The 57,671-nt window shown below is 63.3% G+C and carries 42 protein-coding genes and 2 pseudogenes; 27 read left to right on the top strand and 17 right to left on the bottom strand.

The window, feature by feature from the left end:
• Positions 1-648 precede the first annotated feature (648 nt).
• Positions 649-1,197 carry a hypothetical protein gene (locus tag SB772_RS26850; RefSeq protein ID WP_410836209.1) on the bottom strand — a complete coding sequence of 183 codons (549 nt, stop codon included), beginning with the start codon at positions 1,195-1,197 and terminating at the stop codon, positions 649-651.
• Positions 1,198-1,307: 110 nt separating this feature from the next.
• Here SB772_RS26850 and SB772_RS26845 point away from each other — a divergent pair, with 110 nt between their 5' ends.
• Together SB772_RS26845 and SB772_RS26840 are read left to right on the top strand one after the other, a co-directional pair.
• A complete protein-coding gene (locus tag SB772_RS26845; RefSeq protein WP_410836208.1) occupies positions 1,308-2,207 on the top strand; it encodes a helix-turn-helix domain-containing protein in 900 nt (299 codons plus the stop codon).
• Positions 2,204-4,090 carry a DUF3857 domain-containing transglutaminase family protein gene (locus tag SB772_RS26840; RefSeq protein ID WP_410836207.1) on the top strand — a complete coding sequence of 629 codons (1,887 nt, stop codon included), beginning with the start codon at positions 2,204-2,206 and terminating at the stop codon, positions 4,088-4,090. Before SB772_RS26845 ends, SB772_RS26840 begins: the two co-directional genes overlap by 4 nt.
• 132 nt (positions 4,091-4,222) lie before the next feature.
• On the opposite strand, the gene SB772_RS26835 is transcribed toward SB772_RS26840, so the two are convergent.
• Positions 4,223-5,374 (bottom strand): branched-chain amino acid ABC transporter substrate-binding protein, encoded by a 1,152-nt coding sequence (locus tag SB772_RS26835; protein WP_410836329.1) that lies wholly within the window; start codon positions 5,372-5,374, stop codon positions 4,223-4,225.
• Between the two features lie 543 nt (positions 5,375-5,917).
• Positions 5,918-6,379, bottom strand: coding sequence for a hypothetical protein (locus SB772_RS26830; RefSeq protein WP_341312540.1), 462 nt, complete (start codon positions 6,377-6,379; stop codon positions 5,918-5,920).
• A gap of 240 nt (positions 6,380-6,619) precedes the next feature.
• Here SB772_RS26830 and SB772_RS26825 point away from each other — a divergent pair, with 240 nt between their 5' ends.
• A complete protein-coding gene (locus tag SB772_RS26825; protein WP_410836206.1) occupies positions 6,620-6,898 on the top strand; it encodes a DUF4148 domain-containing protein in 279 nt (92 codons plus the stop codon).
• Between the two features lie 172 nt (positions 6,899-7,070).
• Here the strand turns inward: SB772_RS26825 and pdxY are convergent, their stop codons facing one another.
• From pdxY to glgC, 3 genes are all read right to left on the bottom strand, one after another.
• Entirely contained in the window at positions 7,071-7,937 is an 867-nt protein-coding gene (gene pdxY / locus SB772_RS26820; RefSeq protein ID WP_410836205.1) for a pyridoxal kinase PdxY, read from the bottom strand.
• 278 nt (positions 7,938-8,215) lie between these two features.
• Positions 8,216-9,676, bottom strand: coding sequence for a glycogen synthase GlgA (gene glgA, locus SB772_RS26815; RefSeq protein WP_410836204.1), 1,461 nt, complete (start codon positions 9,674-9,676; stop codon positions 8,216-8,218).
• 117 nt (positions 9,677-9,793) lie between these two features.
• Complete coding sequence (gene glgC / locus SB772_RS26810) at positions 9,794-11,059, bottom strand: glucose-1-phosphate adenylyltransferase (protein WP_410836203.1); 1,266 nt, start codon at positions 11,057-11,059, stop codon at positions 9,794-9,796.
• A 470-nt stretch (positions 11,060-11,529) separates the two neighbouring features.
• On the opposite strand from glgC, the pseudogene SB772_RS26805 reads away from it, so the two are divergent.
• A pseudogene (locus SB772_RS26805) lies at positions 11,530-12,378 on the top strand (alpha/beta fold hydrolase).
• A gap of 72 nt (positions 12,379-12,450) precedes the next feature.
• Here the strand turns inward: SB772_RS26805 and SB772_RS26800 are convergent.
• Positions 12,451-13,446: an LLM class flavin-dependent oxidoreductase gene (locus SB772_RS26800; RefSeq protein ID WP_410836202.1), complete on the bottom strand. Its 996-nt coding sequence runs from the start codon at positions 13,444-13,446 to the stop codon at positions 12,451-12,453.
• A 1,293-nt stretch (positions 13,447-14,739) separates the two neighbouring features.
• Between SB772_RS26800 and SB772_RS26795 the strand changes: the two genes are divergently transcribed.
• From SB772_RS26795 to SB772_RS26710, 18 genes are all read left to right on the top strand, one after another.
• Positions 14,740-15,819, top strand: coding sequence for an LLM class flavin-dependent oxidoreductase (locus SB772_RS26795; RefSeq protein WP_410836201.1), 1,080 nt, complete (start codon positions 14,740-14,742; stop codon positions 15,817-15,819).
• An 11-nt stretch (positions 15,820-15,830) separates the two neighbouring features.
• The gene (locus tag SB772_RS26790; RefSeq protein ID WP_410836200.1) at positions 15,831-16,667 is read left to right on the top strand and encodes a class II aldolase/adducin family protein; all 837 of its coding nucleotides are present in this window, start codon (positions 15,831-15,833) and stop codon (positions 16,665-16,667) included.
• 60 nt (positions 16,668-16,727) lie between these two features.
• Complete coding sequence (locus tag SB772_RS26785; RefSeq protein ID WP_410836328.1) at positions 16,728-17,735, top strand: ABC transporter substrate-binding protein; 1,008 nt, start codon at positions 16,728-16,730, stop codon at positions 17,733-17,735.
• Positions 17,736-17,775: 40 nt separating this feature from the next.
• The gene (locus SB772_RS26780) at positions 17,776-18,384 is read left to right on the top strand and encodes a cysteine dioxygenase (protein WP_410836199.1); all 609 of its coding nucleotides are present in this window, start codon (positions 17,776-17,778) and stop codon (positions 18,382-18,384) included.
• Positions 18,381-19,982: a rhodanese-related sulfurtransferase gene (locus SB772_RS26775; RefSeq protein ID WP_410836198.1), complete on the top strand. Its 1,602-nt coding sequence runs from the start codon at positions 18,381-18,383 to the stop codon at positions 19,980-19,982. Before SB772_RS26780 ends, SB772_RS26775 begins: the two co-directional genes overlap by 4 nt.
• A 622-nt stretch (positions 19,983-20,604) precedes the next feature.
• Positions 20,605-21,156, top strand: a complete 552-nt coding sequence (locus SB772_RS26770) for a hypothetical protein (RefSeq protein WP_410836197.1) — start codon at positions 20,605-20,607, stop codon at positions 21,154-21,156.
• 20 nt (positions 21,157-21,176) lie between these two features.
• Positions 21,177-22,130: a patatin-like phospholipase family protein gene (locus SB772_RS26765; RefSeq protein ID WP_410836196.1), complete on the top strand. Its 954-nt coding sequence runs from the start codon at positions 21,177-21,179 to the stop codon at positions 22,128-22,130.
• Between the two features lie 319 nt (positions 22,131-22,449).
• A complete protein-coding gene (locus SB772_RS26760; RefSeq protein WP_410836195.1) occupies positions 22,450-23,139 on the top strand; it encodes an ABC transporter permease in 690 nt (229 codons plus the stop codon).
• A gap of 6 nt (positions 23,140-23,145) precedes the next feature.
• A complete protein-coding gene (locus SB772_RS26755) occupies positions 23,146-23,859 on the top strand; it encodes an ABC transporter permease (protein ID WP_410836194.1) in 714 nt (237 codons plus the stop codon).
• A gap of 87 nt (positions 23,860-23,946) precedes the next feature.
• Positions 23,947-24,738 (top strand): ABC transporter ATP-binding protein, encoded by a 792-nt coding sequence (locus SB772_RS26750; RefSeq protein WP_410836193.1) that lies wholly within the window; start codon positions 23,947-23,949, stop codon positions 24,736-24,738.
• 36 nt (positions 24,739-24,774) lie between these two features.
• Positions 24,775-25,824, top strand: a complete 1,050-nt coding sequence (locus SB772_RS26745; protein WP_410836192.1) for a GlxA family transcriptional regulator — start codon at positions 24,775-24,777, stop codon at positions 25,822-25,824.
• Between the two features lie 154 nt (positions 25,825-25,978).
• Positions 25,979-27,214 carry an aspartate aminotransferase family protein gene (locus SB772_RS26740; RefSeq protein ID WP_410836191.1) on the top strand — a complete coding sequence of 412 codons (1,236 nt, stop codon included), beginning with the start codon at positions 25,979-25,981 and terminating at the stop codon, positions 27,212-27,214.
• Between the two features lie 29 nt (positions 27,215-27,243).
• Positions 27,244-28,302 carry an arginine/ornithine succinyltransferase subunit alpha gene (aruF, locus tag SB772_RS26735; protein WP_410836190.1) on the top strand — a complete coding sequence of 353 codons (1,059 nt, stop codon included), beginning with the start codon at positions 27,244-27,246 and terminating at the stop codon, positions 28,300-28,302.
• Positions 28,299-29,330 (top strand): arginine N-succinyltransferase, encoded by a 1,032-nt coding sequence (astA, locus tag SB772_RS26730; protein WP_410836189.1) that lies wholly within the window; start codon positions 28,299-28,301, stop codon positions 29,328-29,330. Before aruF ends, astA begins: the two co-directional genes overlap by 4 nt.
• Before the next feature lie 2 nt (positions 29,331-29,332).
• Positions 29,333-30,796, top strand: a complete 1,464-nt coding sequence (gene astD / locus SB772_RS26725) for a succinylglutamate-semialdehyde dehydrogenase (RefSeq protein WP_410836188.1) — start codon at positions 29,333-29,335, stop codon at positions 30,794-30,796.
• A 9-nt stretch (positions 30,797-30,805) separates the two neighbouring features.
• Positions 30,806-32,146, top strand: a complete 1,341-nt coding sequence (gene astB, locus SB772_RS26720; RefSeq protein ID WP_410836187.1) for an N-succinylarginine dihydrolase — start codon at positions 30,806-30,808, stop codon at positions 32,144-32,146.
• Positions 32,130-33,200, top strand: a complete 1,071-nt coding sequence (gene astE, locus SB772_RS26715; RefSeq protein WP_410836186.1) for a succinylglutamate desuccinylase — start codon at positions 32,130-32,132, stop codon at positions 33,198-33,200. The genes astB and astE overlap by 17 nt, the downstream gene beginning before the upstream one ends.
• A gap of 280 nt (positions 33,201-33,480) precedes the next feature.
• Positions 33,481-34,275 carry an ABC transporter substrate-binding protein gene (locus tag SB772_RS26710; RefSeq protein ID WP_410836185.1) on the top strand — a complete coding sequence of 265 codons (795 nt, stop codon included), beginning with the start codon at positions 33,481-33,483 and terminating at the stop codon, positions 34,273-34,275.
• Between the two features lie 165 nt (positions 34,276-34,440).
• On the opposite strand, the gene SB772_RS26705 is transcribed toward SB772_RS26710, so the two are convergent.
• Positions 34,441-35,178, bottom strand: coding sequence for an acetoacetate decarboxylase (locus SB772_RS26705; RefSeq protein WP_410836184.1), 738 nt, complete (start codon positions 35,176-35,178; stop codon positions 34,441-34,443).
• 279 nt (positions 35,179-35,457) lie between these two features.
• On the opposite strand from SB772_RS26705, the gene SB772_RS26700 reads away from it, so the two are divergent.
• Positions 35,458-36,852, top strand: a complete 1,395-nt coding sequence (locus tag SB772_RS26700; RefSeq protein WP_410836183.1) for an EAL and HDOD domain-containing protein — start codon at positions 35,458-35,460, stop codon at positions 36,850-36,852.
• Positions 36,853-37,022: 170 nt separating this feature from the next.
• Here SB772_RS26700 and SB772_RS26695 read toward each other — a convergent pair whose 3' ends face one another.
• Together SB772_RS26695 and SB772_RS26690 are read right to left on the bottom strand one after the other, a co-directional pair.
• Positions 37,023-38,480: an HDOD domain-containing protein gene (locus SB772_RS26695; protein ID WP_410836182.1), complete on the bottom strand. Its 1,458-nt coding sequence runs from the start codon at positions 38,478-38,480 to the stop codon at positions 37,023-37,025.
• Between the two features lie 91 nt (positions 38,481-38,571).
• Positions 38,572-40,386, bottom strand: a complete 1,815-nt coding sequence (locus SB772_RS26690) for a putative bifunctional diguanylate cyclase/phosphodiesterase (RefSeq protein ID WP_410836181.1) — start codon at positions 40,384-40,386, stop codon at positions 38,572-38,574.
• 333 nt (positions 40,387-40,719) lie between these two features.
• On the opposite strand from SB772_RS26690, the gene SB772_RS26685 reads away from it, so the two are divergent.
• On the top strand, positions 40,720-42,060 hold the full coding sequence (locus SB772_RS26685) for an EAL and HDOD domain-containing protein (protein ID WP_410836180.1): 1,341 nt from the start codon (positions 40,720-40,722) through the stop codon (positions 42,058-42,060).
• Between the two features lie 229 nt (positions 42,061-42,289).
• On the top strand, positions 42,290-42,853 hold the full coding sequence (locus SB772_RS26680; RefSeq protein ID WP_410836179.1) for a peroxiredoxin: 564 nt from the start codon (positions 42,290-42,292) through the stop codon (positions 42,851-42,853).
• A gap of 1,162 nt (positions 42,854-44,015) precedes the next feature.
• On the opposite strand, the gene SB772_RS26675 is transcribed toward SB772_RS26680, so the two are convergent.
• The 4 genes from SB772_RS26675 to SB772_RS26660 form a co-directional block, all read right to left on the bottom strand.
• Positions 44,016-47,336 carry an efflux RND transporter permease subunit gene (locus SB772_RS26675; protein WP_410836178.1) on the bottom strand — a complete coding sequence of 1,107 codons (3,321 nt, stop codon included), beginning with the start codon at positions 47,334-47,336 and terminating at the stop codon, positions 44,016-44,018.
• A 3-nt stretch (positions 47,337-47,339) separates the two neighbouring features.
• A complete protein-coding gene (locus tag SB772_RS26670) occupies positions 47,340-50,462 on the bottom strand; it encodes an MdtB/MuxB family multidrug efflux RND transporter permease subunit (protein ID WP_410836177.1) in 3,123 nt (1,040 codons plus the stop codon).
• Between the two features lie 18 nt (positions 50,463-50,480).
• The gene (locus SB772_RS26665) at positions 50,481-51,902 is read right to left on the bottom strand and encodes an MdtA/MuxA family multidrug efflux RND transporter periplasmic adaptor subunit (RefSeq protein ID WP_410836176.1); all 1,422 of its coding nucleotides are present in this window, start codon (positions 51,900-51,902) and stop codon (positions 50,481-50,483) included.
• 484 nt (positions 51,903-52,386) lie between these two features.
• Complete coding sequence (locus tag SB772_RS26660) at positions 52,387-53,223, bottom strand: IclR family transcriptional regulator (protein WP_410836175.1); 837 nt, start codon at positions 53,221-53,223, stop codon at positions 52,387-52,389.
• A gap of 771 nt (positions 53,224-53,994) precedes the next feature.
• Here SB772_RS26660 and SB772_RS26655 point away from each other — a divergent pair.
• Together SB772_RS26655 and SB772_RS26650 are read left to right on the top strand one after the other, a co-directional pair.
• On the top strand, positions 53,995-54,456 hold the full coding sequence (locus tag SB772_RS26655) for a hypothetical protein (protein WP_410836174.1): 462 nt from the start codon (positions 53,995-53,997) through the stop codon (positions 54,454-54,456).
• Between the two features lie 581 nt (positions 54,457-55,037).
• The gene (locus SB772_RS26650) at positions 55,038-55,370 is read left to right on the top strand and encodes a hypothetical protein (protein ID WP_410836173.1); all 333 of its coding nucleotides are present in this window, start codon (positions 55,038-55,040) and stop codon (positions 55,368-55,370) included.
• 370 nt (positions 55,371-55,740) lie between these two features.
• Here SB772_RS26650 and SB772_RS26645 read toward each other — a convergent pair whose 3' ends face one another.
• The 3 genes and pseudogenes from SB772_RS26645 to SB772_RS26635 all read right to left on the bottom strand — a co-directional run.
• Positions 55,741-56,439, bottom strand: coding sequence for an SDR family NAD(P)-dependent oxidoreductase (locus SB772_RS26645; protein WP_410836172.1), 699 nt, complete (start codon positions 56,437-56,439; stop codon positions 55,741-55,743).
• A gap of 237 nt (positions 56,440-56,676) precedes the next feature.
• The gene (locus SB772_RS26640; RefSeq protein ID WP_410836171.1) at positions 56,677-56,964 is read right to left on the bottom strand and encodes a hypothetical protein; all 288 of its coding nucleotides are present in this window, start codon (positions 56,962-56,964) and stop codon (positions 56,677-56,679) included.
• Between the two features lie 179 nt (positions 56,965-57,143).
• Positions 57,144-57,553 (bottom strand): annotated as a pseudogene (locus tag SB772_RS26635) (fasciclin domain-containing protein); the annotation flags it as partial.
• Positions 57,554-57,671: the final 118 nt, after the last annotated feature.

The following is a 57,671-nucleotide window of genomic DNA, read 5'->3' as shown; positions in this document are numbered from 1 at the left end:
CAAAAGAAAGCGGCTCAAACCGCTAATTCTTAAGCGGGTGCCCTGGCTTGGAGGAGGTAGTGGAGCATCTGGAATCGGTGTTCTCGCACACTCCGCGCTGGTGACAAGGCAGTCATCCTTCCGGCGGCGCTACGCGCGCCGTGGCGGTACTTCATCAAACCGCCTGGCGGTTTGGGCGCCCTCGCCTGGTTTGGCGCGGCGGCTCGCCCTCGTGTTCCCAATGCCTCGCGAGGCGCTCGCGTCTCACTCGGAGTGGTGGCCCGCGCTCGTACACCTGGGCGCTTCGCCGAGGCGGAGCCGATGGCTCCCACCAAATCAAAACAAAATCACTGGTTTCCATGCAGACCGTTCCGGCGAGCACGCAGTGCGAGGCGGGAAGAATGACTGCCTTGTCACCAGCGCGGAGTGTGCGAGAACACTGATTCTAGATGCTCCACTACCTCCTCCAAGCCAGGGGACCCGCTTAAGAGCTGGCGGTGTGAGCCGCTTTCTTTTGCCTACTTTTCTTTGCGGCCGGCAAAGAAAAGTAGGTGCTCCCCCGCACAGGGGGAACGCTAATAGACCAATAACAAATCAAGGAAAGGCCAACGCCGTAGGCACAACAATCAATGCCGCCGCCAACGGCAAAAACCCAAGAAAAGACCCTCTTCAGGCACGTCTGCGCCGGGCATGAAACTCGGCTTCGAGCCTCCAGGTCACGCCGTCCTGCGCGAGCGCAACACCAGTCCAGCGAAAAGCATCCTTCGTGATATCGGTGAAATTCCAGCGAATCGGCGTGCCGTCGGCATGCGTGCCGATCTGCACCAGCGCGTCGCCGACGCGTCGGCCGATCAGTTCATCGCGCTGTCCAGTCCGTGGATTGAGATAGGTCACCCGCCACGCACGCAGCGTTGCGTCCCAAACACGCAACGTGGTGCCGTACATGTCGTCCGTGACGGCGAGCCCCGCGTGCCGCTCGCCGCGTGGCGGCATGATCCACACGTCCTGCACGGCGCGGCCCTCCAGCACCCAGCCGAAATGAATCTCGCCGCGCCGGCGCTCGGCGCCGAGGTCGACGCGGTAGTGCACCACGTCCATGTCCCAGCTGCCGATCAGCCAGCCGTAGACGTCGTCGTCGGCGTCGATGTCGGCGGCGCGCGCGGGCGCGCTCAATGCGTGCTGAAAGCCGCGTTCCAGATCGTTGTCCAGCCTGTTCATCGGGTGTCCTCCTGCAGGGGTTGAGCGAGGCGGCAGCGCGCCGCAAGCGGCAAAACCGCGCCGGCCGCCGATGTGCTAAAACCAGAATACGGACTCAGCCGAGGTACATCTTGGGGAAAATTGCCGTCACTTTGCAGCAGGCGCTCGCGCAACGCACACGGGAAGGCACGCGCGGCGGCATGGCCGCGCGCCCGTTGGCGCAGGGCGTGGGTTGGGACGTCGCCGACATGCTCTGCACCTTCGGACCACGCGACCAGCCGTTCGAGGAGCGGCACGGTGGCATGTGCATCGCGATGGTGGTCGCCGGCTCGTTCGGCTACCGGGCTGCGGCAGGGCGCGAGCTGCTGACCCCGGGGGCGCTGCTGCTCGGCAACAACGGCGACTGCTTCGAGTGCGGCCATCGGCACGGGGCCGGCGATCGTTGTATCGCGTTTCACTATGCGCCGGCTTACTTCGAGCAGCTTGCCGCCGACGCCGGCATCGCGAGCGGCAATCTGAATTTCAGGCGCGCGCGCATGCCCGCGCTTCGTTCGCTGTCGCCGCTGATCGCGCGAGCCTGCGCGGGGGCTTCCGAGGTGGGCAAACCGGCGTGGGACGAGCTTGCCGTCGAACTCGCCGTCGCGACCCTGGATGCGGCCGGCGCATTGACGCGTGCAGGGCAGCCGGCCAGCGCCGCGGCATGGTCGCGCGTCGCGCAGACCGTGCGTCTGATCGACGACGCGCCCGCCGCGCCGCATACGCTCGCGAGCCTTGCGGCGGCAGCGGGCTTGAGTGAGTTCTACTTCCTGCGGACCTTCCAGCGGGTGACCGGCGTGACGCCGCATCAATACGTTCTGCGGGCGCGTTTGCGAGCGGCGGCGCTGCGTCTTCACGACGACGGCGCGAAGATCGTCGACGTCGCGCTGGATTGCGGCTTTAACGATCTATCGAATTTCAATCACGCGTTTCGCGCGGAGTTTGCTTCGAGTCCGCGAGCATGGCGCGCGCGGGGCAGGGCGCGCCGCCCATGACGCGGTGCGTCGCGTTCGTGAGGCTAGCCGCCGCGTTGATGCTGGGTGCGTGCGTCGCCACCGCGCATGCAGGCGAGCCCGCCGCCGGCGACGATCTCGCACCGTCGACGATGGAGCGCGACGTCCACCTCTTCGTGATCCAGAAAGACGGTTCCGTGGAGGAACACGACGACACGGTTTTGCGTGCCGACACGACGAGCGGCGTCGACGATATCGCGCAACGCTACGTGTGGTTCAACAAGGACATCGAGCAGGTGCAATTGCTGGTTGCGGAAACGATCGACCCGAACGGCGTGGCGCACCCGGCCGGCCCGGAGGCGATCCGCGACGTGCAGGAACCGCGCTCGGCCGGCGCGCCGAATTTCCAGGACGGCGTCTTGCGCACGGTGATCTTTCCGGGCATCGAGCCCGGCTCGCGCGTGCATCTGGCGTTTCGCAAGACGCGCACGAAGCCTTTGCAGGCCGGCACCTTTGCATACCTGGTCGAACCGACGCGCGAGCCGGTCGAGATGCAGCGCCTGATCTTCGACTTACCCGCCGATGTGCCGCTTTATACCGACGCGCGCGGCTACGTCGCGCTGCCGCCGGTCACGGAGAACGGCCGTACCCGCTACGAATTCGATTACCGGCACGGCCCGTATGCGCCGCTCGAAACGGGCGCGGTCGGCTATGCGAACTGGGGAGACCGCCTGATGATATCGACGGTGCCCGACTTCGCGAGTTTCGCCGCGCGTTATCGCGGACCGGCCGTCGACGCGACGATAAACGACCCGGCGATCGTGCGCCTCGCACAGAGTCTGACTGCGCAGGCTGCCGATCCACGCGCGAAGGCGCAGGTGCTGTACGACTGGATGCGCTTGAACATTCGCTACGTCGCGTTGTTTCTCGGCGAGACGGCGGCGATCCCGCACAAGGCGATCGACGTTCTGCGCAACCGTTACGGCGACTGCAAGGATCACGTCGCGTTGTACGGCGCGTTGCTGGCCGCGGTAGGCATTCGCAGCGAGGCCGTGCTGCTCGATCTCGGGCCGTACTACAGTTTGCCGGACGTGCCGGGATATGGCGGGAGCGCGATCAATCATGCAATCGTCTGGATTCCTGAGTTGTCTTTATATGCCGACACGACGGCGGGCGGCGTGAGTTTCGGTTATTTGCCGGCGGGCGTGATGGACCGGCCCGCGCTGCTGGTCGACGAGGGCGTGCTGTCGCGCACGCCGGCCACGCAGTTGCGCGAGCGGACCGCGCGCTTGCAGATCGATGTCGATGAAAGCGGGGCGGCTAATTACGCATATCGCGTGGAGGATGCAGGGGAGACGGCGGAACTCGAGCGCAATATGTTTCGCAGGGCGACGCGGCAGCGGACCCATTTGATTGCCGCGAGCAGGTTATTGCAGACAGGGCTGCATGGGACTGCGCAATTGCGCACGGGCGATGTGGCCGCAATGGATGGGCCTTTTTCTACTTCGATGCAAGGGCGGGTGGAGCATTTTGTCTGGCAGGACGGCACGACTGCCGTGCCGGCTTTGACCAGCTTGTCTGGCGGCATGGGGAGTCAGGTGCAGGCGTGGCTTGCGGAGCCTTTAAGGACGCAGCCGTGGACCTGTATCGGAGGGGAGTTCGATGAGACCTTGGAGTTGGCATTGCCAAGGTTTGTTCAGGTGATCGACGTGCCGCCTGATGCGGCGGCGAAAGATCGGTTTTTCGATTTTTCCTCTCACTATGTGTTTGATCCTGCGGAGCGGGTATTGCAGGTCAGGCGGCACCTTCGGGCCGGGTTTGGGCATCAGATGTGTTCTGCTGCCGAGTTTCTCGATGTGAAGTCGGATCTGGTCCGGATTCAAAGGGATCTGGATTCGGAGGTTGTTGTTAAGGTTTTGAAGTAGGTTTATTTGCGCGTAGCGGCCGGTTGGGGTGTTTGCCTGCGGCGGTGATTTTTTCATTTGCCTGCGCGGCGCTGTTGAAAAAAGTCACCGCCGCAGGCAAATGATCAATAAGCGCCGGGCAGGCAAAAAATCTTAACTTCCACTCTTGGTAACCACCGGCACCCAAACCGCGCCCTTAACCTGATATAGCGTAGAAGCCCCGCTCTTCAACGCCCCGGTATTATCAAAAGAAATCTTTCCAGTGACACCGTCGAAATCAAGTCCCTTCAACACAGGCCGATAAACAGCCGGTGAACTGGACTTGGCCTGCTGCATGGCATGAATTGCCGCCCATGCCCCGTCGTATCCGAATGGCGCGTACGACAGGATATCCACCCCGAATCGCTTCTTGAACCTGGCAGAAAAATCCTTGCCGCCAGGCAACTGCGCCAACGGCCTGCCATATTCCCATGCCATCACCCCTTCAGCCGAATCGCCTGCGAGTTTGATGAACTCGGGATCCACCACACCGCCGCCGCCCACCAGCTGGGCGGTCATCCCCAATTGCTTCATCTTCTTGGCAAACCCGGCAGCCTGCGTATCCAGTCCGCCGAAGAAAATCAGATCCGCATTGGTCGACTTGATCTTGGTGAGCTGCGTGCTGAAATCAACAGCATGATTATCGGTGTACTCGCGCGTCACGATGTTGCCGCCGTGCGCCTTCACCGCTTTCTCGAACTCGTCGGCCTCGCCCTGGCCGAACGCGGTCCGGTCGTCGATGATCGCAATCCGTTTGGCCTTGGTCACCTCGACGGCATAAACTCCCGCATTGCCGGCGTTTTGCGCATCGGTGGAAATCACCATGAAGGTGTTCGAAAAACCTCGCCCGGTAATGATCGGATTGGTCGCGGCCGGGTCGATCACCGGAATGCCGGCCTGTTCGTATATCTGCGAGGCAGGAATCGTCGTGCCCGAATTGAAGTGGCCCACGATCGCCGATACGCTCTGGTCGACCAGCTTCTGCGCGGCCTGCACGCCGATGCGCGGGTCGGCCTGGTCGTCCTCGGAGACGAGCTGGAATTGTGCGACCTTGTCGCCGATCTTGATCTTCTGGGCGTTGGCTTCCTCGATCGCGAGCCGTACGCCGTTTTCCAGATCCTTGCCGTAGCCGGCGTTGGCCCCCGTCATCGGCGCGGCAAAGCCGATCTTGACCGGCAGGTCGTCGGCGAAACTGGCCAGCGGCCCCATCGCGAAGACGGCGCCAACGATCAGTGCAAGCGGTTTCAGCGGGTTGCGAAGACTCATGGTCTCTCCTTCCATCATCGGTTTCAGGTTGTGAAAGCAGCAAGGCAGTAACGCTGGATCGACGCGCGCGAAACGTCCCCTGTTCGCATTGCGCGCTTCGTCGGATTACGGATGATCCGTTTCCGTAAACAATGCTGGATTACAGCGGCAAGCATGCGCCCGTCAATCTGACGCGAATATAAAAAGCCAATTTGCGGCCGTCTTGGCAATTCGTGGCGCTTTGAATGAGCATTTCGGCATAGACGGCGCAGCGCTTGGGCTGGCGGCCTGTCAGACCGGCCGCGTAGATGCGGATTGCGGCACATGCTTAAGAAAATCGGCAATAGAGTGCGGTGCGGGGAAGCGCTGGAGATAGCGGTGCAGGGAAAGCGAAGTAGAGAAAGCGAAGCAGAGAAAGCGAAGCAGAGAAAGCGACGCAGAGAAAGCGACGCAGAAAACCCAGCTCAGGAAACCGGCGCGAGTGCACCGGCTTGGCTGCAGCAGCGCATCCACAGCCGCCAGGCCGCGAATGCGCCGGAAAATCAGCGGGTTGAAGCCAGGCCCTTAGTGCTCGCCTTGCTGGCGCAGCAACTCTTCACGCAGACGCAGGAGCGGCGCCTTGGTGTCTTCATCGGCCCAGGTGTCGAGGTCGTCGATGGCGCGCTGGCAGCCGTCGAGCACCAGGTCGAGATCGACCGGCACGCCGTTGTTGAGCGCGAACTCGATGGTCTCGGCAAACTGCTGGCATTCGTCTTCGCCGTAGGAGATGTCGAGGTTGTCGGCGATCACTTCGGCGATGTTGCTGCGCGCCTTGTCGTCGGGCGTCACCATGTCGATGATGCCGCGCGCCACCGCCGGCGAATAGTAGAGCGCGATGTCGAGCCACTGGGCCGGATCGAAGTCGGCTTCGTCGAACTGGCTTTCGAAGTACTCGATCGCTTCCTGCTCGTGAGCTTCGTCAGCGTCGACGCTGATGCACAACTGCTCAAAATATTCTTCCCGCTCGCTGCGAATATAACCGTCCATCGATGCCTCGTTTGCTGAATGCCGGATGCCGAAAAAATGCCGCGCAAGCGGCGGATGCTTCGCCCACGCGGCAGGCATTATAGGACGGCCGGATGACAATCGCCGACCGCACGCCCGGCCGCGCTCGCCGCGGATTGCTCACACAGTGCGCAACAGTGCCTTCCGCGCGCGGGGGATTTTCTTACGCGCGGCTGTCGATAGACTTTGTTTGACCGTTCTGGTCGAGTCAATCGGAGAGTCATGATGAAGGTTGTTTGGGTGTCGCTGTGTGTCGGTTTGCTGGGTGTCACGGCTGTTGGCGCATCGTCGGCGCAGGCGGCGGGACTGACGCGGGCGGAGGTGCTTGCCGAGCTGGCCGACTACCAGACGGTCGGCTACGAGTTCAGCGATGCGGGCTACCCGGAGGAAGCCGTTGAGGCAACGCGCAAGGTTGTCGCGCTGCGCGCGCAACGGGCGGCGGCTGCGGCCAGCGCCGCCAAAGTGGCGAATCAGCCGGGCGTGGGGTCGACCAGCAACTGACGTCAATTGCATCGACGAGTCGTGAACCGCTTCCATGGTGCCGGGTACCAAGGTGCCCTGGCAGCATGCAGTGCACACCGTGCCACCGATGCGCACCACAACGGCGCGTCCTGAAGCCCGCGATAACACGATCGCCCCGATGCCGCGATCCATCGATCGATCCAGGCCGCTTCTACGCCGTGTCGGCCACCCATGCATCGAACCATTCGCGCGGCTGCGCGATTTCGTTCTGCGCGGCAACCAGTTCGAGCTCGTAGCGTCCGGCCTGCCAGGTTGCCTTGACCACCGCATTCACTGCGGCCAGCGTGTGCTCGAACGCCGCGCGAATCGAATCGCCGAGCAGCGTGCGCGCGACGAACACCGCGCTCGTCAGATCGCCGACGCCGACCGGCTGCCGCGCGAACGGATAGAGCGGACGCTGACCCATCCATGCCTCGCGCTCGGTGACCACGAGCATGTTGAACCGGTCGGCGGGGCTGTTGCGATCGAGCAAGTGCTTGACCAGCATGAGCTTGGGCCCGCGCGCGATGACCTCGCGGCAGGCGGTGACGGCTTCTTCGAGCGTCTCGATCTCGCGGCCCACCAGCCGTTGCAATTCGAAGTGGTTCGGCGCCATCGCGTCGGCCACTTCCGGCATGGTGCGCACGAGGAATGCCTGAATGCCCGGCTCGGCCTTGTGGCCGCTCGCCGCACCCATCACCGGATCGCAGAAGTACCACGCACGCGGATTGGCGGCCTTCACGGCCTCGACGATCTCCAGCACCGATTGCGCTTGCTCCGGCGTGCCCAGATAGCCGGACAGCACGGCGTCGCAGCGCGGCAGCATGCCGATCGCGCCGATCCCTTCGACAAGCTCCTCCATCTGCGATGCGTCGATCGCGCTGCCGCTCCAATGGCCGTATTGCATGTGATTCGAGAGCTGCACGGTATTGAGCGGCCAGACGTTGACGCCGAGCCGGCGCATCGGGAACGCCGCCGCGCTGTTGCCGGCGTGCCCAAACACGACATGTGACTGGATGCTCAGAACGTTTTTCGTCATGGTGTCGGCTCGCGCAAGCCGTGATGCGCGATGGTTGAGAACGGGGAGGATGCGCCGCAGTAGCGAACCGGCTTTGGCCGGTGCCTGTTGCGGCATGCTTGCTTCAGACTATGCAAGAAAAATGCGCGGTCTGCATCGTCAGGAAACAATACATGAGTTTGCCATGAGTTTGCCGCGCCTGAGTTGATCCGTCCCCGTGTTGTTGCGCCGAACCATCAAACGCATCGGCAGCGGGCCGGTGAGGCGAAGCGCGGGCGGAGGCCGTGCGCAAAACGGCTTTAAACGAGTTCCCGATACAGCGCAAGGTACTGCTCGGCCGATGCGCCCCAGCCGAAGTCCTGGCGCATCGCGCGCCGCTGCGCCGCTTTCCATTCGGTGCGCCGGCCGTAGAGCGCGAACGCGCGGCGAATCGCTGCGGCGAGGCCCTGCGGTTCGAAGCGTTCGAACACGAACCCGGTGGCGAGATCGTCGGCGAGATTTTCAAGCGACGCGTCGACCACCGTATCGGCCAGGCCGCCGACGCAATGCACGAGCGGCAGCGAGCCATAAGCCAGCGCATAGAGCTGCGTCAGCCCGCACGGCTCGAAGCGCGACGGCACCGCGATCACGTCGCTGCCCGCGACGATCGTATGCGCCAGCGTTTCATCGAAACCCAGTTCGACCGCGACCGCTTCCGGATGGGCGTGCGCGACGCGTTTCAGGCCGGTTTCGAGTGCCGGGTCGCCGGTGCCGAACACCACCAGCTGGCCGCCGCGCCTGACGATTTCGGGCAGCGCGGCGAGCAGCAGGTCGAGGCCTTTCTGCTCGGTCAGCCGGCTCACTACGCCGAACAGCAGCGCATCGCTTTTCTGTGCGAGGCCGAAGCGCTTCTGCAACGCTTCCTTGCAGGCCTGTTTGTCGGCCAGACGCGTAGCCGTGTAGTGGTCCTCGAGGAACGGATCAGTGGCGGGGTTCCACACGGTGTAGTCGACGCCGTTCAGGATGCCGCTCAAGTCGTGCGAACGATGGCGCAGCAGCGCGTCGAGTCCGCCGCCCTGGGCGAGCGTCTGGATTTCGCGCGCGTAGGTCGGGCTGACAGTGGTGATGCGGTCGCTGTAGTAGAGGCCCGCTTTCAGGAACGACAACTGCCCGTAGAACTCGACGCCGTGCATGCTGAAGAAGTCGTCCGGCAGGCCCAGCTGGCCGAATTGATGGGCCGGAAAAATGCCTTGGTACGCGAGGTTGTGCACCGTGAAAATACTGCGCGCGAAGGCGCGGCCATGCTGGCGTTCGGCCGCCTTCAGATAGGCGGGCGCGAGCCCCGCGTGCCAGTCGTGCGCGTGGACGATCTGCGGCGACCACGCCGGATCGAGTTGCTGCGCCAGTTGCGCGGCGACCCAGCCGAGCAGGGCGAAGCGCTGCGCGTTGTCGCCGTAGGGCACGTGTTCGTCGTTCAGATAGGGATTGCCGGGCCGGTCGTATAACGTGTCGGCGCGGATCATGTAGACCGCCAGGCCGTTCGACGGCAGCGTGCCCTGTTCGAGCGCGACCGCGGGTGCATCGAAGCGGCGGCCCAGTTGCGCCACCGTGCGCAAGTCGGTCAGCCCGGCGGCGACCGCGGGGAAGCCGGGCAGCAGCACCCGCACATCGGCGCCGCGCTCGATCAGCGCGGGCGGCAGCGCGCCCGCGACGTCGGCGAGACCGCCCGTTTTCAGTAGGGGATACAGCTCGCTTGCGACGTGCAGGGCGCGAATCGTCATAGGCTCTGTCTCATTCCTGTTAGTGCGGGATTTCGTTCAGCCGCGACGCGGGCGGCGCTTCGTTCGGCGCGTTCTTCGCCAATGCGTTCGCCGACGCATTCGCCAATGATCCGAGGATCAACTCGCCTTCTGCCTGAGCGCCTCGGGCGTGACCAGCACGACGCCGTCGTCGGTACGGTAGAAGTGTTCGGCATCGCTCACCGGATCCTCGCCGATCACCGTGCCGTCCGGAATCGTGCAACCGCGGTCGATCACGACCTTTTGCAGCCGGCAACTCGCACCGACCGTGACTTGCGGCAACAAGACTGCCTCATTGATGTTACAGAACGAACTCACTTTCACATTCGACGAGAGCACCGAGCGCGAAATCTGCGAACCGGAGATTACGCAGCCGCCGCACACGATCAGATTGTTGCCGCTCCCTTGCAGGCCTTTCATGTCGCGTACGAATTTGGCCGGCGGCAATTGCTCCTGATACGTCCAGATCGGCCAGTTGCGGTCGTACAGGTCGAGCGTCGGGATCGTCGAGGCGAGGTCGAGGTTGGCGGCCCAATAGGCGTCGATCGTGCCGACGTCGCGCCAGTACGGCTCCACACTCGGGTCCGACGACACGCACGACATGCTGAACGGGTGCGCAATCGCCATCCCTTGCGTGACCACGCGCGGCACGATGTCCTTGCCGAAGTCGTGATCGGTGTCGATGTTCGAGATGTTTTCTTCGAGCAGCGTGTACAGATAGTCGGCGTTGAACACGTAGATGCCCATGCTGGCGAGCGCTTTATCCGGGTGGCCGGGCATCGCGGGCGGATCGGCCGGCTTTTCGACGAAGCCGGTGACGCGGCGGTTTTCATCCACCGCCATCACGCCGAAGGCCACCGCGTCCATGCGCGGCACCTCGATACAGCCGACCGTGCAATCCGCGCCGCTTTGCTCGTGATCGGCGATCATTCGCGTGTAGTCCATTTTGTAGATGTGATCGCCTGCCAGCACCACGACGTATTTCGGCCCGATCGAGCGGATGATGTCGAGGTTCTGGAACACCGCGTCCGCGGTGCCGCGGTACCAGTGCGCGCCTTCCACGCGTTGCTGCGCCGGCCACAGGTCGATGAATTCACTGAATTCGCCGCGCAGGAACCCCCAGCCGCGCTGCAAGTGGCGCAGCAGCGAGTGCGCCTTATATTGCGTGACGACCGCGATGCGGCGGATGCCGGAGTTCAGACAATTGGACAGCGCGAAGTCGATGATCCGATATTTGCCGCCGAAGTGCACCGCCGGTTTGACGCGCTTGTTGGTGAGCGGCCCGAGCCGCGTGCCCCGTCCGCCCGCGAGGACGATGGCGAGGGTGGTGCGTTGCAGATCGTTCAGGCGTGCCGGACTTTCCATGTCTGTCTCCTTGGTTTATATCCCCCGGATAGCCATGCTGGACTTGTTCTAGCCGGTGCTTCTGGCCGCTGGCTTTAGCCAGCCGCTGCTGCGCTGGTTTTAGTTCGCTTTCCTGCCCGCTTCTGGATCGTGCTGCCTGACGGATCCGTAATTTCGGCTCCGTTTGTTAGTTCTAGCACCGATTTGCTGCGGGCGAGTAGTCTGAATTGCGTGGATGCCGCTTGTGCGCCCATCTTGCGCACGATCGACCCTTGCACGCCACGCATCCGTGCGCCACGGCACATAGCGCGTGCAGTGGCCCGGTGCAATATGCGTGCCAAACCGGCCGATGCCGCCATGAACATACGCGGGCGGCAGCAGCGTCCGGCGGCGCGTCGTAGAATCGTCGGCTCGTGAACGGGGCTTGAGCGCGACTGCCGGCGCTGGCCTGCACGTTTTCCTTTGCTTTCTCTTTGCAAGAAATCCTGTCGATGAGTTTTCGCCGCTATTCTGTGTTCGCCATGCTGAGCGCCTGCGCGCTTTTGCCGCAGCACCGGCCGCTTTCGCGGCTGCACTGGCCGCTTCTGCCGCGATGCCGGCCGCTTCTAGCGCGATGCCGGTCGCTTCGACCGCCATGCAGCGCGGCGCCGCCACGTCGGCCGTTGCCAGCGCCGCCGCTGGCGCCGCCGACAACGGCGGTCCCGCGTTCGGCCCCGAGTTGCAGGGCTTCAACTATCCGGCGCCGGTCCAGCAGTACGACTTCACCTCGCAAGGCGTGGCGCTGCATATGGCGTACATGGACATCAGGCCGGCGCGCGCCAATGGCCGCACGGCGGTGTTGCTGCACGGCAAGAACTTCTGCGCGGCGACCTGGGAAACGACGATCCGGCGCCTGAGCGACCACCGCTGACGGCATCCGCCGCTACGAGCAGTCGACCTACTACGCAGGCCAATGGCGCGCGGACTATGAACCGTGGGTACAGATGCTGGCGGGGATGTACCGTGGCCCCGGCAAACAGATCGTCGCGTGGAATTCCGCGTTGCTGTACGACATGATTTATACGCAGCCGGTGGTGTACGAACTGGGCCAGTTGACGATGCCGACACTGCTGCTGATCGGTCAGAAGGACACCACGGCGATCGGCAAGGATGTCGCGCCGCCCGAGGTGCGCGCGAAGATCGGCCATTATCCGGAACTGGGCAAGGCCACCGCGAAGGCGATTCCGCACGCGACGCTCGTCGAATTCGCGACGTTGGGACATGCGCCGCAGATGCAGAACCCGCAGGCGTTTCATCAGGCGCTGCTTGACGGCCTGGCGGCGGTGCCGGCGAATCGCTGAGCCCGGACTCGAGCGTGGATGCGGACTCGGGCGATCAACGAGAAGAAGGGCGGCCGCGAGCCGCTCTTTTTGTTACTTGCTGCCGATCAATTCCTCGCGCACTTGCGCGGCGATTTCGAACGAGCGCAGGCGGGCTGCGTGATCGTAGATTTGCGCGGTCAGGATCAACTCGTCCGCGCCGGTTTGTTCGATCACCGACAGCAGGCCTTCGCGGACCGCATCGCGATCGCCGAGCACCGTGCAGGCGAGCGAATGCGCGACGCTATTCAACTCCATTTCCGCTGCTTCGAGCCGGTCGACCGGCGGCTGCAACTGGCCGGGCGTTCCGCGGCGCAGGTTGACGAACTGCTGTTGCAGCGAGGTGAAGAGACGCTGCGCTTCGGCGGCGGTATCGGCGGCGAACAGATTGACGCCGACCATGGCGTAGGGTTTATCGAGCGACGCCGACGGCCGGAATTGCGCGCGATAGAGCCGCAGCGCGGTGAGCATGTGATCGGGCGCGAAGTGCGACGCGAACGCGAACGGCAGACCGAGCGCCGCGGCGAGTTGCGCGCTGTAGAGCGATGAACCGAGCAGCCACAGCGGCACATGCAGACCGGCGCCCGGCACGGCGCGAATGCGTTGGCCCGGCACGGGGTCGGCGAAATAGCGTTGCAGCTCGACGACGTCGTCGGGGAACGACTCCGCGCTATTTTGCAGATCGCGGCGCAGCGCGCGGGCGGTGGTCTGATCGGTCCCGGGCGCGCGGCCGAGGCCCAGGTCGATGCGATCCGGATAGAGCGAGGCGAGGGTGCCGAATTGTTCCGCGATGACGAGCGGAGCGTGGTTGGGCAGCATGATGCCGCCGGAGCCGACGCGGATTTTCCGGGTGCCGCCGGCGACGTAGCCGATTACCACGGAGGTGGCGGCACTGGCGATGCCGGTCATGTTGTGGTGTTCCGCCAGCCAGTAGCGGTGGTAGTTCCAGGCTTCCGCATGCCGCGCCAGGTCCAGGGTGTTTTTGAAGGCTTCAGCTGGGGTGGCGCCTGCGGTGACCGGCGATAGGTCTAGTACCGAGAAGGGGATCATGTTCTGTTCAATGGCTATTTTTTGCGCTTTCGCGCGATGGGGCATTGTGGCAAAGGTTTTGATTTCTTGCCGATCGCCTGGTGATGTCCACGTTCGTGGAAAGGGTTTGTTGCGCGTAGCGGTTGGGGTTTTTTGCCTACGGCGTTGGTGTTGGTCTGTGTGCTTGGGGTGGTGGCCTTTCCTTGAATTGTTATTGGTCTGTGTGCCTACGGTGGTGGCCTTTCCTTGATTTGTTATTGGTCTATTAGCGTTCCCCCTGTGCGGGGGAGCACCTACTTTTCTTTGCCGGCCGCAAAGAAAAGTAGGCAAAAGAAAGCGGCTCACACCGCTAATTCTTAAGCGGGTCCCCTGGCTTGGAGGAGGTAGTGGAGCATCTGGAATCGGTGTTCTCGCACATTCGGCGTGAGTGACAAGGCAGTCATCCTTCCGGCGGCGCTACGCGCGCCGTAGCGGTACTTCACAAAACCGTCGGTCGTCTCCGTGTCCGTGGTTATCCAGGCGTAGCGGCTTGTCTTCGCTGTGCTAGCGACGTTGCCGTGCCTGCGGTTGTTCAGGCGTAAGGGCTTGCCTTTGCTGCGCTCGCGTAATTCGCGGCTGCGTTTCGCTCGGTGAAGTGGCCCGCACTTCCACAACTGCGTTTCGTTCAGCGAAGTGGTCCGCATGTCCACAACTCAGCGCTTTGCCGAGGCGAAGCAGATGGCCACCACCGAGTCAAAGCGAAGCCACGGGTTTCCCTGGCAGACCATTCCGGCGAGTACGCAGTGCGAGGCGGGAAGAATGACGCCGGAGGCGCCAATTTGCAATCGGTGTTGAGAAGTACCGCTACGGCGCGCGTAGCGCCGCCGGAAGTATGACTGCCTTGTCACTCGCGCCGAATGTGCGAGAAAACCGATTCCAGATGCTCCACTACCTCCTCCAAGCCAGGGGACCCGCTTAAGAATTAGCGGTGTGAGCCGCTTTCTTTTACCTACTTTTCTTTGCGGCCGGCAAAGAAAAGTAGGTGCTCCCCCGCACAGGGGGAACGCTAATAAACCAATATCAAATCAAGGAAAGGCCAACACCGCAGGCACAACAACCAAAGCGCCGAGCAGGCAAAAAAAACCAAAAACCGATACATGCAAACCCGATATAGATATGGCCGATCAATAGTTAACAACTGCATGTAGCGCTGCTACCTTAAACCCCTCGAGCAGAGCAGCACCCGCAGCAGCAAAAGCAAGCAAAAGCGAGCAAGAGAAAGCAAAAGAAAGCCACCGCCCCGCCGGGCAAAAAAACCACCTGGGAGACACTAAAGTGTCAATCGAATTCATCGGCATGATCCAGACCCGCAAGGTGTCTGAAACCCACGCGCCACAAGGCACAAGCATCGACATCAACTACATTGAACAATTCGCCCGCGCGCACGAAACAGCGGGCTTCAACCGCATCCTCGTGCCGCATCATTCGACGAGCTCCGACGCGCTCCTGACAGTAGCCCACGCCGCCGGCGTCACAGAAAAAATCCATTTCATGCTGGCCCACCGCCCGGGCTTCATCGCACCGACCCTCGCCGCGCGCCAATTGGCCACACTCGATCACTATTCAGGCGGCCGCCTGGCAGTCCACATCATCTCCGGCGGCGACGACGCCGAACAACGCCGCGATGGCGACTACCTCTCGCATGACGAACGCTACGCCCGCACCGACGAATACCTGCACATCCTGCGCCGCATCTGGACCGAAGATAAACCCTTCGATCACGCGGGCAAGTACTATCGCTTCGAACAAGGCTTCTCCGAAGTGAAGCCGGTCCAGCAACCGCATATCCCCGTGTACTTCGGCGGCGCCTCGGCGCCCGCGCTCGAAATCGCCGGCCGTCACGCGGATGTCTACGCGCTTTGGGGCGAATCGAAGGCGCAAGTGCGCGAACAGGTCACCCGCGTGCGCGCCGAAGCCGCCAGGCACGGCCGTACCGTGCGCTTCTCGGTATCGTTCAGGCCCATTCTCGCCGCCACCGAAGCCGCCGCCTGGGAACGCGCCGATCACATCCTCGAAGAAACCCGCCGGCTGCGCGCGGCTCAAGGGCTCGGCGTCGGCGGGCCGGCGCAAAGCGAAGGCGCGCGGCGTCTGCTGGCGGCGTCCGGTGAATCGGACCGCGTCGATGAACGCCTGTGGACCGGCATCGCCAGGGAAACCGGCGGGCGCTCGAATTCGACCGCCCTGGTCGGCACGCCAGAACAGGTCGCCGACACGCTCGCCGAGTATTACGCGCTCGGCGTGTCGACCTTCCTCGTGCGCGGCTTCGATCCGCTCGAAGACGCCATCGACTACGGCCGCGAACTGATTCCGGCCACCCGTGAACGGATCGCGCGCGTCGAGCGCGTGGCCGCCTGAACGGAGCCCCAATGACCGATCTGTTCATCGCAGTCTTAAACAATACGCCTGCGGGCAAGGCATCGACGCTCCAGCGCCACGAACCCATACGCCAATTCTGGTTCGACGACCTGCCACCGCGCGAAAACATCGCGGATGAACGCCGCCATCGGCAAGAACGCCTCGCCGTGGCGTTTCGTCTGTTCGCGCGCTACGGCTTCGATCAAGGGCTCGCCGGTCATATCACCGCACGCGATCCGGAATGGCCCGATCATTTCTGGATCAATCCGTTCGGCAAGCACTTCAGCCGCATCCGCGTGTCCGATCTGTTGCTGGTGAATGCGCAGGGCGAAATTGTTGTTGGCGAGGGGCCGTTGAATCAGGCGGCCTTCGCGATTCATGCGGCGATTCATGAGGCGCGCCCCGATGTGGTCGCGGCGGCGCACACGCATTCGCTTTACGGCAAAGCGTGGTCGACGCTCGGCCGAACGCTCGATCCGCTGACGCAAGACGCCTGCGCGTTCTATCAGGATCACGCGCTGTTCGACGATTTCCGCGGCGTCGTGCTCGATACCGATGAAGGCGCGCGTATCGCGGCGGCGCTGGGCGAACGTAAGGCGGTGATCCTGAAGAATCACGGCATCCTGACGGCCGGTCCGAGCGTCGAGGCTGCCGCATGGTGGTATATCGCACTCGATAACGCCTGCCACGCGCAATTGCTCGCCGAAGCCGCCGGCACGCCGCAAGCGATTCCACACGATGTCGCGACGCTCACGCACGAGCAGGTGGGCCGCCCAGGCGGCGCGCTGTTTGCGTTCGAAAGCCTGCTGGAAGGGCTTGTCGAAGCCGAGCCCGACGTACTGACCTGAGCGCCTCCCAACATGACCCAACGTTTCGACCCGCCGGTTTCGCTCCGGCGCCGCCGGCTTATGTCCGCGTTGCCGGCAGCGGCAACCGTGGCACTCCTCGGCGCAAGCACAAGCCTGGTTTCAACAGCAGCGCAAGCAGCATCGGCAGCAACCGGGAACACCGACTCGCACCTCGACCTCAGCAAGGTCCGTTTGCGTGTCGCGACTTACAAAGGCGGCGACGCCACGCTGCTGAAAACGGCTGGCCTCGCGGATACGCCTTACACCATCGACTGGTCCGAATTCCAGTCCGGCAACGCGATGATCGAAGCGATGAACGGCGGCTCGCTCGATATCGCCTCGGGCAGCGAGATTCCGCCGATCTTCGCGCGACTGCAAAACGCCCAGGTGCGCGTGATCGCCGTCTACAAGGACGACGTCAACAACCAGGTCGTGCTGGTGCCGAAGGACTCGACGATCCGTTCGATCGGCGATCTGAAAGGCAAGCGCGTCGGCTATCTGCGCGCGACCACCACGCATTACTACCTGCTGCGCATGCTCGAAGAAGCAGGGCTGTCGTTTGGCGATATCCAGGCGACGTCGCTCGCGCCGCGCGACGGTTTTGCCGCCTTCAATGCCGGTTCGCTCGATGCATGGGCGATCTACGGCTACAACGTGCCGCTTGCGATCTCGCAGGCGGGCGCGCGCGTGCTGAAAAACGCCAACGGTTATCTGTCCGGCAACTACCTGTACTACGGTCATCCGGCGGTGCTGGCCGACCCGCAACGGCGCGCTGCTTGCGCCGATCTGCTGGTGCGGCTGCAACGCGCCTGCACGTGGTTCGGCCAGCATCAGGATACGTACGCGAAGGTGTTGTCCGCTGAACTGCGCGTGCCGGAAGAAGCGATTCTGTCCTTGTATCGCAACCAGAGCCAGGCGCGCCGCATCACCGGCGTCACAGCGGCGGACATCGCCAGCGAGCAGCGGGTTGCCGATACCTTCGCACGCACGGCGGTGATCGACCGGCGCGTCGATGTCGCGCCGCTGTGGACCGACACCTTCAACGCCGCGCTCGCCCACGGCGCCTGAGCCGGCTTCCCCGATTTCTGTCAATCCTCCTGAACTTTCGATGACCCAAGCCTTAAGAGCGGAGCGACTGCGCACGTTCGTCGGCCGGATCGCGTCCCTTGTCGACGACGCCGTGCCCGAAGCGCAGCTCCTCGAATCCGGCGGCGCGCATCTGCGCGAACTGGTCGCCCACGACGACTGGTTGCCCGACGCCTTCGCGCAACCCGATCCCGAGCGCTATCAGCAGTTCCTGCTGTACGCGGATGCGCGGCAGCGTTTCTCGGTCGTCAGCTTTGTCTGGGGACCGGGGCAAGCGACGCCGGTGCACGATCACACCGTATGGGGTTTGATCGGGGTGCTGCGTGGCGCGGAAATTGCGCAGGATTATCGCGTCGCGCCAGGCGGCGAACTGATGGAAGCGGGCGCGCCGCGGCGTCTGGAAGCCGGTGCCGTGGACGCCGTGTCGCCGCGCACCGGCGATATTCATCGTGTACGTAATGCTTTTGGCGACCTTACGTCGATCAGCATTCACGTGTACGGTGCAAATATCGGCGCAGTGGTGCGCTCGGTTTATCCGGTAGGCGGCGGCCGTAAGAATTTCATCTCAGGCTACTCGAACGATATGTTGCCCAATATCTGGAATGTTTCAAAGGAGTTCCCGATCCCATGAGTTTTGCTACAGAGTTCCGTACCCTTTCATTCAAGGACGTGCGCCGCGCGCTGCTGGAGCGCCAGGAAATCGCGCTCGTCGACGTACGCGAGGAAGATCCGCATGCGCGCAGTCATCCGCTCTTCGCGGCGAACCTGTCGCTGTCCCGGCTCGAACTGGAAGCGCCGTTGCGCCTGCCGCGTTTCGCGCTGCCGATCGTCGTGCTCGATGACGGCGAAGGTCTCGCCGAACGCGCCGCGCGCCGTTTGAGCGAACTGGGCTATACCGATGTCGCCTTGCTTGAAGGCGGTCTGCAAGGCTGGCGTCAGGCTGGCGGCGAGCTGTTCCGGGACGTCAACGTGCCGAGCAAGGCGTTCGGCGAACTGGTCGAAAGCGAGCGGCATACGCCGTCGCTCGACGCACCGCACGTGCAGGCGCTGCTCGATCGCGACGCCGACGTGGTGGTGCTCGACGCGCGCCGCTTCGACGAGTACCAGACCATGAACATCCCCGGCAGCATCAGCGTGCCGGGCGCGGAACTGGTGCTGCGCGCGCGGCAGCTCGCGCCGGATCCCGCCACGCGCATCATCGTCAATTGCGCGGGGCGCACCCGCAGCATCATCGGCGCGCAGTCGCTGATCAATGCGGGTGTGCCCAATCCGGTCGCGGCGCTGCGCAACGGCACGATCGGCTGGACGCTCGCCGGTCAGCCGCTCGCGCACGGCAGCTCGCGCCGCTTCGATCCGGATATCGACGACGAAGTCCGCCTGGCCGCCGCCGACGCCGCGCGCAAGGTGGCGGATCGCGCGAAAGTGGGCCGCACCTCGCGTGACGAAGCGCGCCGCTGGGCCGACGAAGCGGTACGCACCGTCTATCGCTTCGACGTGCGCACGCCGGAAGAATATGAAGCGGGGCACGTGCCCGGTTTTCGCAGCGCGCCCGGCGGTCAGCTCGTGCAGGAAACCGACATGTTCGCGCCGGTGCGCGGCGCGCGCGTGATCCTCGCGGACAACGACGGCGTGCGCGCGAACATGAGCGCGTCGTGGCTCGCGCAGATGAACGTCGAGGTGTACGTGGTGGATGGCCTGGGCGCCGCCGACTTCGGCGAACGGGGCGCGGCGCCGGCTGCGCGGAATGCGCCTACACCGCCGGACGCCGACGAGATTTCGCCCGCCGAACTGGCGGCGCTGCTGCAAGCGCCCGGCACCGTCGTGCTCGATTTCACGACGAGCGCGAACTACGTGAAGCGCCATATTCCCGGCGCGTGGTATGCGATTCGCACGCAACTCGATGACGCCGTGCGCAAGCTGCCCGACGCGCAACGCTATGTAGTGACTTGCGGCAGCAGTCTGCTGGCGCGCTTTGCCGCGCCGGAGTTGGCCGCGTTGACGGGCAAGCCGGTGCAGGTGCTGAGCGGCGGCACGAACGCGTGGTTCGAAGCGGGCTTGCCGGTCGAAGGCGGCGAGACGCGGCTGGCTTCGCCGCGCATCGACCGCTACCGGCGTCCGTATGAAGGCAACGATAGCGCGCGCGAAGCGATGAACGCGTATCTGGAGTGGGAATACGGCCTCGTCGCGCAACTCGGCCGCGACGGCACGCACGGTTTTCACGTGATCTGACGTGGCGGCTTATTGAAGCTGGAGTCGAGCGCGGTTCAGGCCGCGCGCTGCGCGCGGCTTGCGCCGCTCAGCCAGAAATCATCTGCCAATTCGGCGTAAACGCGCTCTCGTCTAATTCCGCGGATGCGTTTAGATTGGCTGCACCTGGAAGGCTTATCGAGGGACCAGGGCGGCCAAACAAGCAGCGGTCTGCCATTCCGGCGATGGCGCAAGGTCGGAGATCAAGGTCTCTTACCGCTTCGCCTGGAACCGGGCCGCTGCGCGCCGTCCGCGGTGCTTCGCTTCGGGCGGCTTGTCTGCCGCCTCCACCGTTCGGTGACCGTACCGACCGGTATGGCGACGCTTTGCACAGCGTCGCCTTTTTGCGTCCGGGCCGCATTTTCCGGGATTTTTTCCCTCGCGTTTTCCTCGGCTGAGTCCACCCGCAGCAAACCGCGCCGCAAGGACGGACGCTTACGGCCTCCTTGCGGGCGGCGCTCGCGGTTTTGTCTGCACGCGGTTATCCTGTAGCACGCCCGAAAGAAGTCTCCGGCCCCGAAGGAAGTCCCCTTGGGGGATTGGGACACACTACACAACGGGATGCGTGCGCGTGACGCGTCCGCATTCGTACAGGAAACTTGCTGTGAGCCTCAAACTGCTTACCGTCGCCATGCTGAGCGGGTGTGTCACGCTGGCCGGCTGTGACGACCAACAGAGCGACCGCGCCGTGCAAAAACTCAAGGAATTTTTCAACGCCGTCAAGCCGGACGCGTTACTGCTCAGGAACATGACGCCCGGCGTCACGAACGAAGCGCAAGTGCGCGATCAGATGGGCAAGCCCGAAACCGAGCGGACGTTTACCGACGGCTCGAAGCGCCTCGAATATCCGCGCGGTCCGCAAGGGCTGAACACCTACATGGTCGACATCGACCGCGACGGCAAACTGCAAGCCATCACGCAGGTGCTCACCGCCGCCAACTTCGCGAAGGTCAGCATCGGCATGACCGAGGACGAAGTGCGCCGCCTGCTCGGCAAGCCGGGCGAAGTCGCCGTGTTTCCGTTGAAGCCGGAAACTGTATGGAGCTGGAAGTGGCGCGAGGGCGGCGTGACGGAAGAGGGTATTTTCAACGTGCACTTCGACGAGTTTCACAAGGTGTACACAACATCGCGCTCGGACGTGGTGCGCGGGCGATAGACGGGAACAGGCAGGAAAAAATGATACGTCGACGTCATTACAGCCGTATCGGGCTGGTGTTGGGAGGGGGCGCCGCGCGCGGCTGGGCGCATATCGGCGCGATTCGCGCGTTGCACGATGCGGGCATCAAACCGGATGTGGTGTGCGGCACGTCGATCGGCGCGCTGGTCGGCGCGGTCTATGCGAACGGCGATCTCGACTGGCTTGAGGAATGGGTCTCGCGGCTCACGTGGCAAACGGTGGTGCGTCTGCTCGATCTGCGTCTGTCGGGCGGCCTGTTGGGCGGGCGTAAAGTGATCCAGTTGTTCGCAGACAAATTCGACGGTCGCTCGATTGCGCAGTTGCACATACCGTTCGCGGCGGTCGCTACCGAACTCGATACGGGCCGCGAAAGCTGGTTGCAGGACGGCAGCGTGGTGGAGGCCGTGCGCGCGTCGATTGCGATTCCCGGGATTTTTACGCCGGTTTGGCACAACGGCGTGTGGCTGGTGGATGGCGGCTTGAGCAATCCGGTGCCGGTCTCGGTGGCGCGCGGCATGCGGGCGGACTGCGTGATCGCCGTCGATCTGAACAACGATATTCTGAACGGCCGCGATTTTGGCGGCGCGGTGGTCGATACGCCCGCGATCGATCCGACGGCACCGCCGCCTGTCGCCTTGCGGCGTAATGGCAAACCTTGGCCACGCTGGCTTGCCCCGGCTGAGGCACGCGGTGCCGACGATGTTCGGGTGCCGCCTGCACCGAGCGCGCGCGTGCCTTCGATGCTGAGCTCGATCGCGCAGAGCATCGATATCATGCAAGTGCGGATTACGCGGAGTCGTCTTGCCGGCGAACCGGCGGATATTCTGATTCAACCGCGGTTGGGGGGGATGGGGATTTTTGATTTCCATCGGGCCGCACCGGCGATTGAAGAAGGGCGCGCGGCGGTGGAATATATGCTGCCGGCGATTCGGGCCCGATTGGGGATTGATTAGTTTTTGCGTACGCGGCGCGATAGGCGAAACGCAGTCGAGCCTCAATCCGTCTATCGAAAAAGCGACCCGAAACTTGCTAAATCGCGGCGGCCCAAGCCGTGCGCGAGCCGGCTTACAAACCCGTATCCCCCGCAAAACCAAGCCCTAAGAGCCTCCAGCGGCACCAAACCGCGTCATGTTGCGACGCAACAAACCACCGGCCCTCTATTTGAGCAATTAATTTTCGCTTGCGAGACTCCGCGCCATGTCGGACGAGCCGGGCAAGGAGAGCAGCCGGCGCCGTCCCTGACATCCTCAATAAACCTGGATGGAGACGCGCGTGTTCCTTTACGGCTTTGGTCCGGTGTTGCTGGCCGGCACGATCCAGACGATCGAGTTGTCCGTCCTGTCGCTGGCAGCCGCCGTGCTGCTCGGCCTCGCGGGCGCGGCGGCGAAACTTTCGTTCAACCGCCCGCTGCGGGCGCTCGCGACCGGTTATACGACGCTGATCCGCTCGGTGCCCGATCTGGTCCTGATGCTGCTGCTGTTCTACAGCATCCAGATCGCGGTCAACAATCTGACCGATGCGCTCGATCTGCCGCAGTTCGATATCGATCCGTTCGTGGCTGGCGTGCTGACGCTCGGCTTCATCTACGGCGCGTATTTCACCGAGACCTTCCGCGGTGCGTTTCTCGCGGTGCCGCGCGGTCAGCTCGAAGCGGGCAGCGCGTATGGCATGAGCGGCGTGCGCGTGTTCACGCGCATCCTGTTTCCGCAGATGATGCGCTTCGCGCTCCCCGGCATCGGCAACAACTGGCAGGTGCTGGTGAAGGCTACCGCGCTGGTGTCGATCATCGGTCTTGCCGATGTCGTCAAGGCCGCGCAGGATGCCGGCAAGAGCACCTTCAACATGTTCTTCTTCATTCTGGTCGCCGCGCTGATCTATCTGGCGATCACCACTGCATCGAATCTCGTGCTGATCTGGCTCGAACGGCGTTATTCGATTGGCGTGCGGCACGCGGAGCTCTGACAGACCATGATCGACATCCTCAACCAATTCTGGCGCGCGTTCCTGTACTGGGACGGTCAGCGAATTTCCGGTCTCGCGGTGACGTTGTGGCTGCTGGTGACGTCGATCGGGATCGGCTTCGTGATGGCGATCCCGCTGGCGGTGGCGCGAGTCTCGAAGAAGCGCTGGCTGTCGACGCCGGTGCGTCTTTACACCTACGTGTTTCGCGGCACGCCGCTGTACGTGCAACTGCTGCTGATCTACACCGGCATGTACAGCCTTGAATTCGTGCGCTCGCATCAACTGCTGGACGCGTTTTTCCGCAGCGGTTTTCACTGCGCGATTCTCGCCTTTGCACTGAACACCTGCGCGTACACCACCGAGATTTTCGCCGGCGCGATCCGTTCGACCTCGCACGGTGAAGTGGAAGCGGCGCGCGCCTATGGCATGAGCGGCTTCACGATGTACCGGCGCATTGTGATACCGTCCGCGCTGCGCCGGGCGCTGCCGTTGTACAGTAACGAAGTGATCCTGATGCTGCATGCCACCACGGTCGCGTTTACGGCCACGGTGCCGGACATCCTGAAGGTGGCGCGCGACGTGAATTCAGCCACCTATCAGTCGTTCAACGCGTTCGGCCTCGCGGCGCTGATTTACCTGGTGGTATCGTTCGCGCTGGTGGCGTTGTTCCGGCGCGCCGAGCGCCACTGGCTCGGCTATCTGGCGGTACGTACGCATTGACGCATTGAGCTGGCGCGTTGGCATTGAGCGGCGCTTCCGACTCGCGCCGTCACGAAGATCGATCTGTATTTTCTCTGGGAGAGCATCTTGCTCCACACGACTCAAACCGAAGCTTGCAAGCTCGCCGTTCAGGACATCCACAAGCGCTATGGCGACAACGAAGTGCTCAAGGGCGTTTCGCTGAACGCGAACAAAGGCGACGTGATCAGCATCATCGGCGCGAGCGGGTCCGGCAAGAGCACGTTCCTGCGCTGCATCAATTTTCTGGAGCGGCCGAACGCCGGGCAAATCGTCGTCGACGGCGAAACGGTGAGGACGAAAACCGACCGCGCGGGCAATCTCGAAGTCGCCGATCATAAGCAGTTGCAACGCATCCGCACCAAGCTCGCGATGGTGTTCCAGCACTTCAACTTGTGGGCGCACATGAATGTGATCGAGAACATCGTCGAGGCGCCGATTCATGTGCTCGGTTTGTCGCGCCGCGAAGCCGAAGAGCGCGCGCGCGAGTATCTCGAGAAGGTCGGTCTCGCGCCGCGTCTGGAAAAACAGTATCCATCGCATCTGTCGGGCGGTCAGCAGCAGCGCGTGGCGATTGCCCGCGCGCTGGCGATGAACCCGGACGTGATGCTGTTCGACGAGCCGACTTCCGCGCTCGATCCCGAACTGGTCGGCGAAGTGCTGAAGGTGATGCAGAAGCTTGCCGAAGAAGGCCGCACGATGATCGTCGTCACGCACGAAATGGGTTTCGCGCGCAACGTGTCGAACCATGTGATGTTCCTGCATCAAGGCCGCACCGAAGAAGAGGGCTTGCCCGCCGAAGTGCTGAGCGCGCCACGCAGCGAACGGCTCAAGCAGTTCCTGTCCGGCAGTCTGAAGTAACGCGTGGCTCGCGCCTGCGCGTTTCACTGATCAGCGATGGCTCGCACGTCCAGCCCTGCACGCACCACCCAGGTTGCAATCGTCGCATTGCCGCCTGTGTCGATGTCGGGCGTCGGGCCGATTGTCGACGCGCTCAATCTCGCCAACGAAATCGACGGCCGCGCGCTGTACCGCGTGCAGGTGTGTTCATGGGACGGCCGCGCGGTGCCGCTCGCGGGCGGCGCGCAATGGCCGGCCGATGCCGCATTCGGCGATGCGATCTCGTGTGACTGGCTGATCGTCGTCAGCGAGCGGTTTCAGCAATTCGCCGATTACCGCCTGTTTCTGGCGAGTTTGTCGCGCGTCGGGCAGCGCACGCCGCTCGTCACCGGCATTCATCACGGCGTCTGGTGGCTGGCGATGGCGGGACAGTTGTCCGGCTATCGCGTGAGCGTCAACTGGGAAACCTATCAGCAGTTCTCCGAGCAGTTCGAGCGCTCGATCGTCACCCAGCAGATCTTCGAAATCGACCGTGATCGCGCGACGTGCGCGGGCGGTCAGGCAACGGTCGACTTCATGCTGGCGATGATCGGCCGCGATCACGGCCCCGAACTGGCGGACCGGATCGCCGATACGCTCGGCGTAGGCGTGTTGCGCGCGGGCGAGGAGCGTCAGCGGATTCCGTTCGTGACCGCGCCGGGCGAGCGCCATCCGCGGTTGAACGACGCGCTGCTGCTGATGGAGGCAAATATCGAAGATCCGCTCACCACCGATGAGATCGCCGGCCTGGTCGGCGTCTCGCGGCGGCAGCTGGAGCGCCTGTTTCGCCAGTATCTCGGCTCGATGCCGTCCAAGTACTACCTGGGGCTGCGGCTTTCGAAAGCGCGCACGCAATTGCAGCGCACCAGCAAATCGGTGGTGCAGATCAGTCTCGCGTGCGGATTTTCGTCGGCGGCGCACTTTTCGAATGCGTATCGCGAACGCTTCGGTGTCACACCGCGCGAGGATCGTCGTAACTGGATCGACAAGCAGACCGGCGCGACGGGCGCCGCGGCGAGCGAGCCGCGGCCCGGCGCGTTGATCGAGCGGCCCGATCGAGCCGGGTAATCTGGATAAGCAGGCGCAATGAGCGGTGCAAATCAGCGCCGTACGCGGCATGCCCGCCCGGAAGCTCATAGAAAGCGTCGCGTATGCGCAAGACGTATCGCGTGCGGTTTCCTACACTACGTGTATTACCTCTCACCTGTAACGAGGATTTGCCATGAACGACCTGACTGTGACACGCCAGACCTTCGACGAAGTCATGGTGCCGGTGTTTTCGCCCGCCGCCTTCGTACCGGATCGCGGTCTCGGCTCGCGTGTCTGGGATACGCAGGGCCGCGACTATATCGACTTCGCCGGCGGTATCGCCGTCACCGCGCTCGGTCATGCGCATCCTGAACTGCTGAAGGTGCTGCACGAACAGGGCGGCAAGCTGTGGCACATCGGTAACGGCTACACCAACGAGCCGGTGCTGCGCCTCGCCAAACGCCTCGAAGACCTGACCTTCGCCGACCGCGCATTCTTCGCCAACTCGGGCGCGGAAGCCAACGAAGCGGCGCTGAAGCTGGCGCGCCGCGTCGCATTCGAGCGTCATGGCGCGGATAAATTCGAAATCGTCTCGTTCACGCAATCGTTCCATGGCCGCACGTTCTTCACCGTGAGCGTGGGCGGCCAGCCGAAGTATTCGGAAGGCTTCGGCCCGGTGCCGGCCGGCATCACCCATCTGCCGTACAACGATATCGAAGCCGCGAAGAAAGCGATCGGCGCGCAAACCTGCGCAGTGATCGTCGAGCCGATCCAGGGCGAAGGCGGCGTGATTCCCGCCGATCCGGCCTTCCTGCTCGCCTTGCGCGAGGCTTGCGATCAGCACGGCGCACTGCTGATTTTTGACGAAGTACAAACGGGGGTGGGCCGCAGCGGCCATTTCTATGCGTACCAGGACACGGGCGTGACGCCGGACATCCTGACCACCGCGAAGGCGCTCGGCAACGGTTTCCCGATCGGCGCGATGCTGACCACCAACGAACTGGCTGCTTACTTCAAGGTCGGCGTGCACGGCACGACATACGGCGGCAATCCGCTGGCGTCGGCGATTGCGGAGAAGGTGGTCGAACTGGTCAGCGATCCGCGGCTGCTGGAAGGCGTGCATTCGCGCAGCGAAGCGCTGAAGGGGCAGCTTGCGAAGCTCAACGAGCGCTTCGGCATCTTGAAGGAAGTGCGCGGCAAGGGGCTGCTGATCGGCGCGGAATTGACCGACGCGTTCAAGGGCCGCGCGAAGGACTTCGTCACGGCGGCCGGCAATCACGGCGTGATCATGCTGATGGCGGGTCCGGACGTGTTGCGCTTTGTGCCGTCGCTGATTATTCCGCTCGACGACATGTATGAAGGCTTTGCGCGTCTGGCGAAGGCGATCGACGAAGTGGTCGGCGCAACCGCTGAAGCCCCGGCTCGTTAATCGGGCATCACATTCAATCAGGAACGACGATGCTCTTCGTACGCCCCGGCCGCCTCGCCGATCTCGATGCGCTCGAACACATGGCGCGCACCGCGCAACCGGTGCTGCATTCGTTGCCGCACGACCGGCGTGCACTCGAAGCGCGCGTCGCGTTGTCGGAAGACTCGTTTCGCGCGGACGTCGATTTTCCGGGCGAGGAGTTCTATCTGTTCGTGCTCGAGGATGCGCAAAGCGGCAAGCTGATGGGCACGGCGAGCATCGTCGCCGCGGCCGGTTATTCAGATCCGTTCTACGCGTTTCGCAACGACGCGCTGATTCATGCGTCGCGCGAGTTGCACGTGAATCGCAAGATTCACGCGCTGACCATGTCGCACGAGTTGACCGGCAAGAGCCGCCTTGCCGGCTACTACATCGATCCGTCGCTGCGTGGCGATGCGGCCGCGCATCTGATGTCGCGGGCGCGGATGATGTACATCGCCGCCAATCGCAAACGCTTCACGCCCGAGGTGTTCTCGCTGCTGCTCGGCGTCACCGACGATGCGGGCGTGTCGCCGTTCTGGGAAGCGGTGGGGCGCAAGTTCTTCGGCCGCGACTTCGCCGACATCGAAATCGAATCGGGCGGCCGCAGCCGCACCTTTATCGCCGAAGTGATGCCGACCTATCCGGTCTACGTGCCGTTGCTGCCGGAAGCGGCGCAACGCGTGCTCGGCGAACCGGATTCGAAGGCGCTGCTCGCGTATGAGATCCACCTTGAAGAAGGCTTCGAGACCGACCGCTTTATCGATATTTTCGATGCGGGTCCGGTGCTGACCGCGCAAGTGGATCGCAGCGCGTGCGTCACGCGCAATGAAACGCGCGTGGTGCACGAGGCCGGCGCAGCAGCGGCCGGCTCGACGTATCTGATCGCGCATAACGGCGCCGACGGCGAATTCCGCTGCGTGCTGGGCGAGCTGTCGGCCGGCAAGGAAACCGGCGCGCCGTTGCCGCACACGGCGCGCGCCGCGCTCGGCGTGCAGGAGGGCGACGCGGTGCGCTGCGTGCCGCTGCACCAGCCGTATCAGGAAGCATCTTCGGGAGACGCACAATGATCGTCGTTCGCGTTGTGCAACGAGGCGATGTGGACGCGCTGATGGCGCTCGCCCAGGAGACCGGCCCGGGTCTCACCACCTTCAAGCCGGATCGCGAGGCACTCGCGGCACGCGTCGAACGCGCGCGCCGCACGATGGAAGACAAAGCGGCGCCACACGAAGCGGGTTACTTCTTCGTGATGGAAGACACCGAGACCGGCGACGTGGCCGGCGTGTGCGGGATCGAAACCGCGGTGGGCCTGCAACAGCCGTTCTACAACTATCGCGTCAGCACGGTGGTGCACGCGAGCCAGGATCTCGGCATCTGGACGCGCATGCGCGCGCTGAACATCTCGCACGATCTGACCGGCTATGCCGAAGTGTGCTCGCTGTTTCTGAGCCCGCGTTATCGCACGAGCGGCGTGGGCGGCTTGCTGTCGCGTTCGCGCTTCATGTTTCTCGCGCAGTTTCGCGAGCGCTTTCCAGAGCGTCTGTGCGCGGAATTGCGCGGCCATTTCGACGCGGACGGCACCTCGCCGTTCTGGCGCGCGGTCGGCTCGCATTTCTATCAGATCGATTTCAACGCAGCGGACTATCTGAGCTCGCACGGCCGCAAGGCGTTTCTCGCCGAACTGATGCCGCGCTATCCGGTGTACGTCGAGTTGTTGCCGGAAGAGGCGCAGCAAAGCGTCGGCCTCACGCATAGCGACACGATTCCGGCGCGCCGCATGCTCGAAGCGGAAGGGCTGCGCTACGAGAACCACGTCGATATTTTCGATGCCGGTCCGGTGCTCGAATGCCATATCGCCGACTTGCGCACCGTGCGCGAAAGCGTGGTGGTACCGGCGGAGATCGGCGTGTCGAATGCGCCGGCCGATGGGCCGAAGTCGATGGTGTCGAATACGTCGCTGGGCGATTTTCGCGTCGGCGTGTTAGCGGGCCTGCCGGAAAACGGCGTGTTCCGGCTGAGCGCTGCGGAGGCAGCCGCACTCGACGTGAAGGCAGGCGACCCGGTTAGGGTGCTGCCGCTGAAACACAAACAAGGATGATCATGAGCAAGCTTTTCATCGACGGCGAATGGGCCGCCGGCACAGGACCCGCATTTGCGTCGCACAACCCGGGCACGGGCGCGACCGTTTGGGAAGGCAACAGCGCGTCGGCGGACGACGTCGATCGTGCGGTGCGCGGCGCACGCCGCGCCTTCGCGGCGTGGTCGGCATTGAGCCTCGACGAACGTTGCGCCGTGGTGCGCCGCTTCGCCGCGCTCGTGACCGAACGCAAGGAGGCGCTGGCCGAAGCGATCGGCCGCGAGACCGGCAAGCCGCTGTGGGAAGCGCGCACGGAAGCCGCGTCGATGGCGGCGAAGGTCGAGATTTCGATTCAGGCGTACAACGAACGCACCGGCGAAAAACGTTCGGCGATGGCCGACGGTACCGCTGTGCTACGGCATCGTCCGCATGGCGTGGTCGCGGTGTTCGGGCCGTATAACTTCCCCGGGCATTTGCCGAACGGGCATATCGTGCCGGCGTTGATCGCCGGTAACGCCGTGGTGTTCAAGCCGTCGGAGCTGGCACCGGGCGTGGCCGCTGTCACCGCGCAGATCTGGCGCGATGCGGGCTTGCCCGCGGGCGTGCTGAACGTCGTGCAGGGCGAGAAAGAGACCGGCATTGCACTGGCGAATCACCGGCAGATCGACGGCTTGTTCTTCACCGGCAGCTCGGATACGGGCACGTTGCTGCACAAGCAGTTCGGTGGCCGTCCGGAAATCGTGCTGGCGCTGGAGATGGGCGGCAACAATCCGCTCGTGATCGGGCCGGTAGCCGATCTCGACGCGGCCGTGCATCACACGATCCAGTCGGCGTTTCTGTCGGCCGGGCAGCGCTGCACCTGCGCGCGGCGCATTTTCGTGCCGAACGATGCGTTCGGCGACCGCTTTATCGAACGCCTCACCGAGGTCACGTCGCGCATCAGCGTCGGCGAATACAACGCCGATCCGCAGCCGTTCATGGGCGCGGTGATCTCGGCGCGCGCCGCTTCGCGTCTGGTCGCGGCGCAGGAGCGTTTGCTCGCCGACGGCGCGAAATCGTTGCTGACGATGGAGCAGCGCGATCCGACACTCGGCTTCGTTACGCCCGCCATTCTCGACGTGACCGCAGTACGCGATCTGCCCGACGAAGAGCATTTCGGGCCGTTGGCGCAAATCATCCGCTACGGCACCTTCGACGAAGCGCTGGAACAAGCCAACGACACCGAGTTCGGCCTGTCCGCCGGCTTGCTGGCCGACGACGAAGCACGGTGGACGCATTTCCAGCGCACCATCCGCGCGGGCATCGTCAACTGGAACCGGCCGACCAACGGTGCGTCGTCGGGCGCGCCGTTCGGCGGTCCGGGGCGTTCGGGCAATCACCGGCCGAGCGCGTACTACGCCGCCGACTACTGCGCGTATCCGATGGCTTCCGTCGAAAGCGCGCAACTGCACATGCCCGCGAGCGTTTCGCCGGGCCTTCAATTCTGAGGATCGACGATGCAAGCCACTGAAGCCAATTTCGACGGCCTGGTCGGCCCGACCCACAACTACGCCGGGCTTTCGTTCGGCAACGTCGCGTCGCAGAACAACGAGAAGTCGATTGCGAATCCGAAAGCGGCGGCCAAACAGGGCCTGCGCAAGATGAAGCAGTTGGCCGACCTCGGCTTTCATCAAGGCGTGTTGCCGCCGCAGGAGCGTCCGTCGATGCGCCTGCTGCGCGAACTCGGATTTTCCGGCGACGACGCGACGGTGATCGCGCGCGTCGCCAAAGACGCGCCCGAGTTGCTGGCCGCCGCGAGTTCCGCCTCGGCGATGTGGACGGCGAATGCCGCGACTGTCAGTCCCTCGTCCGATACGCGCGACGGCCGCGTGCACTTCACGCCGGCCAATCTGTGCAGCAAGCTGCATCGCGCGATCGAACATGAATCCACGCGCCGCACGTTGCGGGCGATCTTCAACGATGCTGACCGGTTCGCGGTGCATGAGGCCTTGCCCGGCACGCCCGCACTCGGCGACGAAGGCGCGGCGAACCACACGCGTTTTTGCGCGGAATATGGCACACGTGGCGTCGAATTCTTTGTGTACGGCCGCAGCGAATATCGCCGCGGACCGGAGCCGAAGCGCTTCCCGGCACGGCAAACCTTTGAAGCGAGCCGCGCGGTCGCGCACCGTCACGGTCTCGAAGAAGCGGCCACCGTGTACGCCCAGCAAAACCCGGACGTGATCGACGCGGGCGTGTTCCATAACGACGTGATCGCGGTCGGCAATCGCAACACGCTGTTCTGCCATCAGCAGGCGTTCGTCGAGCAGGGCGCGGTATACGACGAACTGCGCACCAAGCTCTCGGGACTGAAGGCCGAGTTCAACGTGATCGAAGTGCCCGATGCACAAGTGAGCGTGTCCGATGCCGTCACGTCGTATCTGTTCAACAGCCAGTTGCTGACGCGCCCGGACGGCAAGCAGGTGTTGGTAGTACCGCAGGAATGCCGCGAGAACGCACGCGTGGCCGCGTATCTGGATCATCTGACATCGCACACCGGCCCGATCGACGACGTGCTCGTGTTCGATCTGCGCGAAAGCATGAAGAACGGCGGCGGTCCGGCGTGTTTGCGTTTGCGCGTGGTGCTGAACGATGCCGAGCGCGCGGCGACGACGCCGGGCGTGTGGATCGACGACAATCTGTTCGGCCGCCTCGATACGTGGATCGAAAAGCATTATCGCGACCGTCTCGCGCCGGCCGATCTGACCGATCCGCAATTGCTCGCCGAGTCGCGCACCGCGCTCGACGAACTGACGCAGATTCTCGGTCTGGGTTCGCTGTATGACTTCCAGCGCTGAGCGAGGCATGCCGGCTGCGATGCTCGACGATTTCCTCGCGTACACGTTGGCGGGCAAGCGGCCCGCCGCGCATGACGCAGAAGGCGCGTGCGCGAACGGCGTGCGCTGGCGCTGGCTCGATGACGGGGTTCTGCAGATGGAACCCGCGGAACCCGCAGCTCGGGAGCCGGGCACACGCAGCGTGCTCGCGTCTGCCGGCGTGCACGGCGACGAGACCGCGCCGATCGAACTGCTGTCGTATCTCGTGCGCGATATTGCGCAAGGCGGCGCTGCGCTGACTTGCCGCTTGCTGGTGATTCTCGGCAACGTCGACGCGATGCGCGACGCGTGCCGTTATCGCGACGACGACCTGAACCGCCTCTTCAGCGGACGTCATGCGCAGGTGCCGCACAGTCACGAAGCACCGCGCGCCGCGGCGTTGGAACGCGCGGCGACGCAGTTCTTCGCCGAGGCATCGGCTGAACGTGGCGCGCGCTGGCATATCGACATGCACACGGCGATCCGCGCCTCCGCGTTTGAGCAGTTTGCGCTGCTGCCGCATACGGGGCTGCCGTTTTCGCGCGCGATGTTCGAGTGGCTCGGCGAGGCACGCATCAGCGCGGTACTGCTCCACACGACCAGGGGCAATACCTTTTCGCATTTCACCGCGCAAGCGTGCGGCGCCGAGGCGTGTACGCTGGAACTCGGCAAAGTGCGTCCGTTCGGCCAGAACGATCTGACGCGATTTGCGGGCGCGGACGAAGCGTTGCGCCATCTGCTGGCCGGTACCGGCGGTGCAAAGGGTGGTGCAAAGGCAGCGCTGCCGCGTGCCTTCACTGTGATCGATCAGATCACCAAGCAAAGCGATGCATTCGAATTGCGGGTTGCCGCGGACGTACCGAACTTCACGCCGTTCGTGAAGGATACGGTGCTCGCCTGTGACGGCGACTATCGTTATGTCGTGCGTCGCGACGAGGAACGCATCGTGTTTCCGAACTCGACGGTCAAGCCGGGCTTGCGCGCCGGCTTGATGGTGGTCGAGACGACCCAGGACACGCTGTCGAGACTTGTGTAGTCGCGCGGTAGGTGATGAGACGTCGCGCGCCTTGACGCGCATTTGTTTGCCTGAGCGCGACACGAAATTGCACCTTTATGTGCGCCGTGCCGGCTTCGCCAAACGAGGCATACGCAGACGCGCCCGCCAGGCATGCACTGCGAAGCCTGTACAATCGCGCCCTCGCGGCTGTTGCGCTGCACCACACCGGCCGCACGAGTTTGAATCGCAATTTTGGCGCGGCAATCATGCCTGCCGGATTCGACTCAGTCTTATTCAATACCGTAGAGGAACACCCGTAATGAAGATGAATTGGCGAAACACGGCTGCGCTCGCGCTGTTCGCGGCGGCAACGGTAGCGGCAGGCGCCGCATCGGCAGCGGATATCAAGGAAGTGCGCTTCGGCGTCGAGGCGTCGTACGCGCCGTTCGAATCGAAGTCGGCGTCCGGCGAGCTGCAAGGTTTCGATATCGATGTCGGTAACGCCGTGTGCGCGAAGCTGAAGGCGAAATGCGTGTGGGTCGAGAATTCGTTCGATGGCCTGATCCCGGCGCTGCAGGCGCGCAAGTTCAACGCGATCAACTCGGACATGACGATCACCGAGCAACGCCGTCAGGCGGTCGACTTCACCGATCCGATCTATACGATCCCGAATCAGATGATCGCGAAGAAGGGCAGTGGCCTGCTGCCGACGCCGGCTTCGCTCAAGGGCAAGCACGTCGGCGTGTTGCAGGGCACGATTCAGGAAGCTTATGCGAAGGCGCGCTGGGCTCCGGCCGGCGTCGACGTCGTGCCGTATCAGACGCAGGACCAGATCTACGCCGACCTCGCATCGGGCCGCCTCGATGCCGCGTTCCAGGACGCGGAAGCTGCGTCGAAGGGTTTTTTGAAGAAGCCGCAAGGCGCCGGCTTTGAATTCGCCGGTCCGGCTGTCTCCGACGAAAAGCTGCTCGGCGCGGGCGTGGGCTACGGCGTCCGCAAGGGCGACAAGGCACTGAAGGATGCGCTCAACCAGGCGCTCAAGGAATTGAAGGCGGACGGCACGATCGACCGCTTCGCCGCGAAGTACTTCGACGTGAAGGTTGTGTTGAAGTAAATCGTGGGTTGCGTTGTCCGCTGTATGCAAACCGGCCGCCTGCGCGGCCGGTTTGCATTTCGGCTGTCGTCTGATCTGTATAGCTAAGTAAATAAAAAACGGCGCAGACGGCCGTTGTCCTGATCGCTCGGTGCGCTGCCGTGCAGAATGCGTCGCCGCTTGAAACTACCTCAGATAATCGAACACGACTTCGCCGAGGCCGAGCGTCAGGTCGGCAATCAGATGCCGTGCCTCGACGACTTCGAGCACCGGCAAAGCGGCGACCGGCGCCAGCGCGTGCGGCGCCAGTTCGAGCGCGGCCGGGCCGGTCCATGCGCCTTTCAGGTCGATGTCTTGCAGGTAGTAGCGCACCAGTTCGCAAATGCGCGGCGTGCCGTCCACGTGCGGAATCACTTTCAACAGGAAGTTCGGCGCTTCGAGGCGTTTTTTCTGCTGCGCCAGATCGAGCTGCCGATGCTTGTAGCCCATCGTGCCGGTGGCGATGCGCACCGGGCCGTAGTCGAGCGTGCCGACCAGCGTGTCCGTGTGCACTTCGAGCGCCGGCTTGGCGAGCTTCTTCGGAAAACCCCACAACTCGCGGCCACCGGCAATAGGGGGATGGTCATCCAGATACATCGCCAGCGTGTAGCTACCCGCAACGCCGTTGTACGACACCGGGATCACCTGGCCGCTTTCCGTGTAGTCGCCGAAACCGGTCGAATCCGGCATGCGAATGAATTCGTAATGTACCAACGGCTCGCCGATTTCCAGCGGCTCGGGCACGACGGCCCGTAGTTTGTCCGGATCGGTGCGGTAGGTGATGATCAGAAATTCCCGATCAGTGAACCGATACGGGCCCATCGGAAACGCCGGGCTCGTGATCGGCATCGCGAAGGCATTTGAAAGCACGCTTTTGACGTCCATGGTTTTCCTTGGTGGTTGAAGACCGGGGTAGCACAGGTGGAACGCTTTTGCATCGCACAACAGTATCGTCGATTCCTTCCCGGCTTTCAGGGAGGCCGGCACGCAATTATTTCGAGATATTGCTGCATCGCGGTGTCCGCGCGCGGCGGCCTGAGCTAAAATCGCCGGGCGCCCGTAGCCGGCGCCGCGCGGCGCCGCGAGCCTCGGGGGGTGGGCGCGCCGTCAGCGGAAATCAAAATACAGCAGCATGCGCCAGGGCGGCGCTCAGCGGGGACCGGAATGACCACCATCGCAATCGAGAATTCGGGCCGGACGGGTGTTGCGCCGGATGGCGCGGACGACGCGCAATTGAACGCCAGTTGTGCCCGTCAGCCGATCCTGAATCGGGACGGCATGCTATGCGGATATGAGATCAAGGTTGCGCCGGATCTGCCGGCCGGCAACTTGAGCGCGGCAACGGCCGGCGCCGCCGATGCAGTCTCGAATGCAAACGCGAACGCCGACGCCTTGCCGGGCCGCGAGCCCGAGCCGGCGAAACAGGTGGCGCGAGCCGTCATTCGCGGTCTGCTCCAGAGCAACGTGCGCGGCGCGCTCACCGGGCATCCCGCCTACGTGGACGTGAGCCGCGACATGCTGTTCGACGACTCGATCAGGCACCTGCCCACTGACCGCTTCATGTTCGAACTGTCGTCCGCGCTCGAAGTCGACGAGGCGTTGATCGCGCGGATCGTCGAGCTGCATGGGCGGCGTTATCGCTTCGTGCTCGATGAAGTGACCCAGCCCAACGAGACGTTCGCGCGGCTGCTGCCTTATGCGGATGTCGTCAAGATCGATTTCACGCGCGCCTCGAGCGCGCTGTTGCCCAAGCTGAGCAGCGTACTCAAGTCCGCGGGCAAGCTGTTGATCGCAGCGGGCATCGATGCGCCGGCCGATTTCGAAACGACGCATGAATTGGGCTTCGACCGTTTCCAGGGCTATTTCTTCGCGCGTCCCCAGACCTCGATGACGCGGCGTGTCAGCGCGCCACGGCACGCCTTGCTGAACCTGCTGCAACTGCTGGCGGGCGAGCCGACCGTCGCGCAACTCGAAGCCGAACTCAAGCTGAACCCGGTGCTGGTGATGCATCTGATGAAGCTCGCGAATTCGAGCGGGCTGGCGGTCGGCCACAAGGTGACGACGCTGCGTGAAGCGATCAATGCGACCGGCACCGATCGGATCGCGCGCTGGACGCAGTTGCTGCTGTACGCGGACGGCCGCAAGGTCGCGCTGGAAGACGACCCGTTGCTGCAACTGGCGGCGACCCGCGCGCGCTTCATGGAACTGGCGATCGCGCGCTTGCCCGAAGCCGGGCGTGACGAAGCCGACGCGGCGTTTCTGACCGGCGTGTTTTCGTTTGTCGATGCGGTGTTTGGCGGCTCGCTCGAGAGCACGTTGAATGTGCTGACGCTGTCGCGGCCGATCCAGGCGGCGATTTTGCATCGCGAGGGCGTGCTGGGGATGTTGCTGAACGCAGTTGAAGCGCTGGAGCGGGGCGCCTGGGATGAAATCGGTACCCTTTGCGCGCGCTTGCAGCCGCTGACGGTGGAAGAGGTCGCGCAGCTTGGCCTGGCGGCAGGGGCGTGGGCCGGGACCGCGGATCGGAGCGCGGAGGGACTGGAGCGGATCGAGGATTGAGTTGGCGCGGCGTAACTGACGCGATGGTGAGGATAATGCGCGGTGCGCGACGGCAGCATCAGCTGCGTCGCCTGAGTCAGGCCGCGAGTTTCGGTAACCTGGTCGGCCACCTCGATTCAGGGCAAATGCGGGAGAATTGAAGCACCGTGATCAACGATCACGCCACGTCTTCACATCGTCTCCATTTCCTGCATTTGCCCCTGGGCGAAAAAACGTCCTAACTCCCTGGCCAGTTCGTTCAGCGCGCCCATCTCTTTCTGTGAGATCCGGCGCGGCTCCTGGGTATCCGACCAGTCGCCGTACAGTAGCGCCACGGTCTTCTCGGTCTCGTCGACCACCGGCAGCAGCACGAACGCGCGCGTGTCGTCGAACGAGCGGCGGAACCACTCGGGCAACCGTGCGACCATCTTCGGATCGTGCGCGTTCTCGATGAAGATGCCCACCGAGTTCGCTATCGCGAGATGAAATACGTCGGGCTCGAAGGCGGTGTTGAACGACAGCTTCGGCAACGCCGCGTCGATCTTCGGACCGAGACCCAGGCGTGCCCTGAAGGTGCCGTTGCTGTGCTTGACGAACACAACCGTGCGCGCAAATCCGAGGCCGGCCAGCACGGTTTCGGTGGCCATTGCCAGCGCCGGCGCGAGCGCGCTGCCGGCGGGCAGGGCACGCAGATCCTCGACCCCGGCCGTGATGCGCGCTTCCGGATTGAGCGCCTCGCGCGCAATCGCGTCCGCATTGGCGCGCAACTCGACGATCTCGCGCATCACGCCGTCGCCGCCTTCTTCATGGGCGAGCGCGACGCTCATCTCGAGCAGCACCTCCGGGTCGGTGTTCAGCGCGCGGCTGTAATCCTGGGCCAATTCGCTCATGCGCGATTCGCGTTCCCCGTCCGGCATGTTCTGCTGGGTCAGCACGTTCGCCACGGCAGTCGAATAGTTGGTGATGGCGCGCAGCCACTGCACCTGGCGCGGCTGCTCGGTATCCTGCGGATCGAACTCGCCCATGCCCGAGCGGATCATGTCCGGCAGACGCCAGCGCGTGGCCGCCTCCATGCCGATTTCGTCGAACGTGACGCCGAGCACGAGCACGCAGGCGTCGGATTCGAGCGTGCCGCTTTCGATGTGGCGGCGAATCTGATCCCACTCTGCGTCGAGATAGAACACCACCAGCAGCTTGCCGATCTGGCGCATCAGCGTGCAGACCACCGCCTCTTCGCCGGCACGCAGATCGCCGCGTTCAGTCAGCTTGCGCGCGACGCAGCCCGACAGCAGCGTGCGGTTCAGTTCGAGTTTCGCGTCGATGCGGCGCGGCGCGCTGTGATGAAAGTGATCGACGATCTTCAGGCCGACGACGAGGTGGCCGACTGCATCCATGCCGAGCACCATCAGCGCGCGCGATACGGTCGTGATGTTGCCGCCGAACGCCATATACATGGCCGAGTTGGCCAGGCGCAGCACCTTTTGCGTCAACGCGAAATCCGACAACACGACTTGCACGAGTCCGGTGAAGTCGAGGTCGTCGTTGTTCATTGCCGCCATGGTGATACGCAGCGACTGCGACAGCATAGGGAAATCGCCGCGCTCGCTCATTCGCGTCCAGAGCCTGTCGAGCACCGCCGCCTTTACCATGTGATTCCCGCAAAAGCCATACAAGTTCCAATGAGTGCCACGCCGGCGCCACGCCGGCTTGTGCCGTTGCGCAAACGTTTCGCCTGCATCGCTATGCGGCGTGCAAGTGTAGCGTGCGCGTTTCGAAACGCTGCGCGAGTTCGTCGGAGGGCAACGCCTTGCAGACGAGCCAACCCTGAATATGGTCGCATCCCATTTCGGTCAGAAGGGTGCGCTGTTCTTCCGTTTCGACACCCTCGGCGACCAGTTCGAGATCGAGTGTTTGCGCGAGACCCACGACCGCGCTAACGATTGCCTGATCGTTCCGGGAGGTTAGCAGATTCTCGACAAAGCTCCTGTCGATCTTGAGCTTCGCGAGCGGGAATCGCTGCAGGTAAGCGAGGCTCGAATAGCCGGTGCCGAAATCGTCGACGGCGAAGCGGATGCCCATCGCGGTGAATTCCTCGAGCAGGCCTTTGGCGTGCGCCGGGTCGTGCATCAGCAGGCTTTCGGTGATCTCGAACACGACGCGGCGCGGATCGATGCCGGTCAGCTCGATCGCTTCGCGTACGGCGTCCTTGAAACGCGGATCGCGGAACTGCTGCGGCGACACGTTTACGGCCACGTACTGCAACGAGATGCCCCGCGCGTCCCACTGGATCAACTGCATGCAGGCCACCTTCAACACCCAGTTGCCGAGGAAGTTGATCAGGCCGATCGACTCCGCGAGCGGAATGAACATCGACGGGGGAACCAGACCGTGCACGGGATGCAGCCAGCGCATCAGCGCCTCGACGCCGACCACGCCATGCGTGCGGCTGCTGGAGATCGGCTGGAAGTGCAGTGAGAACTCGCCGTTGCGCACGCCGTCGTACAGATCGGCTTCGAGCTTCAGACGTTCGGCGTCGGCCGGATTGTCGTCCGGCACGTAGAAGGCGAGCGTGTTGCCGCCGGCCGCCTTGGCCTGCTGCAGCGCATGGTCGGCCCAGCGCAGCAGATGCGTGTCGTGCGCGGCGGTGTCGTTGGCGTGGCGCACGTCGGGGTAGAGCGCAATGCCGATGCTCGCCGACAGATGCACTTGCTGGCCGTTGAATACGTACGGCTGCTGGATGGCGGTCAACAGGCGGCGGGCTAGCGCTTCGGCGGCCGCCGCCGCGTGGGTGCGGTCGGTCGCCGCTTTCACGAGGATCGCGAACTCGTCGCTGGCCACGCGCGCGATCGTCTCGCTCGGGCTCGTCATATTCAGGAGACGCCGCGCGGTGTCGCGCAGCATTTCGTCGCCGGCGTCGTAGCCGAGCGCGCGGTTCACGCGCTGATAGTCGTCGATGTCGAGCAGCAGCAGCGCGGCCGGCGTGCCGTGTGCGTCGGCTTGCTGTTGCGCGTCGAGCAGCATGGGAATCAGCGCCGACTGGTTGGCGAGGTTGGTCAGGCGGTCGTGATGCAGCGCCTGGGTCAAGCGTTCCTCGGTCGCGCGCCAGGCCGACACGTCGAAGCCGGCGATCGCGTAACCGTCGATGCCGCCGTGGTTGCTGCGCACCGCGCGCAGTTCGACCGTGATCGGGTACGTCAGCGACTTGATGAGGTTGAGCGTCGTCTTCTCGACGTTGCCCGTCGTGGCGGCGCGCGCGAGCAGCGCGTCGAGGCGCTGAACGTCGGCGGGCGCCACCAGATCGTGCAGCGTGATGGTCTCGAGATACTCGCGGTGGTAGCCGATGAAGCGCAGACTGGCGTCGGACACATAGAGAAAACGCAATTCGTGATCGACGTGCGCCACCAGGTCGACGGCGCCGACCACCTGTTCCAGTTGCGCAGCGCGGCTTGCGTCCAGCTGCGGTTTGTGCTCGGCGCGCCGGCCGAACGCCCACAGCCGGTCGATGACCGTGCGCAAGGAGCCCCGGCGGGGCGCGGTGATCCTGTTCGCTTCCATGTTTGTCGCTGGGAACCTGGGTTCGTCTGCAGGCGAGGCGGCCTTCTGCCCGCCGTGCTCTCGGGCGGTTGAGAGGTATCAGGCCGCCTCATCAGAACGAGATAACGACCGGCGGCGGGAAATCTTTAGCGCCGGTTGAAAAAAACAGTTGGTAAGGCATGGCTGCGCGAGTCGCCACCGCGACGGGATCGATTCGGTTAAAGTGCAATCGCGCCGCGTCCGTTAATACGGGGAACCCGCGGCAAACGCGCGGCAAACTCTGTGGCCAACCCGTTGTGCGGCGCCGGCCGTGACGCCGTTGCACAGCTTTTCCGAATACATGCACCGATGCCCATGTCTGAACGTCATCCTGTCAGGGCCGAGCCCGGGCACGTCGAGGTGCTTGCTCAATGCGCCGACAGCGTCGATCCGGCGGCTCGGGCGCAGTTTGTCTATCTGGGCCGCCAGCCGATTCTCGATCGCGACGGCGCGCTCAATGCTTACGAATTATTGTTTCGAGCCGGCACGCACAACTACGCTGAAGTCGGCGACAACGCCCAGGCGACAGCGCAGGTCGTGGCGCGCACGATCGGCGGGTTCGGTGTGCCGGCCGTGCTGGGCTCGCATCGCGGCTTCGTCAACATCGATCGCGCGCTGCTCTTCAACGACATCGTCCATCTGATGCCGCCCGAGCGCTTCGTGCTCGAAATTCTCGAGACCGTGGCGTTCGATGCGCAACTGGCGCGCCGGCTGACCGAGTTGCGCCGTGCGGGCTTCCAGGTGGCGCTCGACGACGTAACCGAGCTGTCTGACGAGCTGATCGCCGTGCTGCCGCACGCCGACATCGTCAAGATCGACTTCCTGCAGACCGGGCGATCCGCGCTGGCGAAACTGGCGGCGGCCGTACGCGGCCACGGCAAGGTGCTGGTCGCCGAGAAGGTCGAGACGCGCGAAGACTTCATGCTGGCTCGCGAGCTCGGCTTCGATCTGTTCCAGGGGTACTTCTTCGCACGACCGCAGGTGCTGGCCGCACCACGTAACCGCTCGCCGCGTCCGGCCTTGCTGCGTTTGCTCGCGTTGCTGTCGCGCGATGATGGGGACATCGCCGAGCTCGAAGCGGAGCTGAAGCTCAATCCGAGCGTCGTGGTGCAGTTGCTGCGCCTCGTCAATTCGAGCGCGTTCGGCTTGGGGCGCAATATTGCATCGCTGCGAGAGGCCATCATCGCTACCGGCACGCGGCAGATCACGCGCTGGGCGCAACTGCTGCTCTACGCCGACGGCGGCGATCTGCCGTGGCGCGCCGATCCGCTGGTGCAACTGGCCGGCACGCGTTCGCGCTTCATGGAACTGGCCGCCGGCTGGCTGCATCCACGCGATGACGATTTTTCCGATGCGGCTTTCATGACCGGTATTTTTTCGCTGATCCACGTGGTGGTCGGCAGCACGCCCGCTGCTGTGCTCGAGAAACTCGGCCTCGCGCCGCAGATCCGTGAGGCGATCGTCTCGCGTAGCGGTCCGCTCGGTACTTTGCTGCGCATTGCCGAAGCGGCGGGCGAGGGCGCCGATGCAGCGTCGATCGCCGCCAGTCCCGATGCGCCGGCCGGTTTCACCGCGCTGACGCCTGAGGTGCTGGCCGAACTGAACCTGTCGGCGGCTGCATGGTTCGGCGCGCATATCGACGAGACGGCGACCTGAAGCTTGTGCGATACGCAAGCCGCGTTGCCGGGCTTCGCCGGGCTTTGCCGCGTGGTTCCATGCGGCGTGGTTGCGAGTGCTGGCGCGTGCGTCTGCTGCATGGCGGTTCTGACGTACTTGGCCCGGACGTGGTCCAATAGCGGAAGAGGGGTGAGCGGTGTTCTGATGAACGCCGCACCGCTTGGCTCATTGCACGCTCTGCGTGCATTAACGCTTGGAGAGACTGCAGATGAAGAGGACATTCATGCCGGTGGCACTTGCTGCCGTCTTGTCGGTGGGATTCGCGATGTATTCGCTGACGGCGTCGGCGACGCTCAAGCCGGGCGATGCAGCGCCGGCGTTCACCGCGCAGGCATCGCTGGGCGGTAAGACCTACACCTATTCACTTGCCGACGAGTTGAAGAAAGGACCCGTGGTGGTTTATTTCTATCCGGCGGCCTTCACGAAGGGCTGCACGATCGAAGCCCACGAGTTTGCCGAAGCCGTCGATGAGTACAAGAAATATGGCGCGACGGTGATCGGTGTGTCGCACGACAACATCGCCACGTTGACGAAGTTTTCGGTCAGCGAATGCCGCAGCAAATTCCCGGTAGCCGCGGATGCCGACTCGAAGGTTATCGGCAAGTACGACGCCGGTATGCCGATGTATGGTTCGATGGCCAATCGCGTGTCGTACGTGGTCGCGCCAGACGGCAAGATCATCTATGAGTACACGAGTCTGTCGCCGGAGAAGCACGTCGAGAACACGCTCAAGGCGGTGAAGGATTGGGCGGCGACGCATAAGCAGCCATAGGGTTTGGAGTGCGCGCGCCAGCGCATTTTTCGAAATAGTTCTTTGCCCTGAGGTTTGGGGCTGCGCCTTGCCAAGGTGATTTTTTGCTGCCTTGCCTGTGAGTTTGCGATGCCGATTGTGTGCCTGCGGCGTTGAGATTTGGTTTTTTTGCCTGCTCGGCGCTTTGGTTGTTGTGCCTGCGGTGTTGGCCTTTCCTTGCTTTGTTATTGGTCTATTAGCGTTCCCCCTGTGCGGGGGAGCACCTACTTTTCTTTGCCGGCCGCAAAGAAAAGTAGGCAAAAGAAAGCGGCTTCACACCGCCAGCTTTTAAGCGGGTCCCCTGGCTTGGAGGAGGTAGTGGAGCATCTGGAATCAGTGTTCTCGCACACTCCGCGCGGGTGACAAGGCAGTCATCCTTCCGGCGGCGCTGCGCGCGCCGTAGTGGTACTTCACAAACCCGGCGGGTTCGTTGGGTCCCTTGGGCGCTTCCGGTGCCTGCGGCTGTTCAAGCGTAACGGCTTGTCTTTGCTGTGCTGATGTAATTCGCGGCTGCGTTTTGTTCGGCGAGGTGGCTTGTAATTCACGGTTGCCGAAGTAGCCCGCACATCCACCATTCAGCGCCTCGCCGAGGCGAAGCCGATGGCCCCCACCGCGCACAAACGAAGCCTCTGGTTTCCCTTGCAGACCATTCCCGCGAGCACGCTGTGCGAGGCGGGAAGAATAATGCCGGAGGCGCACACGCCCCATCGGTTTTAAGAAGTACCGCTACGGCGCGCGCAGCGCCGCCGGAAAAATGACTGCCTTGTCACCAGCGCGGAATGTGCGAGGACACCGATTCCAGATGCTCCACTACCTCCTCCAAGCCAGGGGACCCGCTTAAGAATTAGCGGTGTGAGCCGCTTTCTTTTGCCTACTTTTCTTTGCGGCCGGCAAAGAAAAGTAGGTGCTCCCCCGCACAGGGGGAACGCTAATAGACCAATAACAAAGCAAGGAAAGGCCAACACCGCAGGCACAACAACCAAAGCGCCGAGCAGGCAAACAGCACAGGGGGAACGCTGATAAACCAATAACAAAACAAGGAAAGGCCAACACCGCAGGCAAACAGATAAGAAGCGCCGCATAGGCAAAAAACAAAGGCCGCCACCGCAGGCGCACAGAACAACACCGCCGCCAAAAGCAAAAATCAGGAAGGAGCGATCCCGGTCCGCCGGGCCTTCCTCGACTCCCATCGAACTCGAATCCGATCCATATAAAGATAAACCACCGGCGTGGTATATAGAGTGAGCATCTGACTGACAATCAACCCGCCCACAATAGCAATACCGAGCGGCGCCCGAAGTTCCGCCCCTTCCCCTCGTCCAAAAGCCAACGGCAACGCCCCCAGCAGGGCAGCGCAAGTGGTCATCATGATCGGCCGAAACCGCAGCAAACAGGCCTGAAAAATCGCATCGCGCGACGACAACCCCTGCCGGGAGGCTTCAATAGCGAAGTCGACCATCATGATGGCGTTCTTCTTCACGATGCCGATCAGCAGGATCACCCCGATCAAAGCGATAATGCTGAACTCAGTCTTGAACAACAGCAAGGCAAGCAGCGCCCCAACGCCAGCCGAAGGCAAAGTGGACAAAATCGTCAACGGATGGATATAACTCTCATACAACACCCCAAGCACGATATACACCGCCGCCAACGCGGCCAGAATCAGAATCGGCTGGTCGGACAGCGACTGCTGGAACGCCTGGGCCGTCCCCTGGAAACTGCCGTGAATCGTCCCCGGCATGCCAATCTGCGCCATGGTGTCGTAAATCACTTTGGTCGCCATCGATAACGACACGCCCGGCGGCAAATTGAACGAAATCGTCGATGCCACGAACTGGCTCTGGTGATTGACCGACAACGGCGTATTCCCCGGTCCGAAGCTCGCTATCGCCGACAACGGCACCATCGTTTCCTTCGAGGTCGATACGGCCGCACCCGACGAAGCACTCGACTTGCCGCTCGCCGCAATCGAATTGATCGCCTGGTTGCGCGCGGAATCGGCGGCAATACTCGCCGCGCTCGATGCAGTCGTGCCCGCCGTGCCACCTGTCGACGCGTTCGTCGAAGACGAGGTCGACGTGGTCGCCTTCGACGTTACCGTGCCGGCCGGCGCGTTGGTGGTCTGCGCGCCGCTCGCGCTGCCGCCCGAGGTGCTGATGTAAATCTGCTTCAGCATCTCGGGGCTTTGCCAGTACTTCGGCGCGACTTCCATCACGACGTGATACTGGTTCAGCGGGTTGTAAATCGTCGATACCTGGCGCTGGCCGAACGCGTCGTACAACGTGTTGTCGATCTGCGCCGGCTCGATGCCCAGGCGCGAGGCACTGGCGCGGTCGATCGTCACCATCGATTCGAGACCGCCTTGCTGCTGGTCGGAATTCACGTCGGCGAGTTCGGGGCGCGCTTGCAGCGCCTCGGTGAGCTTGGGTCCCCACAGGTACAGATCGGCGGTCGAATCGGCCAGCAGCGTGAACTGATACTGCGCATTCGATTGCCGGCCGCCGACGCGAATGTCCTGCACCGCTTGCAGGAAAGTCCGCGCGCCGGCCACCTCGCCGAGTGGGGCGCGCAGTTGCTGGATCACCTGGTCGGCGGATATCTTGCGTTCGCTTTTCGGTTTCAGCGACACGAACATGAAGCCGGAGTTGGTCTGCCGGCCGCCCGTGAAACCGGCTACGCTGTCCACCGCCGGATTCCTGCCGACGATCTCCATCATTTCCGAGAACTTGCCCTTCATCGCCTGGAACGACGTGCTCTGGTCGGCCTGGATGCCGCCGATCAGCCGGCCCGTGTCCTGCTGTGGAAAGAAGCCCTTCGGCACGATGATGTACAGCCAGATGTTCAGGCCGATGGTCGCGAGCAGGATCGTCACGATCAGGCGCGGATGCAGCAGCGCCCAGCCGAGCGTGCGTTGATAGCCGTGCTGCAGCGACGTGAAGCCGCGTTCGAGCCAGCGTCCCAATCGTCCTTCTTCCTTCCGCTCGTGCGGCTCGCGCAAGAGGCGCGAACACATCATCGGCGTGAGGGTGAGCGAGACGAGCAGCGACACCGCGATCGCCAGCGAAAGCGTCAGCGCGAACTCGCGGAACAGCCGCCCGACAATGCCGCCCATCAAGAGGATCGGCAGGAACACGGCGACCAGCGAGATACTGATCGACAGCACGGTGAAGCCGACTTCGCGCGCGCCGAGAAATGCGGCCTGCATGCTTGGCACGCCATTCTCGATATGCCTTGAGATGTTTTCCAGCACCACGATCGCGTCGTCGACCACGAAACCGGTCGCGATCGTTAGCGCCATCAATGACAGGTTGTCGATCGAAAAGCCGAGCAGGTACATCGCGGCAAAGGTGCCGATGATCGAAATCGGCACGGCGACGCTCGGAATCAGCGTTGCGCGCCAGTTGCGCAGGAACAGGAACACCACCATCACCACCAGCGCCACCGCGATCATCAGCGTGCGCTCGGTGTCCTTCAGCGACGAGCGGATCGTCGTGGAACGGTCGGCGGCCGGCGCGATGTCGACGTCGGCGGGCAGCGATGCGTGCAACTGCGGCAGCATCGCAGTCACGCGGTCGATGGTTTCGATGATGTTCGCGCCCGGCTGGCGGTACAGAATCACCAGCACCGAGTGCTTGCCGTTGAACAGGCCGAGGTTGCGCAGATCCTCGACCGAATCGACCACTTCAGCCACGTCGGAAAGTTTCACCGCCGCGCCGTTGCGATACGCGATCACGAGGTCGCGATACTGTGCCGCCTTGCTGGCCTGGTCGTTGGTATAGATCTGCACACGGTTCGGGCCGAACTCGATCGAGCCTTTCGGGCTGTTCGCGTTCGCCGAGGCGAGCGCCGCGCGCACGTCTTCGAGACCGATGCCGTAGTGGAACAGCGCCTGCGGTTCCAGTTCCACGCGCACCGCCGGGTTGGCGGAGCCGCTCACATCCACTTCGCCGACGCCGCCCACCTGCGACAGCGACTGCTGCAACACGGTGGCCGCCGAGTCGTACAACTGGCCGGCGGTCAGCGTCTTCGATGTCAGCGCCAGGATCAGGATCGGCGCGTCGGCGGGATTCACCTTGTGATACGTCGGGTTGCTGCGCAGGCTCGCCGGCAGATCGGCGCGCGCGGCGTTGATGGCCGCCTGCACGTCGCGCGCGGCGCCGTCGATGTCGCGGTTCAGACCGAATTGCAGCGTGATCCGCGTCGAGCCGACCGAACTCTGCGAGGTCATCTCGGTCACGTCGGCGATCGTGCCGAGATGGCGCTCGAGCGGACTCGCGACGCTGGTCGCCACCGTGTCCGGACTCGCGCCCGGCAGCGTTGCCTGCACCGAAATGGTCGGAAAATCGACCTGCGGCAGCGGCGCGACCGGCAGCTTGGTGAACGCGAAAATGCCGGACAGCGCAATGCCGATCGCCAGCAAGGTGGTGGCGACCGGGCGGGAGATAAACGGACGCGACAGGTTCATCGCTCAGCTCCCTGCATCGGTGGCGGGCGGCACAGGTCGGCCGCGATTGAAGCGCTCGCGCACCCGGCGGCCAAGCGAATCGAACGCGAGATAGATCACCGGCGTCGTGAACAGCGTGAGCAACTGGCTCACGACCAGCCCGCCGGCAATCGCGATACCGAGCGGCCGGCGCAATTCCGACCCCGCGCCGGTGCCGAGCATCAGCGGCAGCGCGCCGAGCAATGCGGCCAGCGTGGTCATCAGAATCGGCCGGAAGCGCAGCAGACACGCCTGGTAGATCGCCTCGCGCGGCGGCTTGCCTTCCTCGCGCTCGGCATAGAGCGCGAAGTCGATCATCATGATTGCGTTCTTCTTCACGATACCGATCAGCAGCACGATACCGATGATGCCGATGATGTCGAGATCATGCCCGCTCATCAGCAGCGCCAGCAATGCGCCGACCCCGGCCGATGGCAGCGTCGACAGAATCGTGATCGGATGGATGAAGCTCTCGTACAGCACGCCGAGCACGATATACATCGTGACGATCGCCGCCAGAATCAGGAACAGCTCGTTCGAGAGCGACGCCTGGAACGCCAGCGCCGCGCCTTGGAAGCGCGTCTGGAACGATGCAGGCAAGCCGATATCTTTCTCCGCCTGAGCGATCGCTTTCACCGCCGCGCCGAGCGACGAACCGGGCGCGAGGTTGAACGATACGGTGGTGGCAGGGAACTGGCTCAAATGCGTGACCAGCAGCGGCGCGGGCTTCTCGACGAACTTCGCGATCGACGACAGCGGCACCTGGCCGCCCGACGACGTGGAAGAGGGCAGGTAGATCGCATTCAGCGATTCGGTGTAGTGCTGGATCTGCGGTTGCGCTTCCAGAATCACGCGGTACTGGTTCGACTGCGTGAAGATGGTCGAGATGATGCGCTGGCCGAACGCGTCATACAGCGCGTTATCGACGGTGGCGGGCGTGATGCCGTAACGCGACGCGGTGGCACGGTCGATCTCGATGTAGACCGACTGGCCGTTGTCCTGCAAGTCGGTGGCCACGTCGGCGAGTTCGGGCGACTGCTTCAGCCGGTCGACCAGCTTCGGCACCCACGTGGCGAATTCGCCGATGTTCGGATCGGTAAGCATGAACTGATACTGTGTCGGGCTGACCGTCGAATCGATGGTCAGATCCTGCACCGGCTGCATGTATAGCGACGCGCCGGGAATATGCGCGACGTCCTGCTGCAACTGGCGGATCACGTCGCTCGCGGTGTGCTTGCGGTCGTCGCGCGGCTTCAGGTTGATCAGCATGCGGCCGCTGTTGAGCGTAATGTTGCTGCCGTCCACGCCGATGAACGAGGTCAGGCTTTCCACGTCCGGGTTTTTCAGGATCTGCGCGGCGAGTTCCTGCTGCCGCTCGGCCATCGACGCATACGACACCGACTGCGGCGCCTGCGTGATCGCCTGGATCACGCCGGTATCCTGCACCGGGAAGAAGCCCTTCGGAATGAACACATACAGCACGCCGGTCAGCACCAGCGTGAGCACCGCGACGAACAGCGTCGAGCGTTGCCGGTTCAGCACCCACGTGAGCGCGACGGCATAACGGGCGATCACGTAATCGATGAACGCATGCGCTTTGGCTTCGAAGCGGTGGCTCTCGGGCGGCGGCGTGTGGCGCAGGAGCTTTGCGCACATCATCGGTACGAGCGTCAGCGAGACGATCGCCGAGATCACGATCGTCACCGCGAGCGTGATCGCGAATTCGTGGAAGAGCCGCCCGACCACGTCGCCCATGAACAGCAGCGGAATCAGCACGGCGATCAGCGAAACCGTCAGCGAAATGATCGTGAAGCCGATCTGTTTCGAGCCCTTCAACGCGGCCTCTAATGCCGATTCGCCTTCTTCGACATATCGCGCGATGTTCTCGATCATCACGATCGCGTCGTCGACCACGAAACCGGTCGCGATCGTCAACGCCATCAGCGACAGGTTGTCGAGCGAGAAGCCACACAGGTACATCACCGCAAGCGTGCCGATCAGCGACAGCGGCACCGACAGACTCGGGATGATCGTGGCGTAGATGTTGGCGAGGAACAGGTACATCACCAGCACCACCAGCACCACCGACATCAGCAGTTCGAACTGCACGTCGCGCACCGACGCGCGGATCGTGGTGGTGCGGTCGGTGACGATCTCGACATCGAGCGCGGCGGGCAGCGCCTGCTGCAACTGCGGCAGGAGCGCCTTGATGCTGTCGACCACCTGGATCACGTTCGCGCCGGGCTGGCGCTGCACGTTCAGGATGATCGCCGGCGTGTTGTTGACCCACGCGCCGAGCTTGGTGTTCTCCGCGCCTTGCACGATGGTGGCGACGTCCGTCAACATCACCGCGCGGCCGTTCTTGTACGCGACCACCGCGCTCTTGTAAGCGTCGGCGTCGGTCAGCTGATCATTCGCGTTGATCGTGTAGTTACGCGTGGGGCCGTCGAAATTGCCCTTCGGCGTGTTGACGTTCAGGTTCGAAATGGTGGTGCGCAGGTCGTCGAGATTCAGACCGTAGGCGGCGAGCGCGCGCGGGTTCGCCTGAATCCGCACGGCCGGGCGTTGCCCGCCCGACAGGCTCACCAGACCCACGCCCGCGACCTGCGAAATTTTCTGCGCGAGGCGCGTGTCGGCGAGATCCTGCACCTGCGTGAGCGGCAGCGTTTTCGACGTGAGCGCCAGCGTGAGGATCGGCGCATCGGCTGGATTGACCTTCGCGTAAATCGGCGGCGCGGGCAGGTCGGACGGCAGCAGGTTGCCCGCTGCGTTGATCGCGGCCTGGACTTCCTGTTCGGCGATGTCGAGCGGCAGATCGAGGCTGAACTGCAACGTGATGATCGACGAGCCGGCCGAGCTTTGCGACGACATCTGATTCAGCGACGGCATCTGCCCGAACTGCCGTTCGAGCGGTGCGGTGACGGATGAAGTCATCACCTCCGGGCTCGCGCCCGGATAGAAGGTCTGCACCTGGATCGTCGGATAGTCGACCTCGGGCAGCGCGGACAGCGGCAGGAAGCGCAACGCGACGAGACCGACCAGCATGATCGCCGCCATCAGCAGGGCAGTGCCGACGGGACGCAGAATAAAGGCGCGGGATGGATTCATGCGGTAATTGCCATGCCTTTATTGCGAGGCTTGCGCCGGGTGTCTGCCGTGATGCCTGCGTGCGCCGGATGCACCCGACGCCGCGGCCGCTCCGCTCGCGCCGCGGGCGCCCGAGGCGCCGCGCGGCTTGTCGGCCGGAATCGTGATCTTCGCGCCTTCGCGCAGGCGGTCCGAACCGTCGATCACGACGCGCTCGCCGACTTGCAGGCCCGACTTGATGCTGGTGCGCTCGCCGTCGACCGGACCGATCTTGACCGGTCGCACCGTCACCGTGTTGTCCGATTTCACGACGTACACGAACTGGCCCATCGAGCCGTTCAGCACGGCCGGCGTCGGCACGATTACCGCGTCCTTGATCGTGCTCACCAGCAAGCGCGTGTTGACGAACTGATTTGGAAACAGCAGGTTCTTGGTGTTCTGGAAGATCGCGCGCAGCTTGACCGTGCCGGTGGTGGTGTCGATCTGGTTGTCGAGCGTTTCGAGCGTGCCGCCTTCGAGCGAGGTCGTGTTGCTGCGGTCATAAGCGGTGACCGAGAGCTTCGCGCCGGACTGTGTTTGCTGGAGGATCTGCTGCAGGTTGTCTTCGGAGGTCGTGAAGATCACGCTGATCGGCTGCAGCTGCGTGATCACGACGATGCCGGTGGTCAGGCTCGGCGTCACGTAGTTGCCCGGATCGACCTGGCGCAAACCGACTCGCCCCGACACCGGCGCGGTGATGCGCGCGTAGACCAGGTCGAGCTTGAAGGTATCGATGTTGGCCTTGTCGGACTTCACCGTGCCTTCGTATTGCCTGACGAGCGAGGCTTGCGTGTCGACCTGCTGGGCTGCGATCGAGTCTTGCGAGAGCAGGGTCTGGTAACGCTTCAGGTCGAGGCGGGCGGTTTGCAGCAGCGCCTCGTCGCGCGCCAGCGTGCCTTGCGCGTTATCGAGCGAGATCTGATACGGACGCGGGTCGATTTGCGCGAGCACGTCGCCCTTCTTGACCATCTGGCCTTCCTGAAAATACACGTCCTGCAGCACGCCGCTCAATTGCGGCAGCACGGTCACATTGGCGAGTGGCGTGACCGTGCCGAGCGCGTTCAGCACGACCGGCATCTCGCCTTGCGTGGCGGTAGCGACGTGAACGGGCTGCGGCAGGTTGGCCATGCCGCCGGGATGGCCGCCGCGACCTGCGCGGCCGCTGCTTGCGCCGCTCGCTCCGGCAGCCGCGCTGGCGCTGCCGGCCGGTCCGCCCCACGGATGCCAGCGCCACAGCACGAACCCAAGGATCACCAGCGCCCCGACGACCAGTGCGATGGTGCGGCCGCGATGCCGCCGCACCACGCCGGGGGCGTCAGTGGGCGCTCCGGTCGGCTGGTCGGTGGCGGGCGGTTGCGAACCCGGTTGGGAAGCCGGAGCGGCAGGGCGTGAGGTTTCCGAATGCTTTTGTTGTTCGTCCATCGGTTCGGTCAGGTGGCAGGCTTGAATGTGGGCCGCTGGGTGACGGGCTGCTTCGACAGTTCGGCGGCTCGGCACGCACGCAGCGTAACAGGCGGTTTCGACAGCGGGGGCGCCGCGCTTGTTCAGCGCGATGCTACCCGAGACGCGGGGCAAAGATGTTATCCAAAGATGTTCACGCGGTGCACTATCGTGACAGGTCGGCCGGGCCGCTATCGGCCTGTGCAATGAGCCGGATCGCTGCAGCGATCCGCGCATACCGCGGCCGCGTTGCCGGTAAGGTACCGCGCGCGCCGGATACCGTTGCAAGCGGGCCTCATTCAGCCCCCTCGGCAGCAACCCTGCAGCGGCACTCCCGGGCAGCGCCCCGCGACGGGAAAGCATGATCCTACGTCGCGTGCTCTGTAACAGTCCACCCGTGTATTTTTCTTTTGATTACGCAGGTTACAGAATGCGCCGGGCTTTGGTTGAGGCGCTTCGACGCGGCTTAGTTGTCGAGGCGGCGCCCAGGCGTGCCGCCGATTTCGAGGACGATTTTCGAGATGCATTCGAGCAGCGCCGGCGCCGCGCGCGCCACCAGCCAGTCGCGCGGACACTGGTCCGCCGAACCGCCGCAGTTAACCGCATAGCGTTCGCCCGATGGGCCGATGAAACCCGCCGCGATCGCGTTCAGGCCGTCGTACCATTCCCCCGTCGCGATAGCGAAGCCTTGCACGGTGGTTTCTTGCAGCGCGGCTTCCAGCCGGCTGCTCACGTGACCCCAATCGTCGCCTTCAGCGGCTTGCAAGCCGATCAGCAGCTTTTCCCGTTCCGGTTCGGCGAGCGCCGCGAGATAGGCGCGGCCGATGGCGGTGCGGCTCAGATTCATCCGCGAGCCGATTTCGAGGCGCGACACCAGCACCGCCGAACGTGGCCGGATTGCGTCGATCACCACCATGTCGAGGCGGTCGCGCACGGCCAGGTGCACCGACAGGGCGGTGCGTTCGGCGAGTTCGATCAGGAATGGCCGCGCGCGGGCCCGGATGTCGAAATTGCGCAGAAAACCGTTGCTCAGTTCCAGCACGGACGATGTCAGCACGAAACGTTCGCTGTCCGGTAAACGGAACAGGAAGCCCGCGCTGACCAGCGTGGCCGTGATCCGCGAGACGGTCGGTTTCGGAATGCCGGTGAGTTCGGTCAGTTCGCGGTTGCTGAGCGGCGCGTCAGCGGCCGCGATCGAGCGCAGCACGGTCAAGCCGCGTGCCAGCGCGGTGACTTCGTCTCCCGAGCCCTCTTTCTCCCTGGCTGGGTCGACAGCAGTCTGGGAAAGCCTCGGTCGGGTCATGTCGTTTTTTTGGAACTGTATTTCAATTTATTTGATCACGCGCTATTAGCGCCCATCCGGCAATATTCGTCTGCCGACGGACCCTTTATGGGGCCTAGCGTCCATTTTTCATCTGAAGATTCATTGTATCGGAATATTTTTCCGAGACGAATGGAGACCGTCCAAATTTTGCTTGACTTAGTCAGCATAACCATAAAAAATGGAATCTTATTTCGAAAGATGGTTTGGTATTCGAGAATTTCAAGTTTTGAGCCAAACGTGTTCGCGTCGCTGTCCGCATTGTGTCCAGTTGTCCGCGCTGTTCCTGCCCGCGTTGCCGGGCAAACTTTCGAAATACCGTCTCTCAGGTTCTAGCACGGCCCTCGGAATGGCTAGAACTTTTTAAGGCGTCACGGCAACGTGACGCCTTTTTTTTTATCCTTATGGCGGCACAACAAAGTCTGCGGCATTGATAAAACGCCCCTTTGCGTGCAACAAAGTCTGCAGGTTTCGGATTTATGCTGCTGCGCCGCAGCAATTCTGGGTCTTTTGCCCATTACCCTCGAGGTCGATGTGCGGGTCGTCAGTCCGAGCCGACTTTCCCGTTCAGAAGTTACTTAATTCGCCCTACGGTGGGTTTCTTGCCGGTATCAAACCAGCAATTGCCAGGTTTCAATGCCTACCACCCGCGCCAACGCGTCCAAGGTATCGCTGGGCGATTGCTGGCCGCAGCGCGAGCAACCGTGAGCTCGAACGGATGGCCGACGAATACCAACCTTCGGAACTGTGACGATGCCAGATAAAGAATTCATTTTGATACCGGAAGCGGCGCAACTGCTATTTGTGCCGCGCTCGCACGTGGCCACGCTTATCTCCAATGGCAAGTTAACGGCGCAGCCGGACGGAAGCATTCGAATATCGGAAGTGCTCGAGTACAAATCCATAAAACGGGTCGAGGCAAAGGCGTTCCTCGAGACGCACACTGAAGCGGAGCACACAGAAGTGGAACCCGGACAAACCGAACCACCTGAACTGACAATCTCCTTTTACAACGGCGAATACATGGACGACCCTGCGGCATTGACTTACCTGTGCAAGATTGAAGGCAGCGCGGAGCGCTATGATGGGCCGCCGCTGTCGATGCTGGACGAAGCGCTCACACCTGCGACGGGGATGGATAGTCGTTCACCGTCAGGCACTTGGGCTACGTGCGCTCATGTTGTCCACACCCTTGCCAACAAAATGTGGGGATAAGCTCGGGAGTCGCGATGCACGCGAGCGTCGTCAACGGCTACGGCGAGACGGTGCTCAGACCTAAAGCCGGCGACCGTTGCGTTTGCAACTTGGGTCTTCGACTCCGTGATGCTTCTACCGCGCTTCTTTCAGCTTCCTATTGCCACCGCTGCCTGACTGCAACTGCTCGGGCTGCTGCCACGGCACGGTTCAACCCAGCGCGGCGGGAAACCGCACCGATGGGGCTCAACACCACTTGGCTCCATGAAAACAGGTTTAGCGATGAGGTACGCAATGTGATTCGGCGAGTCGAGGCCGATTTGCGCTGCGGTTCAACGAATTGCGGTCCGGTGGTCGCTCGCTCGAGGCGCAGACGTGCATCCCTACCAACTCAGCTTCCGTGTCCGTATCAATCGACGAGAAGCCAAGTGTCCCATTTCCGGCCGTCTCCGGGAGCAAGTTCGATGTTTTGTCATGGAAGCGCTGCTTGACCCGCTGGGGCGAACGAAGGCAGTATCAGAGACGCGGCGCATTGGCATACCGGCGAACTGGCAGTGGGCATGTGCCTGCCGGAACCCAACTCCATCGGTGAGGAGACGTCCATGATAGAGGTGACGAATACGTACGACCTGCAGCCAGGCGTGAATCTGGAGTCTTACGCCGATTGGGCCAGGAAGGCGGCGGAAACGATTGTGCAGCAGCCAGGTCTGGTCGAACTTCGCGCGAACCGGAATATGCTCGGCGCCCCGCAGATTCGAACGACCACCTGCTGGAGGTCTACAATCGACTGGGCGACGTTCGCAGACGGGCCATGGCGCGCGCTCGAGCAGGAATTACGGACCTTCGCGACCAATTTCAAGGTTGAGATGTGGGGACCGTCGCCGCTCCTGCCGACGCCACTCCGTCCGGACCCAACCGGCGGTGCTGGTGCATGAGCAGACCCACGCGCGTCGTCAGCATCGAAAGCGGTCGCGGCAGTCCGTCCGAAAGCGCTATTTTTCTGGCCGTCTGCCTTACGTGAACCCAGATGCTCGCGTGCTGTGCTCACGAATTGCAGTCGGTCAGACACCGACTGCTTTCGTCAGAGGCAGGGTAACCGTCATGCGCCACGGGACTGTGCGACGATGCGAACTGCACACTGCTTATGGTTCTCATCGCTCCTCAGTCGCCGTCATGGCAGAGAAGAGGGCGTCGAACTCAGAACCAAAACATTGACGGTTCTTGAGCTGCCGCGGAGATGGTGGATGAAGCCGATGGCGCCAATGTGGAGTCGACGCCTTCCTCATTCTTGAGCCGACAAGCTCGTCAAAACTTTTCGACCCAAGGTCGCAGTTCGACCTCCCATGTCCACGCGCTGCGGTGCTGACGATGGATATGGAGATACTCCTGTGCTATCGCGTCTGGGTCCAGCCACTTGTCGTCAGTGCTGCCGTCGTCTGGTTGCGCCCGACTACTGGCGATGCCGCCGTCGATGACAAAATGCGCCACGTGAATATTCTGTGGGGCGAGTTCTCGCGCCATGCATTGAGCCATCCCTCGCAGAGCGAATTTGCCCATCGCAAATGGCGTCGAACCGGGTAGCCCTTTCACACTGGCAGTGGCGCCGGTCAGGAGGATGGTGCCGTTGCCGCGCGCCAGCATTCGAACGGCTGCGGCCTGGGCAACGAGAAAACCACCGATTGCGGTCACCTTGAGGGCATCCTCAAGCTTCCCTGGTTCGACGGCTTCGACTGCCGCGCGATAGCGGCCGCTCGCGTTGTAGACAACGAGGTCAGGAACGCCGAACGCGTTCTCTACGCGGTTAAAGAGTGTTTTAACATCGTCCGCTCGACTCGCGTCGCAATTCAAGGCGAGAGCGCCCGTCTCGTCGACGAGGTCTGTCAGCTTGCTGGGGTCGCGGGCAGCGAGCGCAATCTGCATACCCTCTGCCGCAAACAGTCGCGCGAGCGAAGCACTCAATCCCTTTCCCGCGCCTACAACCAAAGCAGTCTCAGTTCGACTCATAACTCCTCCAGATTAAGCAGGGACCGATGTCGCGGCGGCGTACGCCGTGCCGTGAGTACCTGTTCGCGCCACGCCTCGCTGATTGTAGTCGCTCGCCGGAGTCCGCGTTGATGTGCACCTGTGCTCGCAGGAAGCGCAATGCGGGGAGCGGTTCACCGCGCCTGACGGAGCAAAGCTCGACGACACGGCCGGGCGCGCAGACTATGAAACGTCTGGCGCCGGCAATGCTGCAAGTTTTTACTGAACAGTCTTTGCCGACATGGTGCTGTCTTCGGGCGTCATGTTGGACATACCCATACCACTCGTTGTGTCAGCTTTCTTGCTCATGTCGCCAGGAACCCTGTTCCACGGGCTCGAGACAGGCTCGCTGTGATACGTCATCCCTGCGGTTGCTGCACCGTGAGCGCCGCCGCTGCCATTTCCACCGTTGCCATTCCCTCCAGCCTGCGAAAGCGTCGCGGCGCACGCGCAAAGTGACGCGACAGCGACACGCGCGAACAGAACTTTCATCGTCAACATTTCCATGATATTTCTCCTTTGATGCAGGCCCGTGCGTTAGCCGTGCCGAAGTCTCGTGTACCGCTATAGGCTGACTGATTGCGCAGCGGCGAATCGCAAGCAGTTGCCCCTGCGCCGAACAGATATTTGCTATGTCCAGATGCGAGGCATGTGGGTTGGTCGTGGGGCGGCACCAAAAATGACTGAGAAATGTCGGCAATGTGGCCACTGGCATCCATCGCTACGATGTTGTGCGGACCGTTCTCCGTGAATGTCAGTTCCTCTCCATTGACTGTCTTCAGTTCCGCCTTGCCGCCACCGACTTGACGGCCCGGTCGAGCTTGCGGAAATCATAGCGCCCCGGAATGACGTGGTATGTCAGGCTGCTGGTCAGCATCGTCTTGTTTTCAGGCTTGACGAGCGTATCGACCGTACCTGCGGGCAATGCAGCAGAGGCCTCGTTCGTCGGTGCTAGCACCGTGAACGGGCCTGGACTCTTTAACGTCTCGATGAGACCTGCGGCTCTGACCGCAGCAACGAGCGTGGTGTGGTCGACCGAGTTGTCCGCGTTGTCTACGATGTCTTTGCTCGAGTACATAGCCTGACCGCCGACCATGACTGTGTCACTGGCAGCAAAGGCGCCTGATACCGCGGCAGAGTAAGCGCCTCACGACGACCGTCGTAGACGACGGCGAGAACCGACATCAAAGTGGTGCCCATCATTTTCGATTTGA

Origin of the sequence: Paraburkholderia sp. SIMBA_030, from assembly GCF_046535245.1 — a bacterium.
GTDB lineage: Bacteria > Pseudomonadota > Gammaproteobacteria > Burkholderiales > Burkholderiaceae > Paraburkholderia.
Note: the sequence above shows the minus strand (reverse complement) of the source record. Positions and strands in the feature narration are given on the sequence as shown.

Bases quoted from the DNA above. Each gene is read 5' to 3' on its own strand.
- SB772_RS26850 (WP_410836209.1), bottom strand. From the start codon at position 1,197: ATGAACAGGCTGGACAACGATCTGGAACGCGGCTTTCAGCACGCATTG.
- SB772_RS26675 (WP_410836178.1), bottom strand. From the start codon at position 47,336: ATGAACCTGTCGCGTCCGTTTATCTCCCGCCCGGTCGCCACCACCTTG.
- astA (WP_410836189.1), top strand. From the start codon at position 28,299: ATGATCGTCGTTCGCGTTGTGCAACGAGGCGATGTGGACGCGCTGATG.
- SB772_RS26840 (WP_410836207.1), top strand. From the start codon at position 2,204: ATGACGCGGTGCGTCGCGTTCGTGAGGCTAGCCGCCGCGTTGATGCTG.
- SB772_RS26705 (WP_410836184.1), bottom strand. From the start codon at position 35,178: ATGGACGTCAAAAGCGTGCTTTCAAATGCCTTCGCGATGCCGATCACG.
- astE (WP_410836186.1), top strand. From the start codon at position 32,130: ATGACTTCCAGCGCTGAGCGAGGCATGCCGGCTGCGATGCTCGACGAT.
- pdxY (WP_410836205.1), bottom strand. From the start codon at position 7,937: ATGACGAAAAACGTTCTGAGCATCCAGTCACATGTCGTGTTTGGGCAC.
- SB772_RS26645 (WP_410836172.1), bottom strand. From the start codon at position 56,439: ATGAGTCGAACTGAGACTGCTTTGGTTGTAGGCGCGGGAAAGGGATTG.
- SB772_RS26690 (WP_410836181.1), bottom strand. From the start codon at position 40,386: ATGGAAGCGAACAGGATCACCGCGCCCCGCCGGGGCTCCTTGCGCACG.
- SB772_RS26655 (WP_410836174.1), top strand. From the start codon at position 53,995: ATGCCAGATAAAGAATTCATTTTGATACCGGAAGCGGCGCAACTGCTA.
- SB772_RS26665 (WP_410836176.1), bottom strand. From the start codon at position 51,902: ATGGACGAACAACAAAAGCATTCGGAAACCTCACGCCCTGCCGCTCCG.
- SB772_RS26780 (WP_410836199.1), top strand. From the start codon at position 17,776: ATGACCCAAGCCTTAAGAGCGGAGCGACTGCGCACGTTCGTCGGCCGG.
- glgA (WP_410836204.1), bottom strand. From the start codon at position 9,676: ATGACGATTCGCGCCCTGCACGTCGCAAGCGAGCTGTATCCCCTACTG.
- SB772_RS26745 (WP_410836192.1), top strand. From the start codon at position 24,775: ATGGCTCGCACGTCCAGCCCTGCACGCACCACCCAGGTTGCAATCGTC.
- SB772_RS26640 (WP_410836171.1), bottom strand. From the start codon at position 56,964: ATGGAAATGTTGACGATGAAAGTTCTGTTCGCGCGTGTCGCTGTCGCG.
- SB772_RS26825 (WP_410836206.1), top strand. From the start codon at position 6,620: ATGATGAAGGTTGTTTGGGTGTCGCTGTGTGTCGGTTTGCTGGGTGTC.
- SB772_RS26680 (WP_410836179.1), top strand. From the start codon at position 42,290: ATGAAGAGGACATTCATGCCGGTGGCACTTGCTGCCGTCTTGTCGGTG.
- SB772_RS26700 (WP_410836183.1), top strand. From the start codon at position 35,458: ATGACCACCATCGCAATCGAGAATTCGGGCCGGACGGGTGTTGCGCCG.
- SB772_RS26785 (WP_410836328.1), top strand. From the start codon at position 16,728: ATGTCCGCGTTGCCGGCAGCGGCAACCGTGGCACTCCTCGGCGCAAGC.
- SB772_RS26710 (WP_410836185.1), top strand. From the start codon at position 33,481: ATGAAGATGAATTGGCGAAACACGGCTGCGCTCGCGCTGTTCGCGGCG.
- SB772_RS26775 (WP_410836198.1), top strand. From the start codon at position 18,381: ATGAGTTTTGCTACAGAGTTCCGTACCCTTTCATTCAAGGACGTGCGC.
- SB772_RS26650 (WP_410836173.1), top strand. From the start codon at position 55,038: ATGATAGAGGTGACGAATACGTACGACCTGCAGCCAGGCGTGAATCTG.
- SB772_RS26685 (WP_410836180.1), top strand. From the start codon at position 40,720: ATGTCTGAACGTCATCCTGTCAGGGCCGAGCCCGGGCACGTCGAGGTG.
- SB772_RS26670 (WP_410836177.1), bottom strand. From the start codon at position 50,462: ATGAATCCATCCCGCGCCTTTATTCTGCGTCCCGTCGGCACTGCCCTG.
- SB772_RS26660 (WP_410836175.1), bottom strand. From the start codon at position 53,223: ATGACCCGACCGAGGCTTTCCCAGACTGCTGTCGACCCAGCCAGGGAG.
- SB772_RS26790 (WP_410836200.1), top strand. From the start codon at position 15,831: ATGACCGATCTGTTCATCGCAGTCTTAAACAATACGCCTGCGGGCAAG.
- glgC (WP_410836203.1), bottom strand. From the start codon at position 11,059: ATGGAAAGTCCGGCACGCCTGAACGATCTGCAACGCACCACCCTCGCC.
- SB772_RS26740 (WP_410836191.1), top strand. From the start codon at position 25,979: ATGAACGACCTGACTGTGACACGCCAGACCTTCGACGAAGTCATGGTG.
- SB772_RS26835 (WP_410836329.1), bottom strand. From the start codon at position 5,374: ATGAGTCTTCGCAACCCGCTGAAACCGCTTGCACTGATCGTTGGCGCC.
- SB772_RS26695 (WP_410836182.1), bottom strand. From the start codon at position 38,480: ATGGTAAAGGCGGCGGTGCTCGACAGGCTCTGGACGCGAATGAGCGAG.
- astD (WP_410836188.1), top strand. From the start codon at position 29,333: ATGAGCAAGCTTTTCATCGACGGCGAATGGGCCGCCGGCACAGGACCC.
- aruF (WP_410836190.1), top strand. From the start codon at position 27,244: ATGCTCTTCGTACGCCCCGGCCGCCTCGCCGATCTCGATGCGCTCGAA.
- SB772_RS26765 (WP_410836196.1), top strand. From the start codon at position 21,177: ATGATACGTCGACGTCATTACAGCCGTATCGGGCTGGTGTTGGGAGGG.
- astB (WP_410836187.1), top strand. From the start codon at position 30,806: ATGCAAGCCACTGAAGCCAATTTCGACGGCCTGGTCGGCCCGACCCAC.
- SB772_RS26755 (WP_410836194.1), top strand. From the start codon at position 23,146: ATGATCGACATCCTCAACCAATTCTGGCGCGCGTTCCTGTACTGGGAC.
- SB772_RS26800 (WP_410836202.1), bottom strand. From the start codon at position 13,446: ATGATCCCCTTCTCGGTACTAGACCTATCGCCGGTCACCGCAGGCGCC.
- SB772_RS26830 (WP_341312540.1), bottom strand. From the start codon at position 6,379: ATGGACGGTTATATTCGCAGCGAGCGGGAAGAATATTTTGAGCAGTTG.